Below are 57,671 nucleotides of genomic sequence, written 5' to 3'. Positions count from 1 at the left end.
TGCTGCTGCTGTTCCTGCGCCAGCGCCTGGCCGAGGCCGACACCCGCGGCGAGCGCGCGGTGGTGGACGAGGCGCAACTGCTCGAAGCGCTGTCGGTGTACGAGAAGAACGTGTCCACCGACCGCGCCGGGTTCGCGCGGCGGGTGATGACCGCGATCGGCAAGATGCGCGAGAACCAGCTGTTGTCGCGCCTGCGCGGCAGCGAGGACCGCTACGAGGTGTCGCCGGTGCTGAAGCTGCTGTTCTCGGCCGAGGACGTGCAGGCACTGGCGCAGGCGTATCGCGAGCTGCGCGTGGGGGAGGCAGCAGCGGAATGATCCTTCTCCCCCGGCGCCATGCCACCTTTCGGGGAAACGTCGCCCGCGCAAGAAGGAGAGGCCGCCAGCCGTTCCCTTCTCCCCCCGGGAGAAGGTGCCCGGAGGGCGGATGAGGGTACGGTGTGTGGTGGTGTTTGAAGAGTGCAGTGGAGCACGGGCTTTTACCCCCGCCGTCGCGAGCACAAGTCATCTTGTTCTTGCGTGTGCGAGAAAGAAGGCGACTGTCCTCGCGCCTTCCGAGCGCGGCAGGTCCACAGCCCGCGTGACAGTCCACCCCATCGCGCCACAACGCCCCCGCGCCCCCTGCAACACCTGGAAAACCCGCTTCAAACGTTGGTGATGACCCGTCTGTGCGTTCCCCGTCGTCCTGTTTTGGTGAGTGAGCCATGAATTCCCAGTCCAACCTCCTGCCGGCGCAGCCGGGCCAATCGCTGTTCGCCGATGCGCTCGCCGAGCAGCGGGCGCAGCAGTTCCGTATGCGCCGCTTGCAGGTGCACAACTGGGGAACGTTCAACGGCCTGACCGAGGTGCCGATCGCGGAGAAGGGCTTCCTGTTCGTCGGCCGCTCCGGCTCGGGCAAGTCGACGCTGCTCGATGCGATGTCGGCGCTGCTGACGCCGCCGAGCATCGTCGACTTCAACGCCGCCGCGCGCGAGGCCGAGCGCAGCGGGCGCGACCGCAGCCTGGTGTCGTACGTGCGCGGCGCGTGGGCCGACCAACAGGACAGCGCATCTGGCGAGATCGCCACGCAATACCTGCGCAAGGGCGCGACCTGGTCGGCGCTGGCGCTGGAATACCGCAACGCGCACGGCGAAGCGGTCAGCCTGGTGCGCCTGTTCTGGATCGCCGGCAGCGGCAACGCCGCCGCCGACGTGCGTCGCCACTACATGGTCGCGCAGCGCCCGTTCGACGTGGCGCGCGAACTCGACGGCTTCGACCTGGACCTGCGCAAGCTCAAGGCGCGGCTGGGCGAGGACGTGGCCCACTTCGACGGCTTCGCCGGCTATGCCGAGCGCTTCCGCCACCTGCTCGGCATCGGCAACGAGATGGCGCTGCGGCTGCTGCACAAGACCCAGTCGGCGAAGAACCTGGGCGACCTCAACGCCTTCCTGCGCGGCTTCATGCTCGACGAGCCGCGCACGTTCGAGGCCGCCGACCGGCTGGTGGAGGACTTCGCCGAACTCGACGGCGCGCACCACGCGGTGGTCACCGCGCGCCGCCAGGTGGAAACGCTGAGTCCGGCGCGCGAACACCACGCGGCGCTGATGGCGCTGCGCCACAGCGTCGGCGAATTGCGCGAACTGCAGCTGGGCGTGGACGGCTATCGCGAGCAGCAGCGCGTGGCGCTGCTCGATGCGCGCCTGCAGGAACTGGACACCCAGGACCGCGGCCTGGCCGGCGAGGAAGGCCAGCGCCGCGAGTCGCTGGACAACCACGAGCAGAAACTGGCCGAACTGGAGCGCGAGCAGCGCGCGGCCGGCGGCGAGCAGGTCGAGGCGCTGGAGCGCGAACGCGCCCGGGTCGAACGCGAGCGCGACGAGCGGCTGCGCCGCCGGACGCAAATCGAACAGGCCTGTCGCCAGCTCGGCACCGCGCTGGCCGCCGGGGCCAGCGGCTTCGCCGAGCAGGTCGCGCATGCGCGCGGGTTGCTGGACGGCAACCGCGAACAGGCCAGTTCGCTGGACGAGGCGATCGCCGAGCGCATGGCCGCGCGCCGCGATGATGAGCGCCGTTTCGCCGAGATCCGCGCCGAGATCGAGGCGCTGAAACGCGCGCCGTCGAGCATCCCGGCGCCGATGCAGGCGCTGCGCGCGCGGCTGTGCGAGGACACCGGCCTGAGCGAAGCGGCGCTGCCGTTCGTCGGCGAGCTGCTGCAGGTGCGCGACGACCAGGCCGCCTGGCGCGGCGCGATCGAACGCGTGCTGCAGGGCTTCGCGCAATCGCTGCTGGTGGACGAGCGCCACTACGCGCAGGTCAGCGACTGGGTCAACCGCACCCACCTGGGCACGCGCCTGGTGTACTACCGGGTGCGCCGCAACGATGCGCTGCATCCGCGCGACCCCGAGCCGCAGTCGCTGCCGGGCAAGCTGCAGCTGCGCGAACACGCCTTCGCCGACTGGCTGCGCAACGAGCTGGCGCGCCGCTTCGACTACGCCTGCGTCGACAGCGCCGCGGCGCTGCGCAACGCCGACCGCGCGATCACCCGCGAAGGCCAGGTCAAGCATCCGGGCGACCGCTACGAGAAGGACGATCGCCACGCCGTCGGCGACCGCAAGCGCTGGCTGCTCGGCTACGACAACCGCGACAAGCTCAAGCTCTACGAGCGCGAGGGCCAGACCCTGGCGCAGCGCATCGCCGACTGCGAGGCCGACGTGGCCGCGTTGCGCAAGCGGCGCGAGCAGGACCAGGAACGGCAGCTCGCCGCGCACACGCTGGTGGAGCGCTCCTGGGACGAGATCGACGTCGGGCCCAAGCTGCAGCGCCTGAGCGACATCGAGGAACAACTCACCCAGCTGCGCGAAGGCGACAGCGGCCTGCGCGCGCTGGGCCAGGCGATCGACACCGCGCGCGCGCGTCGCGACCAGGCCAAGCGCACCTACGAGGACGTGCGCCTGGAACGCGCGCAGCTGGCGCGCGAGCGCAGCCGGCTGGAGACGCAGCGCGAGACCTGCGCCGGACGCGGCGCCGCCGCATCGCTCACGCCCACCCAGCTGCAAGGCCTGCGGCAGCGCCTGGCCGAGCTGGCGCCGTTGTCGCTGGACAATCTGGAAGCGCACTTCCGCGTAGTCGAACGCGGCCTGGCCGAGCAACTGGCCGACAGTCAGGGCCGCGACAGCAGGCTCAGCGCGCAGCTGCTGGAGTGCTTCCGCAGGTACTGCCAGCAATGGCCGGAGGATAGCGGCGACTTCACCGTCAGCCTGGCCAGCGCCGACGATTTCCTCGCGCGCCTGGAGCGGCTGGAGAGCGACGGCCTGCCGCGCCACGAAGGCCGCTTCTTCGAGTTGCTGCAGACCCAGAGCAAGAACAACCTGCTCGCGCTGCAGCGGCATACCGCCGAGGCGCACAAGGGCATCAAGCAACGCATGGACGAGGTCAACGCCAGCCTGGAACAGGTGCCGTTCAACCGCGGCACCATCCTCACCATCGAGGTCGGCGATCGCCGCCTGGCCGAGGTGCACGAATTCCAGCAGCAACTGCGTGCGGTGTTGTCGCACCAGCAGACCGAGGACCGCGCGCTGGCCGAAGCGCAGTTCGCCACGTTGCGCGAACTGGTCGCCCGGCTCGGCGCGCAGGAGCCGGAACTGCGGCGCTGGCGCGAGCAGGTGCTGGACGTGCGCCTGCACGTGGAATTCATCGGCGTGGAGCTGGATGCGCAGACCCGCGCCCAGGTCGAGATCTACCGCAGCGGCGCCGGCAAGTCCGGCGGGCAGCGGCAGAAGCTGGCCACCACCTGCCTGGCCGCGGCGCTGCGCTACCAGCTCGGCGGCGAGGACGGCGAGCTGCCGCGCTACTGCGCGGTGGTGCTGGACGAAGCCTTCGACAAGGCCGACAACGAGTTCACCGCGCTGGCGATGAACATCTTCGAGAATTTCGGTTTCCAGATGGTGGTGGCCACGCCGCTCAAATCGGTGATGACGCTGGAGCCGTTCATCGGCGGCGCCTGCTTCGTCGAGATCAGCGGCCGCCACAATTCCGGCGTGCTGCTGATCGAGTACGACGAACAGGCGCATCGACTCAAGCTGCCGGAGCGCTCGCGCAGCGACGATACGCCGGCGCGTGACGCGGCGATGGTCGCCGCCACCGATGCGCCGGCGGCGGCCATGGCGGGCGGCGAGCCGCTCGCGACCGAGGACGCCACGCCAAGCGCGCCGGCCGCGCCGGCACCGCGCAAGCGTGCATCCGGGCCGGCCAAGCCCGCCACCGCAGCGCCACGCGCGGCAGCGAAGAAGGCATCAGCCAAGGCCAAGCCCACCGCGGCAGCGAAGACCGCCCGCGCGCCGTCTGCAAAGCGGGCCGAGCGACCCGCCGCCGCACGTGCCGCTGCCAAGCCGGCGCCAGGCAAGCCGAACAAGACGGCCGCGGCGGCGACATCGCGCAAGGCGACTAAAGCGACTACCGCGCGCAGCGCCGCCAAGCGCAAGTAGCCCTGTACGCAAGGCGTCTCGCGGCAAGGGGCGCCGCGCTCAGCGCAGCAGGTCCCAGCCCATCTTGCCGATCAGCACCACCACCAGCACCAGGAACAATTGCCGGATCAGCGGCGTGCCGCCGCGCAGCGCCAGCCGCGTGCCGGCCACCGCGCCAACGACGTTGGCCGCGGCCATCGGCACCGCCACCGCCAGCAGCACCTGTCCGCTGGGCACGAAGAAGCACAGCGCGGCCAGGTTGGTGGCCAGGTTGACCACCTTGGAGGCGGCCGAGGCGCGCAGGAAGTCCAGGCCGAAGAAGCGGATGAACAGGAAGATCAGGAAGCTGCCGGTGCCGGGCCCGAAGAAGCCGTCGTAGAAGCCGATCGCCGCGCCCATCGCCAGCGCGATGGCCAGTTCGCGGCGACCGATCTGGCGTGGCCGGTGCAACGCGCCGAAGTCCTTCTTGACCAGCGTATAGGCCAGCATCGCGATCAGCAGGATCAGGATCAGCGGCCGCACCGCCTGTTTCGGCAACAGGCTGACCGCGGTGGCGCCAAGGAAGGAGAACGCGAACGCCGCCGCCGTGGCGTACAGCACCGGCCGCCACGGGAAGCGCACGTTGCGCGCATAGCGCCAGGCCGACGCGCCGGTGCCGGCCATCGCGCTGAACTTGTTGGTGCCCAGCAGCACCGCCGGTGCTTGCTGCGGCAGCGTCGCGAACAGCCCCGGCAACTGGATCAGGCCGCCGCCGCCCACCGCCGCGTCCACCAGCCCGGCGACGAAGGCGATGCACAGCAGCCACGGCAGTTCGGTCGGGATCAGCTCCAGCAAGGCGGCGCTCCGGGCGGGGGGCGCGCAAGCATAGCCGGGGCGGGCGCGCACGGCAGCGTCGGCGTGCGCCGCGCCGCCGCTGCCGGCACAATCGGCGCATGCCTCCGTCCGCCCCCCGCCTCGCCGATCCCTGCCCCTGCGGCCGCCCGCGCGAGTACGCGCAGTGCTGCGGGCCCTACCATACCGGTGCCGCCGCGCCCGATGCCGAATCGCTGATGCGGTCGCGCTACAGCGCCTACGTGCGCCGCGACGCCGACTACCTGCGCGCCAGCTGGCACCCGTCCACGCGCCCGGCCGAGCTGGCGCTGGACACGCAGACCACCTGGCTTGGCCTGACTGTGCAAAGGGTCGCCACTACCGGCACCGACACGGCCGAGGTCGCGTTCCTGGCGCGCTATCGCATCGGCGGCGGCAGCGCGGTGCGCATGACCGAACACAGCCGCTTCGTGCGCGAGGACGGCCGCTGGTATTACCTGGACGCGTTGGACTGACTGCCGGCCAACGCACTGCGGCTTGTCGCGCGGACGACGCGCGTTGCCGGGATCATCGGGCGATGCAGCCGCGTGCGTTCTAGCCCACGCTCGCAGACCCGAGCCAGCCGCTGTGAGCGGCGCGCCCGCCGCGGTTGTTTATGATGCGCAGTCTGCCGTCGGCGAGGAAGTTTCGATGATGCGTTTCGCCTGGGCCTTGCTGCTGGCCGCGCCCTGCGCCGCCGCGCAGACCCTGCCCGCGCCGCCGCTGGCGCCGGACCCCGCCTTCGTCGGCTGCCTGTCCACGCTGCGCGGCGCCGCCGCCAAGACCGGCGTGACCGCCGCCGCGTTCGACCGCTTCACCGCCGGCGTGCAGCCGGACATGAGCGTGCTGCCGCTGCTCGACGCGCAACCCGAATTCACCACGCCGATCTGGGACTATCTGGCCGGGCTGGTGGACACGCAGCGCGTCGCCGACGGCCGCGCGATGCTGGCCACGCACCGCGACCTGATCGCGCGGGTGGCGCAGCAGTACGGCGTGGACGCGGAGACCGTGGTCGCGGTGTGGGGCGTAGAGAGCGACTACGGCCGCGTCTCCGGCAAGCGCCCGCTGCTGGTGTCGCTGCTGACCCTGTCGTGCAACGGCCGCCGCCAGCCGTTCTTCCGCGGCGAACTGTTCGCGCTGCTGAAGCTGCTGCAGGCCGGCGACCTGCAGCCCGACGGCCTGACTGGCTCCTGGGCCGGCGCCTTCGGGCATACCCAGTTCATGCCCAGCACCTATGCCCGCGTCGCCGTCGACGGCGATGGCGATGGCCGCCGCGACTTGGTCGCCAGCATTCCCGATGCCTTGGCCTCCACCGCCAACTACCTGAAGCTGGCCGGCTGGCAGAGCGGACAGCCGTGGGGCGTGGAGGTGAAGCTGCCGGCCGGCTTCGATCCGGGCCTGGCCGGGCGCACCCAGCGCCGTGCGTTGTCCGACTGGCGCGCGCGCGGCCTGACCGCCGTCGACGGCAGCGCGCTTGAGCTGCCCGCGCTGGCGCCGCAGACGCCGGCCGCGGTGCTGATCCCGGCCGGCAGCAAAGGCCCCGCGTTCCTGGTGTTCCGCAACTACGACGCGATCTACGCCTACAACGCCGCCGAAAGCTATGCGCTGGCGATCGCGCTGCTGTCCGATCAGCTGCGCGGCAAGCCCGGCCTGGCCACCGCCTGGCCCACCGACGATCCCGGTCTGGGCCGGCCCGAGCGGCGCGAACTGCAGACCCTGCTGCTGGCGCGCGGCCACGCCATCGGCCAGGCCGACGGCATGATCGGCAGCGTCAGCCGCCGCGCGATCCAGGCCGAGCAGCAACGTCTGGGCCTGCAACCGGCCGACGGCCGCGCCGGGCAGCGCATCCTCGATGCGTTGCGCCGCGAGGCGCCCGGCGCTCCCGCCGCCGCGCCGCCCGTGCCGTCACCCGCGCCCGCACCCTCCACGCCGTTCGGCGGCAAGCCGGCTACCGCCTTCCGCATGCCGGCGCGCTACCCGGCCTTCGTCCAATCCCCCGCGCCACGGAGCATCCATCCCATGTCCGAGATTCCCGGCCTGAGCACAGGCGATTTCCACGGCTATCCCTCGCTGCTGGTGGAAACCCCGCACTCCACCGCCGCGATTAGCCTGTTCGGCGGTCAGCTGCTGTCGTTCGTGCCCAAGGGCGGCACCGAGGTGATGTGGCTGTCGCCGAGCGCGCAGCCCACGCCCACCCCGATCCGCGGCGGCACCCCGGTATGCTGGCCGTACTTCGGCCGCCAGGGACAATCCGACGACGTGCCGGCGCACGGTTTCGTGCGCACCGTGCCGTGGCAGCTGCAGGACGCGCGCCGCGAGGCCGACGGCAGCATCGTGCTGACCCTGGCGCCGCCGGACTTCGACGACCTGCCGCTGCGCCTGCGCATGCAACTGCGCATCGGCACGACCCTGGAGCAGCGCCTGATCACCGACAACGTCGGCCCCGAGCCGGCGCGCTTCACCCAGGCGCTGCACAACTATTTCCATGTCGCCGACGCCACTCAGGTGCGCGTGCAGGGTCTGGACGGACTCGACTACCTGGACAAGTTCGAAGGCTACGCCACGCCGCACCGCCAGCACGGCGACTGGAGCCTGCACGACCCGCGCGATCCCGGTCGCAGCGACCGCATCTACACCGGCGCCGGCGGCCGCTACACGCTGCTCGACCCGGGCCTGCAGCGCCGCATCCAGATCGCCACCGCCGGCAGCCGCACCCTGGTGGCCTGGAACCCGGGCGAAGCCGGCGCGCAGAAGATGGCCGACGTCGGCGCCCACTGGCGCCAGTTCGTCTGCCTGGAAGCGGCCAACGCCGGCCCCGAGGTGATTGACCTGGCCCCGGGCGCGCAGCACGTGCTGCAGCAGACCATCGCGGTGGCGCCGCTCTGACGGCGCGCGCTGCGGCGAGCGTTCGCGCCGGATAGATAGTGGCGGCGGTGGCCCCGGGCCATCAGCCGCAACCGCGTCATCGGTCGGCGCCAGCGGGAATCGACCCGTCCGAAGGCCGACCGGCTTCCCTGTGGGAGGGACTTCAGTCCCGACGCGCTGTACCGGAAATGCTTCGGGACCCACCTTCGCCGCCGCGCTCGCACCCTTCTTAAAAATGCTCTGCGGGCGGCGCCTCTAGGCAGAGGCTTCGGCGGTTTCAGGCCATCGGCCCAACCGCTTTATCGACCAGGCATCTGCAGGTCGCTTCGACCCACCTGTGGGAGGGACTTCAGTCCCGACGCGCGCTACCGCAGGGACCGAATCTCACCGCCGCGCTCGCACCCTTCGCAAAGACGCTCCCGCAGACGGCGCGTCGAGCCATTGCTTCGGCGGTCCTGGCCGTCGACCCCAACGTTTCATCGACCAGGCATTCGGCCGCCTCGACCCATCTGTGGGAGGGACTTCAGTCCCCACGCGGTCTACCGACAAGGTGTCGGGACCGAACTTCCCTCCGCAATCGCATGCTTCGCACGCATGCTCCTGCGGGGCGCGACACCGACGGCGGACGCCGTCCGGGTCACTGTGACCTTTGTCATTAGCGCCGATCCAAGGCCCTGGCGCGGGGGCCGCCGCCCGTATCCCGGTCGCAGCCGCCACCTTTCGCGCAGCCACATGCCCAGCCCCACCTGCAATCGCGCCGGCCGATTACACTGCCGCGTCCGTCGGGAGACCATGCCGTGCATTCCTCGCCCCCTGCCGCGCGCACGCGCCGCGCCGCGCTGGTTTTCATCTTCATCACCCTGCTGATCGACGTGCTGGCCTTCGGCGTCATCATCCCGGTGCTGCCCGGGCTGGTGCGCGGCTTCACCGGCGGCGATTTCGCCGCGGCCGCCAAGTGGGTCGGCTGGTTCGGATTCCTGTTCGCCGCGCTGCAGTTCGTCAGCTCGCCGCTGCAGGGCGCGCTGTCCGACCGCTATGGCCGGCGCCCGGTGATCCTGGCCTCGTGCCTGGGCCTGGGCGTGGACTTCGTGGTGATGGCGCTGGCGCAGAGCCTGCCGCTGTTGCTGCTGGCGCGGGTGGTGTCGGGCGTGTTCTCGGCCAGCTTCACCACCGCCAACGCCTACATCGCCGACATCACCGCGCCGGACAAACGCGCCCAGGCCTACGGCATGATCGGCGCCGCGTTCGGGCTCGGCTTCGTGATCGGGCCGCTGCTCGGAGGCTGGCTCGGCAGCTACCACCTGCGCGCGCCGTTCTGGTTCGCCGCGGCGCTGGCCCTGCTCAACTTCCTCTACGGCCTGTGGGTGCTGCCCGAATCGCTGGCGCCGGAGCGGCGTACGCCGCGCCTGGACTGGAAGCACGCCAATCCGTTCGGCGCGTTGCGGCTGCTGCGCAGCTACCCGCAGGTGTTCGCGCTGGCCGCGGTGATCTTCCTGGCCAACCTGGCGCACTACGTGTATCCGAGCATCTTCGTGCTGTTCGCCGAGTACCAGTACCAGTGGGGGCCGAAGCAGGTCAGCTGGGTGCTGGCACTGGTCGGGGTGTGCAGCATCGTGGTCAATGCGCTGCTGGTCGCGCGCCTGGTGCGCCGGCTCGGCGAACGCGGCGCGCTGCTGTTCGGGCTGGGCTGCGGCGTGGCCGGCTTCGCGATCTACAGCGTCGCCGGCAGCGGCGCGATGTTCCTGCTCGGGGTGCCGGTCAGCGCGCTGTGGGCGGTGGCCGCGCCGTCGGCGCAGGCCATCGTCACCCGCCACGTCGGCGCCGATGCGCAAGGCCGCGTGCAGGGCGCGCTGATGAGCCTGGTCAGCCTGGCCGGCATCGTCGGGCCGCTGCTGTACGCGTGGGTGTTCGCACTGTTCATCGGCAAGCACGCGCCCGCGCATCTGCCCGGTGCGCCGTGGTTGCTGGCCGCGTTGTTGCTGGCGGCCGGCTGGGTGGTGGCCTGGCGCCGGGCGCGCCTGCCCGAACGCGCTGGCGCTGCCGTTTAGTGCCGCCGAAACGCACGACGCCATCGCGCGTCCGCGTCGCCGGCGCATGAATTGCTCAGCTTGCGGCGGCACGGACCTGGGCATCGCCGCCGCATCGCCTGGCACCGCACGGCCCCGGTTGTTACGCTGTGCGGCCTCTTCGCCGTCGCCGCCTGCCCGGCTGCTGTAGACAGCCTGCCTCCATGATGTCGCCTCCCGACGGCACCGCCGCCGCCCTCCCTGCCTCGCGCCTGCTGCGCGAGGCCACCGCAGGCCAGCATGAGGCCGTCGAACAGCTGCCGATGATGCGCACCTTGATGAGCGGCCGCCTGTCCGTGCGCGACTACGTCCAGGTGTTGCGCCGCCATCATGCGGCGCTGGCCGGCTGGGAGCAGCGCGAATCGGCGTGGCTGCACGCCAGCGGCGATGCCCACTGGCGCTACCAGCCGCGCAGTCCGCTGCTGGCGCAGGATCTTGCCGCGCTGCAGGCGCCGCCGCCACCACCGTCGCCCGCGCCGCCGGCGGCCGAGGCCGGCAGCCGCTGGGGCATGCTCTACGTGGTCGAAGGCTCGCGCCTGGGCGGGCGGGTGATCGCCCGGCGGTTGCGGCAGACGCTGGGCGAGGTCGCGCCGGCGCTGGCCTACTTCGAACTCGGCCATGCCGATCCGGCCAGCTGGCGGCGGTTCCAGCAGCGTCTGGAGCAGGCCTTGCCGACAACGGCCCTGCAGCAGGCCGCGGTCGACGGCGCACGCGCGATGTTCGCGCACTTCCACACCCACTTCGCCCTGGAGACCGCTGCATGAGCGACACCGTCGCGCCCCTGGACATGGAAGCCTGCGCCCGCGAGCCGATCCACATTCCCGGATCGATCCAGCCGCACGGCGTGCTGCTGGTGATCGAGCCGAGCGACGGCCGCATCGTGCAGGCCAGCAGCACCGCCGCCGACCTGCTCGGCATGCCGCTGGCGGACCTGCTCGGGCAGCCCTACGACGCGTTGCTGGCGCTGCAGGACCCGCCGCTGTCGACGGACGCCGCCGAGCGCACCCAGCTCGCCTACGTCGACGTCGGCTTCCCGTGCCGCGCCACACCACCACGGCAGCGCTGGGTCGGCGCCTGGCACCTGTACCCGGAGCAATGGCTGCTGGAGCTGGAGCCGCGCGATGCGCCGCTGGCCGACGCCAGCCTGCGCGACGCGTTGCCGTTGCTGCGCCGGCTGGAGACCGACAACAGCATCGACGACGCCTGCCAGCGCGCGGCCAAGAGCCTGCGCACGCTGATCGGCTACGACCGGGTGATGATCTACCGCTTCGACGACGAGTGGAACGGCGACATCGTGGCCGAGGCGCGCGCGCCGGAACTGGAGTCCTTTCTCGGCCTGCACTACCCGGCCAGCGACATTCCCACGCAGGCGCGCACGCTGTACCTGCGCAACCGCGTGCGCCAGATCGCCGACGTCGGCTACGTGCCCGCGCCGATCCAGCCGACCCTGCACCCGCGCCTGCACGCGCCGGTGGACCTGAGCGACGTCAGCCTGCGCAGCGTCTCCCCGGTGCACCTGGAATATCTGGCGAACATGGGCGTCACCGCCACGCTGGTGGCCTCGATCGTGGTCAACGACGCGCTGTGGGGGCTGATCGCCTGTCATCACTACCGCCCGTACTTCTGCAACCACGAGATGCGCGACGTCACCGACGCGGTCAGCCGCGCCCTGGCCGGACGCATCGGCGCGCTGACCGCGGTGGCGCGCGCGCGCGTGGAGTCGGTGCTGCTGACCGTGCGCGAGAAGCTGATCACCGACTTCAACGAGGCCGACACGCTGACCGCGGGCATGCTCGACGAGATGGCCTCGGACCTGCTCGACGTGGTCGATGCCGACGGCGTGGCGATCTTCCATGGCGAGCACGTCAGCCGCCACGGCACCGTGCCGCCGGCCGCCGACCTGGCCCGCATCCGCCAACAGATCGAGGCCAGCCACCACGAAGCGCTGCGCCACGACGCGGTCGGCGCGCTGCATACCGAGCAGATCGGCGAGACCTTCCCGGACCTGGCCGACCTGGCGCCGCTGGCGGCCGGTTTCATTTTCGTGCCGCTGATGCCGCAGGCGCGCAGCGCGCTGCTGTGGACCCGCCGCGAACAGGTGCGCACGGTCAACTGGGCCGGCAATCCGCAGCTGTCCAAGCTGCAGGACATCCCCAACTCGCGCCTGTCGCCGCGCAAGAGCTTCGACCTGTGGCAGGAAACCGTGCGCGGCCGCGCGCGGCCGTGGTCGCCGCTGAGCCTGGAGTCGGCGCGCAGCCTGCGGGTGCTGATCGAGCTGATGGAGCGCAAGCGCTTCCAGCAGGATTTCGCCTTGCTGGAGGCCTCGTTGTCGCGGCTGCGCGAACCTGTGGCGATCATCGAACGCGGCAGCGAGGGCCGGCCCAACCGGTTGGCGTTCGTCAACGAGGCCTTCGCGCTGCTGTACCAGCGCGAGATCGCCGAACTGATCGGCTGCGAACTGGACCAGCTCTACGCCGGCAACGCCGCGCCCGCCGAAATCCAGCGCATCGCCACCTTGCTGCGGCAGGGGCGCGCCGCCTACGTGACCTTGCCGCTGCGCGTGGAAGCCGCCGCCCCGGTCCATCGCCAGTTCGATTTCGAACCGCTGCCCAGCCCGTCCGGCGTCTCCACGCATTGGCTGCTGCAGCTGCGCGACCCGCGCTGAGGAACGCGGCGGCGCGCGCTCAGCGCGTGCGCCGCCACAGCAGCGATGTCGCCGCGCCGGCCAGCAGGCCCCAGAACGCGGCGCCGATGCCGAACAGCGACAGCCCCGAGGCGGTGACCAGGAAGGTGATCAACGCCGGCTCGCGCTCGCCCTCGTCCTTCAGTGCCGTCGCCAGGCTGTTGCCGATGGTGCCGAACAGTGCGATGCCGGCGATCGCCATCACCAGCTCCTTCGGGAAGGCGGCGAACACCGCTGCCACGGTCGCGCCGAACAAACCGATCAGCAGATAGAACACGCCGGCGAACACCGCGGCCATGTAGCGCCGCTGCGGATCCTCCTGCGCCTCGCGGCCCATGCAGATCGCCGCGGTGATCGCCGCCATGTTCAATCCATAGGCCCCGAACGGCGCCAGCAGCACATTGACCACGCCGATCCAGCCGAGCGTCGGCGAGATCGGCACCGCGTAGCCGGACGCGCGGATCACCGCGACGCCGGGCAGGTTCTGCGAGGCCATCGTCACCACGAACAGCGGCAAGGCGATGCCGAACAGCGCTTGCCACGACAGCGTCGGCCACACGAACACCGGTCGCGCCAGGCTCAACTGCGCGGTCTCCAGGTGCAGCGTGCCGCTGCCGGCGGCGATCGCGATGCCCACCGCCAGCGTCGCGATCACCGCATAGCGCGGAAACGCGTGGCGCCCCAGCAGATAGACCGCGAACATCGCCAGCGCCATGCCCAGCCGGCTCTGCATCGCCACGAACACGTCCAGGCCGAAACGCAGCAGCACCCCGGCCAGCATCGCCGCGGCCAGCGATATCGGGATGCGCCGGATCATCCGCTCGAAGATGCCGGAGAATCCCGCGACGGTGCCGAGCAACGCCGCCAGCACGAACGCGCCGATCGCATCGGACAGCGGCAGGCCGCCGCCACTGCTGATCAGCATCGCCGCGCCCGGCGTGGACCAAGCCGTCACCACCGGCATCCGGTAGCGCAGCGACAGGCCGATGCAGGTGATGCCCATGCCCAGCCCCAACGCCCACATCCACGAGGCGATCTCCGCCTGCGAGGCGCCCAGCGTGCGCGCGGCCTGGAACACGATCACCGCCGAGCTGGCGAAGCCGACCAGCACGGTGACGAAACCGGCGACCAGCGCCGGCAGCGAGGCGTCGCGCCATAGGGAGCGTCCAGCAGTGGAGGGCATTGCGTGGTCCTGCAGGGGAGAACCCGCATTCTCGGCGAAGCGGCCGCCAACGGCAGCAATGGCGTGAGAGGCCGTCGCCGCATGCGAGTGCGCGCGCACGATCTATTGGTAAGGATGCGGCAGTGCCTCCGCCTGCAAGGGCGCGCTGGCCGCCAGCAAAAAAAGCGGTTGACGTTTTTTCCTGGCCCGGTAGACTGCGCGGCCCGCTACGCAGCTGCCGATCTTCGGCTCGGCAGAGGCAGAAAGGGGCCGGAAACACCTAGCGAACATCGGGTGTTGACGGCGTGAAAAAAACGGCTAATATGGCCGGCTCGCTTCGGCGAAAGACCTCAGGGTCCTTCACAAGAAGCGGCGTCAACCTCCTGATAAATCAGGGTATTGACGGCAACAAAAAAGCCGCTATGATGGGCGGCTCGGTTCAGCGGAAAGCCTTCGGGTTTGGGTTGAACCGGCGGCAAGATCTCGGAAACGAGGTGTTGACGGAAAGAAAAAGTCCGCTATAATGGGCGGCTCGCTACGACGGAAACGTCGCAGTGACAAGGGAAAGGCGCTGAGGCCGGCCCCAAAGTTCTTTGACAGTGTGCGCAGGTAACTTGTGAGGGCGCCTGCAGGTGGAAGTATGTCCATCTTGCAGACGTTCGAATCAAGAGCAACAAATCAATTGCTAAGCAAGCGATACGTAAGCTTGGTTTGAACTCTGCATATCAAAGTATTGGCCTTCGGGCCTGTAATTTTAAGTGAAGAGTTTGATCCTGGCTCAGAGTGAACGCTGGCGGCAGGCCTAACACATGCAAGTCGAACGGCAGCACAGTGGTAGCAATACCATGGGTGGCGAGTGGCGGACGGGTGAGGAATACATCGGAATCTACCTTTTCGTGGGGGATAACGTAGGGAAACTTACGCTAATACCGCATACGACCTTAGGGTGAAAGCGGAGGACCTTCGGGCTTCGCGCGGATAGATGAGCCGATGTCGGATTAGCTAGTTGGCGGGGTAAAGGCCCACCAAGGCGACGATCCGTAGCTGGTCTGAGAGGATGATCAGCCACACTGGAACTGAGACACGGTCCAGACTCCTACGGGAGGCAGCAGTGGGGAATATTGGACAATGGGCGCAAGCCTGATCCAGCCATGCCGCGTGGGTGAAGAAGGCCTTCGGGTTGTAAAGCCCTTTTGTTGGGAAAGAAAAGCAGTCGGTTAATACCCGATTGTTCTGACGGTACCCAAAGAATAAGCACCGGCTAACTTCGTGCCAGCAGCCGCGGTAATACGAAGGGTGCAAGCGTTACTCGGAATTACTGGGCGTAAAGCGTGCGTAGGTGGTTGTTTAAGTCCGTTGTGAAAGCCCTGGGCTCAACCTGGGAATTGCAGTGGATACTGGGCAACTAGAGTGTGGTAGAGGATGGCGGAATTCCCGGTGTAGCAGTGAAATGCGTAGAGATCGGGAGGAACATCTGTGGCGAAGGCGGCCATCTGGACCAACACTGACACTGAGGCACGAAAGCGTGGGGAGCAAACAGGATTAGATACCCTGGTAGTCCACGCCCTAAACGATGCGAACTGGATGTTGGGTGCAACTTGGCACGCAGTATCGAAGCTAACGCGTTAAGTTCGCCGCCTGGGGAGTACGGTCGCAAGACTGAAACTCAAAGGAATTGACGGGGGCCCGCACAAGCGGTGGAGTATGTGGTTTAATTCGATGCAACGCGAAGAACCTTACCTGGTCTTGACATCCACGGAACTTTCCAGAGATGGATTGGTGCCTTCGGGAACCGTGAGACAGGTGCTGCATGGCTGTCGTCAGCTCGTGTCGTGAGATGTTGGGTTAAGTCCCGCAACGAGCGCAACCCTTGTCCTTAGTTGCCAGCACGTAATGGTGGGAACTCTAAGGAGACCGCCGGTGACAAACCGGAGGAAGGTGGGGATGACGTCAAGTCATCATGGCCCTTACGACCAGGGCTACACACGTACTACAATGGTGAGGACAGAGGGCTGCAAGCTCGCGAGAGTAAGCCAATCCCAGAAACCTCATCTCAGTCCGGATTGGAGTCTGCAACTCGACTCCATGAAGTCGGAATCGCTAGTAATCGCAGATCAGCATTGCTGCGGTGAATACGTTCCCGGGCCTTGTACACACCGCCCGTCACACCATGGGAGTTTGTTGCACCAGAAGCAGGTAGCTTAACCTTCGGGAGGGCGCTTGCCACGGTGTGGCCGATGACTGGGGTGAAGTCGTAACAAGGTAGCCGTATCGGAAGGTGCGGCTGGATCACCTCCTTTTGAGCAAGACAACTACGCCTACAGGCGTCCTCACAAGTAACCTGCATTCAGAGAGTTCCGCCACAGGGCGGGGCACCCCGATTTCGGGGCCATAGCTCAGCTGGGAGAGCACCTGCTTTGCAAGCAGGGGGTCGTCGGTTCGATCCCGACTGGCTCCACCAGATTTGCAGATCCCTCTGCAAGAGCCCGCGCATCCATGTGCGGACTGTCTAGGGGAACTGCAGGAGCAAAGACTTTGGGTCTGTAGCTCAGGTGGTTAGAGCGCACCCCTGATAAGGGTGAGGTCGGTGGTTCGAGTCCTCCCAGACCCACCACTCTGAATGTAATAAGCACACTAAGAATTTAAGATGCGCCAGCACTGAGGCTGGGGTATGTTCTTTTAAAATTTGTGACGTAGCGAGCGTTTGAGATCAAACTATCTTGACGTGTCGTTGTGGCTAAGGCGGGGACCTCGAGTCCCTAGAAATTGAGTCGTTATAGTTCGCGTCCGGGCTTTGTACCCCCGGACTCAGCATGACCTTGAGGCAACTTGAGGTTATATGGTCAAGCGAATAAGCGCACACGGTGGATGCCTTGGCGGTCAGAGGCGATGAAGGACGTGGCAGCCTGCGAAAAGTGTCGGGGAGCTGGCAACAAGCTTTGATCCGGCAATGTCCGAATGGGGAAACCCACTGCTTCGGCAGTATCCTGCAGTGAATACATAGCTGCTGGAAGCGAACCCGGTGAACTGAAATATCTAAGTAACCGGAGGAAAAGAAATCAACCGAGATTCCCTAAGTAGTGACGAGCGAACGGGGACTAGCCCTTAAGCTGGTATGGTTCTAGAAAAACAACCTGGAAAGGTTGGCCATAGAAGGTGATAGCCCTGTATTTAAAAGGGCCATTCCAGTGAAGACGAGTAGGGCGGGGCACGTGAAACCCTGTCTGAATATGGGGGGACCATCCTCCAAGGCTAAATACTCCTGACCGACCGATAGTGAACCAGTACCGTGAGGGAAAGGCGAAAAGAACCCCGGAGAGGGGAGTGAAATAGATCCTGAAACCGTGTGCGTACAAGCAGTAGGAGCTCGCAAGAGTGACTGCGTACCTTTTGTATAATGGGTCAGCGACTTACTGTTCGTGGCAAGCTTAACCGTATAGGGGAGGCGAAGGGAAACCGAGTCTGATAAGGGCGCATAGTCGCGGGCAGTAGACCCGAAACCGGGTGATCTAGTCATGCCCAGGGTGAAGGTCAGGTAACACTGACTGGAGGCCCGAACCCACTCCCGTTGCAAAGGTAGGGGATGAGGTGTGATTAGGAGTGAAAAGCTAATCGAACCCGGAGATAGCTGGTTCTCCTCGAAAGCTATTTAGGTAGCGCCTCGGACGAATACTGCTGGGGGTAGAGCACTGTTATGGCTAGGGGGTCATCGCGACTTACCAAACCATTGCAAACTCCGAATACCAGTACGTACTATCCGGGAGACACACGGCGGGTGCTAACGTCCGTCGTGAAAAGGGAAACAACCCAGACCCACAGCTAAGGTCCCAAATTCACTGCTAAGTGGAAAACGATGTGGAAAGGCACAGACAGCCAGGAGGTTGGCTTAGAAGCAGCCACCCTTTAAAGAAAGCGTAATAGCTCACTGGTCGAGTCGGTCTGCGCGGAAGATTTAACGGGGCTAAGCAGTGAACCGAAGCTTGGGGTGCATCGCGATAAGCGATGCGCGGTAGAGGAGCGTTCCGTAAGCCGTTGAAGGTGGATTGAGAAGTCCGCTGGAGGTATCGGAAGTGCGAATGCTGACATGAGTAACGATAATGCGGGTGAAAAACCCGCACGCCGAAAGCCCAAGGTTTCCTTGCGCAACGTTAATCGGCGCAGGGTGAGTCGGCCCCTAAGGCGAGGGCGAAAGCCGTAGTCGATGGGAAGCAGGTTAATATTCCTGCACCTCGCGTAAGTGCGATGGAGGGACGGAGAAGGTTAGGTGTACCGGGCGTTGGTTGTCCCGGGGAAAGGCGGTAGGTTTGGATCTTTGGCAAATCCGGGATCCTTTAAGACCGAGCACCGAGACGAGTCTTTTAGACGAAGTCACTGATACCACGCTTCCAGGAAAAGCTCCTAAGCTTCAGCTTACGCAGACCGTACCGTAAACCGACACAGGTGGGTAGGATGAGAATTCTCAGGCGCTTGAGAGAACTCGGGTGAAGGAACTAGGCAACATGGCACCGTAACTTCGGGAGAAGGTGCACCCTTTTTGGTGGCTCATGCGAGCTATAGCTGAAGAGGGTCGCAGAAACCAGGCCGCTGCGACTGTTTATCAAAAACACAGCACTCTGCAAACACGAAAGTGGACGTATAGGGTGTGACGCCTGCCCGGTGCTGGAAGGTTAATTGATGGGGTCAGCCGCAAGGCGAAGCTCTTGATCGAAGCCCCAGTAAACGGCGGCCGTAACTATAACGGTCCTAAGGTAGCGAAATTCCTTGTCGGGTAAGTTCCGACCTGCACGAATGGCGTAACGACAGCGGCGCTGTCTCCACCCGAGACTCAGTGAAATTGAAATCGCTGTGAAGATGCAGCGTTCCCGTGGCAAGACGGAAAGACCCCGTGAACCTTTACTATAGCTTTACACTGAACGTTGAGTTCGTCTGTGTAGGATAGGTGGGAGGCTATGAAACTGTGGCGCTAGCTGCAGTGGAGCCAACCTTGAAATACCACCCTGTCGTGCTTGACGTTCTAACCTAGGTCCGTAATCCGGATCGGGGACCGTGTATGGTGGGTAGTTTGACTGGGGCGGTCTCCTCCTAAAGAGTAACGGAGGAGCACGAAGGTACGCTCAGCGCGGTCGGACATCGCGCACTGTGTGCAAAGGCATAAGCGTGCTTGACTGCAAGATCGACGGATCAAGCAGGTACGAAAGTAGGTCTTAGTGATCCGGTGGTTCTGTATGGAAGGGCCATCGCTCAACGGATAAAAGGTACTCCGGGGATAACAGGCTGATACCGCCCAAGAGTTCATATCGACGGCGGTGTTTGGCACCTCGATGTCGGCTCATCACATCCTGGGGCTGTAGTCGGTCCCAAGGGTATGGCTGTTCGCCATTTAAAGTGGTACGCGAGCTGGGTTCAGAACGTCGTGAGACAGTTCGGTCCCTATCTGCCATGGGCGTTGGAAGTTTGAGAGGGGCTGCTCCTAGTACGAGAGGACCGGAGTGGACGAACCTCTGGTGTTCCGGTTGTCACGCCAGTGGCATTGCCGGGTAGCTATGTTCGGAAGCGATAACCGCTGAAAGCATCTAAGCGGGAAGCGCGCCTCAAGATGAGACTTCCCGGGGCACAAGCCCCCTTAAGGAACCATGTAGACTACGTGGTTGATAGGTCAGGTGTGTAAGTGCAGCAATGCATTGAGCTAACTGATACTAATGATCCGTGCGGCTTGACCATATAACCTCAAGGTGCTTCCAAGCATCCCTTAGCACGACACACGTCGATAGCTATCCAATCGCTCGCTACGTCACACCCTATGAGAGGCTGGCGCCAGTTGCCGTCTTCGACACCGCACATCCGTGCCACGTCCGAAGCTAGCAACCCGGCGACACTCCAACCGTCTCCCTGGTGAAATTAGCGCTGTGGAACCACCCGATCCCATCCCGAACTCGGAAGTGAAACGCAGCTGCGCCGATGGTAGTGTGGCTCAAGCCATGCGAGAGTAGGTCATCGCCAGGGGCTTTACCCCAAATCCCCGTCCGCAAGGACGGGGATTTTTTATTGCCTGCGAGAAAGCAGCAACACCTCAGTCGTTCTGCGCGCTCACCACGCTGCCGTCCGTCGGGTCCGCGTACACCTCCACCCGCTGACCCGTCGACGTCTGCGCCTGCGCTTCCCACAACCCGTCGTCGTACTTGAGGTCGTGTACCTGCGAGTACCCCGACGCCGTCAGCGCCGCGCGCACCTCCGCCTCGCTCAGCTTCGACGGCACCCCTTCCGCATACACCCGGCCGCCGCGCGGGCCCACCCGCACGTCGCCGTGCTTGCCGTCACCGCTCGTGGCCTCCGTCTTCCACAGCCCGTCTTCGAACTTGAGCCGGTCCAGCTTGGTGTAACCCTGCTCGCTCAGGAGCGCGCGGACCTGCGCCTGCGTCAGCGGGGCGCTGCCCTGCGTCGCCGGCGCTTGCGCGGAAGCGCTGCCGGCTGCGAGCGACAACGAAAGGGACATGGCCAGCAGCGGCCGAGACAGCATCTTGTGGGGGGCGTTCATGGCGTTCTCCGGTTGACCAGAGTCGCCATGCTCACAATCCAGGGTTCTGCAACAGGTGAACGTACCGGCGTTGGATTCAGCTTTGTGCGGTCGCCGTCAGCGTCCGGGATCCAGTAGCCAGATCTCCACCCGCTCGTTGCGCGCCTTGGCCGCCGCGTCTTCGCCGCCGACCAGGGGGCGCGCCGCGCCCAGCCCCCGCGCGCGTTTGACCACGATGCCGCGCTGGGACAGATAGGCGGCGACCACGTCGGCGCGGTCGTTGCTGGCGATGGTCGGGTACAGGCGGTTGGCCGAGTCCGGTGTGGCGAAGCCGATCACGCCCAAGGCGCGGCCGCGCATCGCCGGCTGCTGCATGAAGGCGATCAGCCGATCCAGGTCCTGGGCGCTGCGCGCTTCGAACATCGAATTCAGCGACTGCAGGCTGAAACGCAGGGTGGTGGTCAGGCGTTGCGCGCCGGCACCGGCCTGCAGGTAGGCATCGGTCTGGCGCGGGTCGGAGGTCGCCTGGGGCGGCTGCATCGGATCGGGCGCGATGCTCATCGGGATCGGCCCGATCCGGCGCACCACCTGCTGCGCTTGTGCGCCGACCGAATACAGCGCCAGGCTGCGGCCGAGCGCCGACATCATCTGCCCGCCGTACAAGCTGTAGCGCTGCACCAGCGGATAGTCCTCGCCGCGAATGCTGGCCGGCGTGGGCGCGACGGCGATGCCGCCGTCGGCGATGGCGAGCGCGCGGGTGCCGGCCGGCAGCGGCGTGGTCAGCCCGACGACCGCCAGTGCGGCGGGGCGTCCGGCCACGGCCTGCGCCGCTTCGACCTGGCTCGGGTGGATGTGCTGCACGGCGGCCTGTGCGGTCGCCGGCAGCGGCAGGCGCTCGCGCAGGAAGTCGCCCAATCCGCTGCTCGCCGCGTTGCGCTGCACTTCGATCGGCAGATCGGCACCGCCGAGTTGCGACCAGCGCATCAGCCGGCCGCTGAGGATGTCGCGCAACTGCGCGATGCTGAGCGAGGTCAGCGGATTGTCAGCGGCGACCAGCACGCGCGCGCCGTCCAAGGCCAGGACGAAGTTCTGGTCCGGGGAAGACAGATCGCCCAGTTGCCAGGCGGCATCGCGCTCGCGCGCATCGGGCGTGCGCGCCAGCATCGCCAGCTCGGCATCGCCGCGGATCAGATCGGCGAAGCCGGCGGCCGAACCGGTGCCGTCGATCTCGACCACCAGTGGCGCGTCGTCGCGCAGCGCGGAGATCTCCAGCGTCGCCGCATCGACGCGGCGGCGCTGGATCTGCCGGTAGCCGATGCTGTGCAGCCAGGATTCGACCAGCGCCGGCATCAGCCGCGCGCCAACGCTGTTGGAGCCATGCACGCGCAGGCGCTCGGCCTGCTGCGCGGTGGCGGACGGTATGGCGCACAGCGCTGCGGCACCCACCAACAGCAGGCGCAAAATGGAACGCGACATCGGATCCCCCTGGATCTGGACAAGCGCGGCAGTGTTGGCGATCGGCGTGACATGGCGGTGACTGTGAGCGCGGTCACGCGCGGCCGGGACGGTGCGTCGCGGCTGCTCGGGTCCACGGCACGCAGCCGCCAGCGCGCCAGCAGCTGGCACTGCACCAGCTTGTTGGATTCGATCTGCATGCCGAAGAAGCGCGCCGCATCGCCGCCCGCGGTCGGACAACATCCAGGGAATGCAGGCTGGGCCGATGTCACGTGTAGCAGCAGCTTCAGCCGCGACGGGCTCTACCGATAGCGCTCATCGCGACCGATGGCACGAAGCCATCGCAGGTAGCACGTATGGAGTGGCAACGGCCAAGAGCAGGCCGTGCCAATCTCAAGTCCATCACCACCACGACCGCGATCAGCAGCGAGCCAGCCGCGGTCGACTGGGTCACGCCGTCGACGTAGCCCCGCAGCCCGCATCGCTCAGGCCGGCGCCGCCGCCCGCGTCGTCGCGGCCTGGGCCCAGCGCGCGGCGACCAGCGGCGAGGTGATGCAGACCGCGCTGTCGGTCACCGTGGTCACTGCGCGCTCCAGCAGCTGGATGTCCGCTTCGTGCTGGCGCGCCACGTGCGGGTCCTCGAAGAAGATCGCGCGTTGGCAGCGTCGCTCCAGCACGCGGTCGGCGATCTGCGCGTCGCCGCCCATCGGGCCGCTCTGATAGCGATGCACCCAGTCCTGGCCCTGCGGCCAGCCGCGGCTCCAGGCCAGTTCGTTGAGGCGCTGGCCGGTGGTACCGGTGGCCACGCGCTCGGCGAAGCGCGACAGCAGGTCGAAATGTTCGCTGGCGAAGGCCAGCATCTGCGGTTTCATCGCGTCGTGCGCGATCAACGCCAGGGTCTGGCGCTCCAGCGCGTGCAGGTCGTCGGCGCCGGCGTCGGCCGCCAGCCCGGCGTGCACGCGCTCCACCTCGATCCAGTCGCGGGCGCTGGCCACGGTGGAAATGAAGGGCTTGCCGTGGATCACGCACTGGCGTTTGAGCGCGATCGCCTCGGGAAAGATCGAGGAGGGGTCGACCGGGTCGATGAAGTAGATCGCGCCATCGAGCGTGCGCTCGGCGCCTTCCAGGCCCACCACTTCGGCGACCAGCTTCATCAGTCCGCCTTCGCGGCCGAACGGATAGCGCTTGAGCCCGGCGTAGCCGGGCAACCAGCCGGCGCGCGCGATCGCCTCGTGGGTGCGGCCGACCGCGTGCAGGCCGAGCTGCAGTTCGCGAATGCCGGCCTCGCAAGCGCGCAGCCAGCGGAACAGGGCGGCGTCTTTGCCCTGGTGGTGCAGTCGGTTGGCGGCCAGGCCCAGGCGCATGTGTCGATCCGTGCGGGAACAGGAGCGACAGTCTGCGCCGGATCGCGGTGCGGACTCAATCGCTTGGCGGTTGCGGCGCCGGGGCCAGCGTGGGGTGGCACGGTACGTGGCCGCCATGGCGGTCGACGTACTGGCCGTGCCGTTGGCGAGAATGCGGTAGACGGCGATGACGCGGGGCCTCCGCGGCCCCCCAGTGCCTCTCCCGGAGGGGGCCGGCCGCTCGCTCGTTCTTGCTTGCATCTTTCGACGCCTGCATGCGTTCGCGCCACGCTGTGTCGATTGCGGTGCCGCCTGAGGCAGCACCGCTCCGCGGCGTCGGGACGTCGCCGCGCGTCGACGGCGTGACGCGACGGGCTGCCGTCGCGCGCTACTGCGCCGCTACTGCGTGATCTGCGCCGCGCGCGCCGCCAGCACGGCCATCTGCGGCTTGCTGGTGCCATCCTTGGCCGGTTGCAGGTTGAACGGATAGTCGGTCCGCCACCATGCGCCGGCCGCCCACGCGGTCCAGCCCATCCAGACGTCGGCGTTGTCGTGCACGTAGCCGAGCATGTCGTCGAGCGCGGCCATGCAGGTGGCGTTGCTGCTGGCGCCGAACTCGCCCAGGAAGCCGCGGTAGCCGTTGGCGCGCAGCCACTGGGTGAAGCCCTGCAGCTTCTCCGCGCCGATCGTGGCGCTGACGCATTCGGCGCTGGTGCCGGAGTAGTCCTTGTCCAGGTACTGGTGCACTTCGAACACCAGGTTGTTGACCGGGTCCTCGATCGTCACCAGCGACTGCGCGTTGGGCACGCCGTACCAGGTGCTGTTCCAACTGTGCGCGCCGGTGTACGCGGTGCCCGGCACCATGATCAGGTTGTAGGCGCCGGCCTCGCGGATCGCGTCGATCGAGACTTGCGCGGCGGCGGCCCAATCGCCGGAGGAAATGCCATTGGGCTCGTTCATCAGGCCGAAGATCACCGCGTCGTCGTTGCCGAACGCGATGGCCAGGCGCCGCCACAGGTCGCCCAGCACCGCCGGCGGCACGCCGTCGCTGCCGATCCGCACGCCGTAGTACTTGGCGTAGTTGTGCACGTCCAGGATCACGTGCAGGCCATGGTTCCTGGCGCGGCCCACCGCGGTGCGCAGGTAGCCCAGCTGCGCCGCATCCAGTTCGCCGTTGGCGGCCGGTTGCAGGCGTTCCCACAGGAACGGCAGGCGCACGATGTTCATGCCCTGCGCGGCCATGTAGGCGAAGTCGCCGTCGGCGGGATACACGTAGTCCTTGAACGGCACGCCGGGCTTCTTCGCCGAGTTGAATTCGGCGCCGGCCAGGTTGACCCCGGCATAGCGCAGTTCCTGGGCGGCGGCGCCCGGGATCGCGCTGGCCAGCGCGATCCCTAACGATGCGCGCAGCAGCCAGCGCGATGAGACGAGGGGGAGGGAGATGCGTTGCATGGGAGTGCCTCTTTCGTGGGGAAAGCGAACGGGTGCCGCCGCGGCGACGCGTGGCGACGGGGGTACCCGAGAGGTGCAATCGGCATGCCAGAGTGGCGGCGATGTGCGGCTGGCGCATGGCGTGCGCGCAGGCATGCGCCAGCGCAACGTTGTCGCTGTGGGGGTCAGTGCCGGCGCCGGCTGCGCCGCATCAGCGCCGCGCAGGCGTCACGCAGGCGGGGTCAGCGGGTGACGCGCTTCGCCCTGCTCGACAGGATCGGCATCTGCGGCTTGTCGCGGCCGTCCGCGCCGGGCTGCACGTTGAAGGGATAGTCCTGGCGCCACCATGCGCCGCCGGCCCAGTAGCTCCAGCCCAGCCACACGGCGCGGTTCTGCTCGATGTAGCCGAGCATGTCGTCCAACGCCTTCCTGCAGGTGGGGTTGTCGGCGGCGCCGAATTCGCCGAGGAAGCCGAGCTTGCCGGTCTCGCGCAACCAGCCGGTGAAGCGGCGCAGCCGCTCGGCACCGATGCTGCCGCTGACGCAGGTGGCGCTGGTGCCGCTGGAATCGCCGTCCAAGTACTGGTGCACCTCGATGGCCACGCGCTTGAGCGGGTCGTACAGCGAGGCCAGCGCCACCGCGTTGGACTCGCCGGCCACCGTCGAGTACCAGCTGTGCGCACCGCTCCACAATGCGCCCGGCACCAGGATCAGATTGCGCGCGCCGGTGGCGCGGATCGCGTCGACCGCGGCCTGCGCGGCGGCGGCCCACAGGCCGGGCGAGATGTTGTTCGGCTCGTTCATCAGGCCGAACACGACCGCGTTGTCGTTGCCGAACTCGCGCGCCAGGCGCTGCCAAAGGTCGCTGAAGGTCTTGATCGGCACCGCCGGGCTGCCGATCTTCTGGCCGTAGTAGCTGGCGTAGTTGTGGATGTCCAGGATCAGGTACATCCGCTGCATCTTGGCCTGCTTTACCGCGGCCCGGATCATTGCCAGCTGCGCCGCATCGAGCTGCCCTTGCGGCGTGGGCTGCAGGCGCTCCCACAACACCGGCAGACGGATGATGTTCATGCCCTTGCCGGCGAAGTAGGCGTAGTCGGGCGTGCGCGGATAGAAGTAATCCACGTTGGGCACGCCCGGCTTCTTCGCCGAGCTGATCTCCGCGCCGGACAGGTTGACGCCGGCGAACTTCAACGCGCCTTGCGCGTGCAGCTGCGGCAGCACCGCGAGCAGGCACGCCAGCAACGCCATCCGCACCGCGCGCAGACGCAGTGAGCCACGGACCATGGTGAGCCTCCTTCGGCATCAGCGGGGGACGACCCGGCCAGGCGCCATGCGGCTGGCCGAGCTGATGACAACGGTGTGCTTGGCTGCACCGTACTGCATTGACGCTGCCGTCACCACGCATGGCGCATGCGCATGCACGGATCTGTGCGGCGCGTGGCATGGCGAACGCGGACTGGTTCTCGCGGGGTGGAGCCGGATAGCGCGCGGCGCGCCAGGCGCTACTGCCTACAAGGCGCGTGCGCAGCATTGCAGGTGCCGGCGGCGCGCCGGCACCGCGGTCAGCTCACTTGCCGGTGATCTTGCGCGCGTGGCTGGACAGGATCGACATTTGCGGCTTGTCGCTGCCGTCCTTGCCGGGCTGCACGTTGAACGGATAATCCTTGTTCCACCACGCGCCGGCCGCCCACCAGGTCCAGCCGAGGATCACGTCGTTGTTCTTCTCCATGTAGCTGAGCATGCCTTCCAGCGCCTGGTTGCAGACCGGGTTGTCGCCGGTGGCGAACTCGCCGATGAAACCGACCTTCTTGTTCTCGCGCAGCCAGCTGACGAAGCCGGTCAGCCGCTCGACGCCGGCGGTAGCGCTGACGCACTCGCCCTTGCTGCCGCTGCTGTCGCTGTCCAGGTACTGGTGCGCCTCGAACGCCATACGGTTGCCCGGATCCTTCAGCGGCTGCAGCGCCACCGCATTGGAGGTGCCGTAGGATCGGCTGCGCCAGCTGTGCGCGCCGCTGTAGGCGGTCCCGGGCACCAGCACCAGGTTGTTGGCGCCGGCCTTGCGGATGGCATCGATCGCCGCCTGCGCCGCCTGCGCCCAGTCGGTGGCGGAAATGGCGTTGGGCTCGTTCATCAGCCCGAAGATGACCGTGTCGTCGTTCTTGAATTCGGTCGCCAGCCGCCGCCACAGGTCGGCGAACACTTCGGGCGTGGCACCGCCGGTGCCGATCCGCTCGCCGTTGAACTTGGCGTAGTTGTGCGGGTCCAGGATCAGGTGCATGCGGTTGGCCTTGGCCTGCGTCACCGACTTCTTGAGCAGCGCCAGCTGCGCGGGGTCGAACTCGCCCTTGGCGGTGGGTTGCAGGCGTTCCCACAAGAACGGCAGGCGCACGATGTTCATGCCCTTGCCGGCGAAGTAGCGGTAGTCGGCGTCGGCCGGATAGGTGTAGTCCTTGAACAGCGTGCCGGGCTTCTTGCTGGAGTTGAATTCGGCACCGGAGAGGTTGACGCCGGCGTACTTGAGCACGCCTTTGCCGTCCTGGGCGGACGCGCCGAAGGCCGCGGCGAGCAGGAGTACGGTGGGAGCGAGGGGACGCAGCCGTGACGAGCAGAGAGAGGAAAGCGACATGGGGAGCTTCCTGGGAGAGGGGAGGATGCCGTTTTGCCATCGGGGGAGGACCGGCAGTTACAAGGGTGCGCGGAGCGCACGCCAGTGGCCAGCCTAGGCGTTGGGGTGTTAGCGTCTCATTCACTCGGGCGAAAGACGGCGTTGTGCTGGGGTGGCAGCGGTGAGTGAGGTTGTGGCGGCTGCGCGGCTCGGGATAGTTGGCGCTGCAGTGTAGGAGGGGCTTCAGCTCGGCAGACAACCGATCCCGTGCGGTGCTGCTGGGTCCGTGTCGCGGCTGAAGCCGCTCCTACAGGAAGCGCGGTGCCTGATGGTGCACTTGTAAGGAGGGGCCTCAGCCCTGACAGCTGAAACCGTATTGTTCCGACGCTGCTCGTCGCGACTGAAGTCGCTCCCACAGGGGGAGGCTTCCGCGCCCGGTGAATGCATTTGTGGGAAGGATTTCAGTCCTGACAGATGGCTGAGCCGCATGGTGTCCGGCTCCGCTCGTCGCGGCTGAAGCCGCTCCTACAGGGACTGCGGTGCCTGATGGTGCACCTGTGGGAGGGGCTTCAGCCCCGACGCGACGATGCTGGCGGTGCAGGGTGCCGCGGGTGCAGTGGCCAGAGGACCATCGCCGCGGCATTGCCGGCGACGAGTGCACACCCTCTGCCCGGCCGCTCGCCGCCGGGCATGCAACGCAACGACTTGCTTGGACGCGGTCGACGTCGCTCAGGCGGCGGCCTGGGTGGTCACCGGCAGGCGGTTGCCGATCCATTCGGCGATGCTCGCGGCCGCATCGCGGCCTTCGGCCACGGCGGTCACCACCAGGTCGGCGCCGCGCACCGCGTCGCCGCCGGCGAACAGCTTGGGATTGGTGGTCTGGTAGGGCAGGCGGCCGCTGCCATCGGGATCGCTGCCGCCGGCCAGGATACGGCCGTTGGCGGTGCCTTCCACGCCCTGCGCGGCCAGCCATTCCGGCACGCTGGGAGAGAAGCCGAAGGCGATGATGACCACGTCCGCGTCCAGCAGCGATTCGCTGCCTTCGACCGGCACCGCGGCCTGGCGGCCCTGCGCATCGGGTTCGCCCAGGCGGGTCTGCACCACGCGCACGCCGGCCAGCTTGCCGGCCGCATCGGCTTCCACCGCCAGCGGCTGGCGGTTGAACAGGAAGCGCACGCCTTCCTCGCGGGCGTTGGCCACTTCGCGCGCCGAGCCGGGCATGTTGGCCTCGTCGCGGCGGTAGGCGCAGGTGACCTTGGCCGCGCCCAGGCGGATCGCGCTGCGCACGCAGTCCATGCCGGTGTCGCCGCCGCCGAGCACGACCACACGCTTGCCGCTCAAGTCCGGCAGCGCGATGGTGTCTTCCCAGCCGGCGATCGGCCGGCCCCACGGGTCGTTGCCGCCGACGATGCGGCTGTTCTGCACCAGGAACGGCAGCGCCGGCAGCACCCCGGGCAGGTCCTGGCCGGCCAGGCCGCCGTCGGTGTAGCGGTAGGCGCCGGTGCCGAGGAACACCGCATCGTATTCGCCGAGCAACTGCTCCAGGCTCACGTCGCGGCCGATCTCCACGCCCAGGCGGAACTCCACGCCCATGCCTTCGAGCACCTCGCGGCGCTTGCCGATCACGCTCTTGTCGAGCTTGAAGCTGGGGATGCCGAACTGCAGCAGGCCGCCGATCTGCTCGTAGCGGTCGTACACCACCGCATGGATGCCGGCGCGGACCAGGCGGTCTGCGCAGCTGAGCCCGGCCGGGCCGGCGCCGATCACCGCCACGCGCTTGCCGGTGGCCTGGACCTGGCTCAGGTCGGGACGCCAGCCGTTGTTGAGCGCGGTGTCGACGATGTACTTCTCCACCGCGCCGATGGTGACCGCGCCGAATTCCTCCAGCGTGCAGCTGCCTTCGCACAGGCGGTCCTGCGGGCACACCCGGCCGCACACTTCCGGCAGCGGGTTGGTGCTGTGGCACAGCGCCGCGGCTTCCTCGATGCGGTTCTCCTGCACCAGCTGCAGCCACTGCGGGATCGCGTTGTGCACCGGGCATTTCCAGCTGCAATACGGATTGCCGCAATCCAGGCAGCGCCCGGCCTGGTACTGCGCGTCGGCCTTGTCGAACTTGCCGTACAGCTCGTTCCAGTCGCCGGACGTACGCAGTTCCACCGGGATGCGCTGCGGCATCTGCCGGGGCAGGTCGAGGAACTGGAAGGCTTGTTTGCGGCTCATAAAAATTTCCGTGACATATTCCCTTCTCCCCCCGGGAGAAGGTGCCCCGAAGGGGCGGATGAGGGTACGGGGCGCGCAGCGCCTTCGCGATCCCCCCTTCCCAAAAGCAGGAGAGGGGGTACATCCATCAGGCAGCGCGCCGCAGCGACTCGGTCAGCGACTCGATGCTCGCCGCCTTCGGTTTGACCAGCCAGAACTTGCCGACGTAGTCGCGGAATTCGTCGAGGATCTGCTGCGCCCAGATGCTGCCGGTCAGTTCACGGTGGCGGCTGATCAGCTTGTGCAGGTGCTGGCGGTGGCTCTCGAAGCCTTCGGCGGAGATGCGATGGATGTCGATCAGCTCGTGGTTGTAGCGGTCGACGAAATCGCGGTCCACGTCGAGCACGTAGGCCAGCCCGCCGGTGAAGCCGGCGCCGAAGTTCAGTCCGACCTTGCCCAGCACCAGCACGATGCCGTCGGTCATGTATTCGCAGCAGTGGTCGCCGGCGCCTTCGATCACCGCCAGCGCGCCGGAGTTGCGCACGCCGAAGCGCTCGCCGGCGCGGCCGGCGGCGTACAGCTCGCCGCCGGTGGCGCCGTACAGGCAGGTGTTGCCGATGATCGCGGTGTTGCGCGCCTCGAAGCGCGCGCCGCGCGGCGGACGCACCACCAAGCGGCCGCCGGCCATGCCCTTGCCGACGTAGTCGTTGGCCTCGCCTTCCAGCTCCAGCTGCAGGCCGCCGGCGTTGAACGCGCCGAAGCTCTGCCCGGCCGAACCGCGGAAGCGCAGGGTCAGCGGCGCATCGTCCATGCCGTGGTTGCCGTGCACGCGGGCGATGGCGCCGGACAGGCGCGCGCCGATCGAGCGGTCGGTGTTGTGGATCAGGAAACGGTGGTCGCCGCCGGTCTTATTGGCGATCGCGTCGGCGAGCAGGCCGTCCATCTGCGTGGCCAGGCTGTCCGGCGATTCGTACAGGCGCTGCGCCGCGCAGTGGCTGCCGTCGTAGCGCACGTCCTTGAGCAACCGCGACAGGTCCACGCGCACGCCTTTACGCGGCGACACGTCCAACTGCTCGAGCAGTTCGGTACGGCCGATGATCTCGTCCAGCGAGCGCGCGCCCAGGTACGACAGCCACTGCCGCACTTCCTCGGACAGCAGTTTGAAGAAGTTCTCCACCCGCTCGGGCAGGCCGACGAAGTGGTTGGCGCGCAGCCGCTCGTCCTGGGTGGCCACGCCGGTGGCGCAGTTGTTGAGGTGGCAGATGCGCAGGTACTTGCAGCCCAGCACGATCATCGGGCCGGTGCCGAAGCCGAAGCTGTCCGCGCCCAGGATCGCGGCTTTGACCACGTCCAGGCCGGTCTTCAGGCCGCCGTCGGTCTGCAGAATGGTGCGGTCGCGCAGGTTGTTGGCGACCAGCGCCTGGTGCGACTCGGCCACGCCCAGTTCCCACGGCACGCCCGCATAGCGGATCGAGCTGACCGGGCTGGCGCCGGTGCCGCCATCGTGGCCGGACACGGTGATCAGGTCGGCGCCGGCCTTGACCACGCCGGCGGCGATGGTGCCCACGCCGGCATGGCTGACCAGCTTCACCGACACCAGCGCGGTCGGGTTGACCTGCTTGAGGTCGTAGATCAGCTGCGCCAGGTCCTCGATCGAATAGATGTCGTGGTGCGGCGGCGGCGAGATCAGGCCGATGCCCGGCTTGGCGTAGCGCAGCCGCGCGATCAGTTCGTTGACCTTGTGCCCGGGCAACTGGCCGCCTTCGCCGGGCTTGGCACCCTGCGCGACCTTGATCTGCAGCACTTCGGCGTTGACCAGGTATTCGGGGGTGACGCCGAAGCGGCCGGAGGCCACCTGTTTGATCTTGGAACGCTTCTCGGTGCCGTAGCGCGCCGGGTCTTCGCCGCCTTCGCCGGAATTGCTGCGCCCGCCGAGGCGGTTCATCGCGATCGCCAGCGCCTCGTGCGCCTCCGGCGACAGCGCGCCCAGGCTGATCGCGGCGGTGTCGAAGCGGCGCAGCAGGTCCGCGGCCGGGGCGACCTCGTCCAGCGGGGTCGGCACCTCGGCGCGCTTGAGCTGCAGCAGGTCGCGCAGCGCCGACGGCGGGCGCGAATGCACCGCCTCGGCGTAGGCGGCCCAATCGGCCTGCTCGCCGCTGCGCGTGGCGCGCTGCAGGGTCATGACCACGTCCGGGTTGTACATGTGGTACTCGCCGCCGTGCACGTACTTCAGCAGCCCGCCCACTTCCGGCTTGAGCAGGTCGTTCCAGGCGCGCGCGTTGAGCTGCCGCGCCTCGGTGTCCAGCCGCGCCAGGTTCACCCCGCCGATGCGCGAGGCGGTGTCCGGGAAGCACAGCCGGACCACGTCCGGGTCCAGCCCGACGATCTCGAACAACTGCGCGCCGCGGTAGCTGGCGATGGTGCAGATGCCCATCTTGGAGATGATCTTGGACAGGCCCTTGTAGATGCCCTTGCGGTACTTGCGGCCGATCTGCGCCTGTTCGCCGCCCTTCTTCAGCAGCAGGATGCCGCGCCGGCCCAGGTCGAACAGGGTCTGGTAGGCCAGGTACGGATACACCGCGGTGGCGCCGAAGCCGAGCAGGCAGGCCATGTGGTGCGGATCGCGCGCGGTGCCGGTCTCGATGATCAGGTTGACGTCGCAGCGCAGGCCCACCCGCGAGAGGTGATGGTGCACCGCGCCGGTGGCCAGCAGTGCATGCGCCATCGGCCGTTCCGGCACCGGGTAGCGGTCGGTCAGCAGCAGCATGACCTTGCCGTCGCGCGCGGCCTGTTCGGCCTCGGCGCAGATGCGGCGCAGGCCGGCTTCGAGGCCTTCCTCGACGCTGTAGGACAGGTCGATCTGCGCGTTGCGGCTCTGGTACTGCTCCATCTTCAGCAGCTGGCGCAGCTTGCGCTGGCTGAGCACCGGCGAATTGAGGATGACGTGGTTCACCGTCTCCGGGCCGGCATGGAAGATGTTGGTCTCCTTGCCGAGCTGGGTGGTCAGCGACATCACGCAGTCTTCGCGCAACGGATCGATCGGCGGGTTGGTGACCTGCGCGAACGCCTGGCGGAAGTAGTCGTACAGCGGCCGGGTGTGGCGGCTGAGCACCGCCATCGGGGTGTCGTCGCCCATCGAGCCGGTGGCTTCCTGCTCGGTCTCGGCCAGCGGCCGCAGCACCTGCTCCACTTCCTCGGTGCTGAGCTGGAACAGCTTGTGGTAGCTGCGCAGGGTGCGCTCGTCGAACGGCTCCTCGACCAGCGACGGGTCGATCAGTTCGGTCTGCAGGTAGGTCACGCCCTGCTGCAGCCACTGTTTGTACGGGGCGCGGCCGCGGTTGATGCGGTCGATCGCGTCCGAGTCGAGCAGGTCGCCGCGCTTGAGGTCGATGGCCATCATTTCGCCCGGGCCGAGCTTGCCCTTGCGGGTCACGCGCTCGGCCGGCAGTTCCCACACGCCGGCCTCGGAGGCGACCAGGAAATGGCGGTCGGAGGTCAGCATCCAGCGTGCCGGGCGCAGCCCGTTGCGGTCGAGCATGCACGCGGCGTAGCGGCCGTCGCAGGCGACGATGCCGGCCGGGCCGTCCCACGGCTCGGTGTTGAGCCCGTAGAACTCGTAGAACGCGGCCAGGTCGGCGTCCTTGAACTCCAGCGACTGGGTCGCCGGCGGCACCAGGATGCGCAGCGCCTGCAGCAGGTCCATGCCGCCGGCGACCAGCAGCTCGAGCATGTTGTCCAGGCTCTGCGAATCGGAGCCGTGCATCGAGATCACCGGGTCGAATTCGGCGATGTCGAAGCGCGGGGTCTTCCACACCTTGCTGCGCGCCTGCGCCCAGTGCCGGTTGCCCTCGATGGTGTTGATCTCGCCGTTGTGCGCGAGCAGCCGGAACGGGTGCGCCAGCGGCCAGCGCGGCAGCGTGTTGGTCGAGAAGCGCTGGTGGAAGACGATGGCGCTGGACGCCAGGTCGCTGCGCTGCAGGTCCGGGTAGAAGGTGCTGAGCTTGTCCGGCAGCACCATGCCCTTGTAGCTGATGCCGTTGGGCGAGAGCGTGGTGACGTAGAAGTCGGCGACATCGCGCAGGCGCTGCTCGGCGCGGCGGCGCGCCAGGAACAGGGCCAGGGCGAAGGCGTCTTCGCTGTGCTCGGCGCCGGCATCGACGAACACCTGCTCGATGTGCGGCAAGGTGTCCTTGGCCAGCTGCCCGCACACCGAATCGTCGGTGGGGGTGACGCGCCAGCCGCGCGGCTGCGCGCCGGCGCGGACCAGTTCCTCTTCCAGCACCTGGCGGCAGCGCGCGGCGGCATCCGCGTCGTCGCGCGGCATGAACACCTGGCCGGCGGCGAAGCGCGCGCCCACCGCGATGCCGGCGTCGCGCGCCAGCGCGCGCAGGAACGCATCGGGTTTGCGGATCAGCAGGCCGCAGCCGTCGCCGGTCAGGCCGTCGGCGGCGACGCCGCCACGGTGGGTCATCCGCGACAGCGCGGCGATGGCGGTGTCGACCAGTGCCCGCGAAGGTTGGTCGTCGAGCTGGGCGACCATGCCGAAACCACAGGCATCGCGCTCGTCTTGGGGGTCGTAGAGCCCGTGGCGGTTGCGGGGGGCCATGTCTGCCTCTAAAAGCGATCCGAAGGAACGCGGCGACACTCGCCCCCGCTCTATCCTGGAGCGCATCTTGAGGTCACCGGAACATCGACTAAAGCACAGTTGGTGCGGTGCCGCAATACACGGTTGCAGCTGCAACCGTAGCCGCGGCCGGCGCGGGCGACGAACCCGCTGCACCGGCCGCGTGGCGCTTGGCGGTGACGCCCTGTAGGCGCGGCTTCAGCCGCGACCGGAGGGTGACCGATACGCCCGGTCGCGGCTGAAGCCGCTCCTACAGAGAGCAGCATCCGGATCGAGCCGCTGCGGCAAGCGGCAGCAGCCCGCCCTCAGCGCCGAGCACGCGCGAGGTCAGCCGCAGCGCACGCCGGTGACCACGTTCTTGGCGTCGACCTCGATGTTCAGGCGCTCGCCATTGAATTCCATCGTCACCATCTGGTTCGGGGTCAGCACCCGCACGCTCTTGGAACCGGTGTCGATCCGTGCCTGGTCCACCAGCGCCTGTTCCGCCGCCTGCCCGACCAGGCCCTGCGCCTGCGACGCGTCGCAGGTGCCGACCGGCGGGGCCTCCGGCGCGCTGGCCGGATTGGGCTTGGCGGCCTGTTCGGCGGCCTGTTGCGCCTTGGCGGCGACCTGTTCCTGCTCGTCCGGCGGCGGCGCGGTACACGCGGCCAATGCCAGCGCCAGGCACGCCGCGCCGAGCAGGCCGACACGCGCGGACGGACGAGAAGAAAGGAAATTGCTCATCGGGGCTCCAGGAGTCGAGGGGAGAAGACATCCAGCATAAGCCGACAGCATCGGCGAATAGGCGTTCGCGGTTCGTTAACCGGCGCGGCATTGACGCGGCCTAGCCGCGACGCTGCCGACAATCCCCGCTCCCATCGCCGCCGGCGGTTTTTCGATGAGCAAGGCTTCCCGCTCCACCCCCGCCGTCGAGGCGGCCCGCGAGTTGCAGTCCAAGCAGGCCGCCAGCAGCGCCGGCCTGGTCTACGTCAGCGACACCGAGCCGGGCATCGTCCGCCGCCGCGTCGGCAAGGGATTCAGCTACCGGATGCCCGACGGCAGCCCGGTGCGCGATGCGCAGACCCTGCAGCGCATCCGCCAGCTGGCGATCCCGCCGGCCTATACCGAGGTGTGGATCTGCGCCAAGGCCAACGGCCACATCCAGGCCACCGGCCGCGACGCCCGGCGGCGCAAGCAGTACCGCTACCACGCCGACTGGGCGCAGGTGCGCGGCGACGGCAAGTTCGAACGGATCATGGCCTTCGGCCAGGCGCTGCCGCGGCTGCGCCGGCGCCTGCGCCGCGACCTGGCGCTGCCGGGCTACCCGCGCGACAAGGTGCTGGCGATGGTGGTGGCGCTGATGGCCGAGACCCTGGTGCGCGTCGGCAATGCCGAGTACGCGCGCAGCAACCGCTCCTACGGCCTGACCACGCTGCGCAACCGCCACCTGGAGTTCGTCAAGGGCGGCCGCGCGCGGCTGAAGTTCCGCGGCAAGGGCGGCCAGGAGCACGACATCGAGGTCGACGACGCGCACCTGGTCAAGCTGATCCGCGGCTGCCAGCAATTGCCGGGGCAGGCGCTGTTCCAGTACCGCGACGACGATGGGACCTTGCAGCCGGTGGATTCGGGCGAGGTCAACGACTACCTGCGCGAGGCGATGGGCGAGAGCTTCACCGCCAAGGACTTCCGCACCTGGGGCGGTACCCGCGCCGCGCTGCAGCGCCTGGCGCAGCTGCCGTTGCCCGAGCCCAGCAGCGAGCGCGCGCTGAAGCAGGCTCAGAATGCGGTGATCCGCGAGGTCGCCGACGCGCTGGGCAATACCCCGGCGGTGTGCCGCAAGGCCTACATCGATCCGTGCGTGTTCGACGGCTGGCGCTGCGGCGAGCTGCACGGGCTGTGCGAGCGTGTGCGCGGCGAGCGGCAGTGGGACCTGGCGACGCTGAAATACCTGGCGCAGGCGCGCACGGTCAGCCGCAAGGCGGCCAAGGCCGCCGGCAAGAAGGTGGTGGGTGCCAAGGCGGCGGCGCGGGCGGCCGGTGTAACGGCGGCGAGGGCAACGGCGGCCGGCGCCAAGACAGCGCGGCCGGCGCGCCCGCGCCGCACGGGCGGCACGGCGGCGAAAAAAGCCGCTGCCCCGCGCAAGCGGGCCTGACCCGGCGCGTCGGCGGCGCGTGGCGGCGGTCCCGCCGCGTGCGCCGCCCATCGCCATCGCGGCGTCTTGTGGGAGCGACTTCAGTCGCGACGGGCTTTCCGGTAATGCAGGTCGCGACTGAAGTCGCTCCCACAACAGCTTGCCAGCTGCGATACGCACGCCAAGACCCACGCTGGGAGCTGGGTCGGTAACCGGCGCGCCGCTGCGCGCGCCGCCGCCGCGCATCTTGTACAGCGCGACGCGGTTGCCGCCGGCTTCGGTCAGGCGCGGGCGATCAGGTCCTGCTGCGCCGCAGACAGCGAACGCTGTCCGTCCACCGCCGTCACCCGGCGGCCGTCCGCATCAACCGCAATACAGCGTGGTGATGTTGTTGGTCGGACCGACCTCGATGGTCAGGCGTTCACCGCCGCTCTCGCCGGCGCCGCGGGTCGCACTGTCCACGCCGCTGGCGGTCGCGCCGCTGCGATCGACGCTGCTGTTCACCACCTGCACCTGCAGGCTGTCGCTGTCGACGCGGGCGCGTTCGACGGTGGTCTGCGCGGCGGCCAGGCCGACCGCGCCGCGCACCTTGTCGACGTGGCACTGGCCGGAGATGACGCCGTCGATCGGCTGCACCTGGGCGATCTGGGTGGTGCTGCAGGCACCGAGCAGCAGGCAGGCGAACGGAACGGCGAGCGCGAACGGGTGGCGGATCATGGGGCATCTCCTTCGATGAATAGCGCGAGCCTGTCGCGGTCGATGTTTGCGTGGCATGAAGAGCGCAGCGCCAGGCTTCACCTGGCGTGGCCGCCGGCCTGGCCACACTGTCGCCTCCCAGCCAACCGGAGCCGAACCATGGCCACCTGCGATGTCTGCGGCAACGACTACGACAAAGCCTTCACCCTGACCCAGGGCGCGCGCAGCGGCACCTTCGATTCGTTCGAGTGCGCGATCCACGCCTTCGCCCCGCACTGCAGCCACTGCGACTGCCGCATCGTCGGCCACGGCGTGGAAGCCGGCGGACGCATGTTCTGCTGCGCGCATTGCGCCCAGCACGCCGGCGTCGAAGGCGTCGCCGACCGCGCCTAGCGTTTCGCCCTGTCCGCGGTCGCAACGGCGATCGTCCACATCAGCGGCGCCCCGCGCCGCGCCCACTTCCGGAGCACTGCCGATGGCCTCCCGCCGCAAACCACCCGCCGCCTCCAAGTCCGCCTCGTCCAAGCCGGCCAGCTCCGCTGCCGCCGGCGCCGCCGGCAAGACCGCGCAGAAGCAGCGCGCGCTGCAACGCGAGGTCGACGCGGGCGAGAAACAAGCCAAGGCCAAGACCAAGAAATCCGCGCCGACCCAGGCAGGCACGCGCAAGCAGCCGGAGACGATGCCCGGCCAGCACCTGCGCAAGCCCGGCAAGGAACAGGACCTGGCGCTGCAACCGCGCTTCGAGGCGCCGGACTACGTGGGCAGCGGCAAGCTGCGCGGCATGAGCGCGATCGTCACCGGCGCCGACTCGGGCATCGGCCGCGCGGTGGCGGTGCTGTTCGCACGCGAAGGTGCCGACGTGGCGGTGCTGTACCTGGACGAGCACGAGGACGCGCAGGTGACCCGCGCGCACGTGGAGAAGGAAGGCCGCCGTTGCCTGACCATCGCCGGCGACGTGAAGGATCCGGCGTTCTGCCAGGACGCGGTGGCGCAGACCGTGCGCGCCTTCGGCGGGCTCGACGTGCTGGTCAACAACGCCGCCTTCCAGTTGCATTGCCACGCGCTGGAGGACCTCAGCGACGAGCACTTGCAGGAAACCCTGCAGACCAACATCGCCGGCTACTTCCACATGGCGCGCGCGGCCTTGCCGCACCTCAAGCGTGGTGCGGCGATCATCAACAGCGGTTCGGAGACCGGCCTGTTCGGCAGCAAGTCGCTGCTCGACTACTCGGCGACCAAGGGCGCGATCCATGCCTTCACCATGGCCCTGGCCAGCCAACTGCAGCCGCGCGGAATCCGCGTCAACGCGGTCGCGCCGGGGCCGGTGTGGACGCCGCTGAACCCGGCCGACAAGTCCGCCGAGGACGTGGCCGAATTCGGCAAGAGCAGCGCGATGGGCCGCGCGGCGCAGCCGGAGGAGCTGTCGCCGGCCTACGTGTTCCTGGCCTCGCCGATCACCGCCAGCTACATCAGCGGCGCGATCCTGCCGGTGATGGGCGGGCCGCAGGGCTAACGTGCGCAGCCGCCGGGCCGACAGCGTTCGGCCCTGCCGTCGTGCCGCGGCGATGCGCCCGGCCGCTATTCCTCCGACGCAGCCCAGCGCGCGAGGTTCTGCTGCACGTCGGCGATGCCTTCCCAGGGATCCTTGCGGCGCCGCTTCAGCTTCGCCGGCACATCGCGCATCTTGAATGCATCGGCGCGGTGCAGCTTGGGCAATTCGCTCCAGGCCAGCGGCATCGCGACCGGCGCGCCGGGGCGTCCGCGCAGCGAATACGAGGCCACCGCGGTGGCGCCGCGGCCGTTGCGCAGGTAGTCGACGAAGATCCGCTTGTTGCGCAGGCGCTTGGTCGCGGTGGCCAGGAAACGTTCTGGTTCGGACTGCGCCAGCGCGTCGGCGAAGCCGTGCGCGAAGCGCTTGGTCAGGTCCCAGTCGCAGCCAGGAGCGAGCGGCACCACCACGTGCAGGCCCTTGCCGCCGGAGACGCGGAGGAAGGAGTCCAGTTCCAGCTGCGCCAGCAGCTTGCGGATGTCGGTGGCGGCCTTCTTGACCTCGGCGAACGGCACGTCCGGGCCGGGATCCAGGTCGAACACCACCCGGTTGGCCGAGTCGGGATGGTCGGCATACGAACCCCACGGATGGAATTCCAGCGCATTGAACTGCACCAGTTCCAGCAGGCCGGCGGCATCGTTGACCACCAGGTAGTACGCGTTGTTGCCGGCTTCCTCCTTCAGGCGCACCGAGGACACCAGTTCCAGCCCGGCGGTATGGTGCTTCTGGAAGAAACACGGCCGTTCCGCGCCGCTGGGACAGCGGATGATCGACAGCGGCCGCCCGGCGATCTCCGGCAGCAGGTGATCCATGACCGCGCTGTAGTAGTCCCATACCTCCTGCTTGGTGGCGCCGATGTCCGGGAAAATGATCTTGCCGGGGCTGGACAGCGCCGGCGGCACGCGACCGCCGGCATCGTCGCCGTCGGATGTGCGGCGGCGTTTCGTCGCCGGTGTCGTCTGCGGCGCCGGTGCGCCCGGCGCCGCGCGATACGAATCGCGCAGGTCGGCGACGTCCTTGTCCGGCCGCACCGCCTTCAGCGAGGCCTGCCGCAGCAACTGCTGGCCGCCGATGCCGCGGTAGAACACTTCCACCACGAAGCGCGGCGCGAACCAGGTGGCCGCGCGCAGATCGGTTTCGGTGGTGGGGACGTGGGCGGTCGGCGTCTTGCCGCCGGCCTTGCCGATCCGTTTGGTCACCTCGCGCAACAACGCGTCCGAAAAGCCCGAGCCTACACGGCCGGCGTACAGCCATCCGTGCTGCGGGTCGGGCCGGGCCAGCAGCAGCGAGCCGAAGCCGGAACGGCTGCCCTTGGGCGCGGTGTAGCCGACCACGGCGAACTCGTCGGAGATCAGCTGCTTGGTCTTGCGCCAGTCCTCGCTGCGGCCGCCGTGATAGCCGCGGTCGGCGCGCTTGGAGATGATGCCCTCGAAGTGCTGCTCTCCCGCCATCTGGAATGCGGCCTCGCCATCGCCTTCGATGTGCGAACTGAAGGCCAGGTGCGCATCGGCGCCGTGCAGCAGCTCCTGCAGCAAGGCCTTGCGCGCGGTCAGCGGCGCATCGGCGATGTCGACGCCGTCGATGTGCAGCAGATCGAACAGCGCCAGCGCCAGCGCCGCCTGGCGTTCGCCGGACAGCACCGCCTGCAGCAGGTTGAAGTCTTCCTTGGTGCCTTTGCCCGCGATCAGCTCGCCGTCCAGCGCCGCCGATTTCAGGCCCAGCGCGGCGATGGCATCGCGGACCTCGGGAATCTTGTCGGTCCATTCGATCGCGTTGCGCGACCACAGGCGCACTGCGCCATCGGCGATGGTGGCGAGGATCCGGTAGCCGTCCCACTTGATCTCGTGGATCCAGTGCTCGCCCTTGGGCGGGGCGTCGCCGAGCTTGGCCAGCTGCCCCTGGAACGGCCCGGTCGGCGCCGCAGCGCGCTTGGCCTTGGGCAGGGCCAGCGCCCGCTTCGCCCAGTCGGTCTTTTTCGCCTTGCGCGGCAGCGCGACGGCGGTTAGCGCCTTGCGCTTGTTCGGCTTGCCCGCGCCGGCGCGCTTGAGATCCTCCGGCGGCGGCGCGGTCACGTCGGCGAGCAGGTCGTCCGCCTCCACGTCGCTGGCGAACGCATCGTCTTCCTTGAACAGCAACCACTGCGGCTGGCGCGCCGGCTTGCCGGAACGCACCAGGTGCCAGCCGCCCTTGAGCTTGGTCCCGAACAGTTCGAAGCGCAGGTGGCCCTTGGCCAGTTGCGCTTCGGGATCGCCGGCGGTGCTCCACACGCCATGGTCGAACTGCGCGACATGGCCCCCGCCGTATTCGCCCTTGGGAATCTCGCCTTCGAAGCCGGCGTAGTCGACGGGGTGATCCTCGACCTCCACCGCCATGCGCTTGACCTTGGGATCGTAGCTCGGGCCCTTCGGTACCGCCCAGCTCTTCAGGGCGTCACCCACCTGCAGCCGGAAATCGTAGTGGCGGCGACTGGCGTGGTGCAGCTGCACCACGAAGATCGGGCGCTGTCCTTGCGGCAGCGCCTTGCCCGGCTCCGGCTCCCTGGTCTTGTCGAAGCTGCGTTTGCGGCGGTATTCGGCAAGGCTCATCGCGTGGGCCTGGCCAGGCTACTTGCCCAGGTGTGCGCGCACGGCTTCGGCCGTGGGACCGGCGACCTCGACGGCCGCACGCAGTTCGTCGGCGGAGACGCCGAACGTGCTGGTCCAGTACTGCAATTCGTAGTCCTCGTTGACGTTGATGCGGTCGCGGTCCGGGGAACCTGCATTGTTCTTGTCGTCGCTCATGCGGATGCTCCTGCTCACGGTGGGAAGCGCCGCGGCGTCGGGACGCCGGCGGCTGTCGATGGCCGATACGCGTGCCGGTCGCTGTGCGGCGGCGGCGCGCGTTGTCTACGAACTTCTAATCGCGCGGGCGTCGGCTCGACGTGAACGGTGGAAACATTGGATGCGCGAGCGGACGCCGCCCGCGCTGCGCTCGGTTCGCGCCGTCGCCTCGCCCCTGCCGCATGACGCCGGCTATTTCTCGCGATGGAACACCATCCCGCCGTGGTGCAGTTCGTCCTGGCCGACGAACGTGCCGTCCGCGGTGAAGCCGGTATCGTCCCAGTAGTCGATATGGTTGCCGTCGATCGCGTAGCGGCCCTGGTAGGCGCTCCGGCGCGATCCGCGCGCTTCGTCGTAGCGGCCGTTGGGCAGCAGTTCCTGGCGGATCCGGCCATCGGCCGTGACCCACATGCCCAGATAGGGATACTGTTGCATGGTGTCGCCTCGTGTCGGTACAGCGGGTGGGGAAGCGCCGGGTGTGTTCGTCTGTGCGCTTGCGGCGGCAATCGCGGCGGCGGCGAACGCTGCCGCCAGACCGCAACGCCGTGCGTTCGCGCGCGTCACTGCGCACCTTCGCGCGCGGGAATGCGGCGCAGTACGTCGTCGTAGGCGGCGAGGTCGAGGAAGGCATGCGCCTCGACTGCCTTTCCGCCATCCATGCGGAAGATCCACACATAGCGATTGCGGTAGGGGCGGCCATCGCGCGCGACGGCTCGGCCCTCCCACTGCGCGATGACGTGGTCGCCGTCGGCCCAGATCCGTCTGGAAACCGGCCGCACCGGCTCGCGCAGGCGGATGACGAAGGGGCGCACGGCATGCGCCATGAACGCATCGCGGCCGCGATAGGTGCCCGCGCTCGGGCCGGAGCCTTCGATCGTCCAGACGATGTCGCGGGCGAGCATCTCGTCGAAGAAGCCCGAACCGCCGTCGGCCCAGCGATCGAATGCGGCGGTGACGGCCTGCCGGTTGCGTTCGCTCTGCACGGCCGCTGGCGCTGCCACTGGCGTGGCGCTCACCGGCACCGTCCCGCATGCCGACGCCGACAGCGCGATTGCGAAGAGGATGGCCGTGGCTGTCCTGGCACCGATGCACGCCATGGCCTCACCTCCGTCCCTGCACGGTGGAGGTACCGAAGATCAATTGCTGGCCCATCGGCCGGCCGATGAAGTTCTGCGGGAAGATCGGCGCGACCGCGCTGGCCTGGTCGAGGCGGACGCGCTGGTCGTCGTCGAACACCACGTCCAGCGCGCCGAAGTTGTCCTGCGCCTGCTGCAGCGTGCGTGCGCCCATCACCGGCGCGACCACGGCCGGGTGCTGCAGCGTCCACGCCAGCGCGACCTGCGCGCGAGACACGCCGAGTTCCCCGGCGATGTCGCCGACCACGTCCGCGATCGCCAGCGCGCGCTCGTTGAGATGGCCCGAGGAGGCGATGACGCCCTTGCGGGTCGCGGACACGCCGGCCTCGTTGGCGTCGGTCAGATCCGCGCGGCCGTACTTGCCGGTCAGGATGCCGCCGCCCAGCGGCGACCACGGCAGCACGCCCAATCCCATGGCCTCGGCCATCGGCAGCAGTTCGTGTTCGACCGTGCGCTCGACCAGGCTGTAGCCGATCTGCAATGCAACGAAGGGCGACCAGCCGCGCAGCTCGGCCAGCGTCTGCAACTGCGCCACCCGCCATGCCGGTGTGTTGCAGATGCCGGCGTAGAGGATCTTGCCCATGCGCACCAGATCGTCCAGCGCGCGCATCACTTCTTCCGGCGTGGTGGTGAAGTCCCACGCGTGCAGGTAGAGCAGGTCGATGCGGTCGGTGTCGAGCTGGCGCAGGCTGGTCTCGACCGAGCGCACCAGGTTGAGGCGGTGATTGCCGCCGGAATTGATGTTGGCCGCGTCGCGCGCCATGGTGAACTTGGTCGCCAGCACGATGCGCTCGCGCTTGTCCTTCACCAATTCGCCGAGGATGCGCTCGGACGCGCCGTTGGTGTAGTTGACGGCGGTGTCGACGAAGTTGCCGCCGCGCTCGGTGTAGGCATCGAAGATGCGCTTGGCTTCGGCGCGGTCGGCGCCCCAGCCCCAGTCCTCGCCGAAGGTCATGGTGCCCAGCGCGAGCGGCGAGACGCGCAGGCCCGAGCGGCCGAGCAGGCGGTAGTGGGAGAGGGAAGAGGGTGCGTTCATGAGGCTGGCGCTCCTGGAAAGTGCGTGGCGCCATGGTTGCGTCGCGGCCGCCTGGAGCGATAGCCGGCTTGTCCGGAATGCTTGCACGATCGTCCGGCGCTGGCCGCATCGCTCTTCCAGCGCGGCGGCGGATGTGGAATAAGACGCAGATGACCCTGCAGACGCTGACCGACCTCATCGCCCGCCACGCACCGCACGACGGCACGTTCGACGGCCGGCTGCCGGGCGTGAAGCTCATCCGCGCGTCGATGCCGACCCTGCCCATGCCGGTGATCTACGAGCCGACCGTGTGTTTCGTCGCGCAAGGGCGCAAGCGCGCGATGCTGGGGACCACCACCTACATCTACGATCCGGCGCGCTACCTGGTCGCCTCTGTCGGCTTGCCGGTCATGGGGTCGGTGATCGAGGCCAGCGCAGCGGCGCCGTATCTCAGCCTGCAACTGGATCTGGACCTGGCCGAACTCGGCGAGCTCGCCATCCGCCACCCGCCCACGGCCGCCGAAGCGGCCGCCGCGCCGATGGGGTTGACCCTTAACCAGACCACGCCGGCGCTGCTGGACGCGGTCGTGCGCCTGACCAGCCTGCTGGACACGCCGCGCGACATCGACGCGCTCGCGCCGCTGACCATCCGCGAGATCCTGTATCGCCTGCTCACCGGGCCCGAAGGCGGCGTCATCCGGCACATGGCGCAGGCCGACAGCCGGCTCAACCATGTCGCACGCGCCATCGTCTGGATCCGCACCCACTTCCGCGAAGCTTGCCGCATCGAGGATGCCGCGCAGATCGCCGGCATGAGCCGCTCCACCTTCCACCAGCACTTCCGGGCGATCACCTCACTGAGCCCGCTCGAGTTCCGCACCCAGCTGCGCATGCAGGAGGCACGCCGCCTGATGGTCAGCGGCGCGCTGGACGCGGCCAGCGCGGGATTCCAGGTCGGCTACGACAGCCCGTCGCAGTTCAGCCGCGACTACGCGCGCCTGTTCGGCATCCCGCCGGCGAAACACGCCAAGCTGTTGCGCGCTTCGTGATGGCCGGCGGCAGGTGGCACGCGGCTGGCTGCCGCGGGTGATGGCGGCGCCGTAGCGGGAGTTGGGCGGCGCTGCCGAGCGCGATGCCAGGGGCGGACTTGGCGTGGCCGCCAATGAGCCACCAATGACCAGTAGCCTATTGACGACAGCTGTCGCCAAAGGTAGGTTGGCGACAGATGTAGTCACCAGGAGCGGACGGATGCGGCGCAAATCGATCGGGGACCAGGAACTGGCCCTGCTGCAGTACATCGCCGAGCAGGGCGAGGCCAGCGTCGGCGAAGTCGCCGCCGCCTTCGGCGAGGCGCGCGGGCTGGCCCGCTCCACCGTGCTGACGATGATGGAGCGGCTGCGCGCCAAGGCCTATCTGCGCCGGCGCCAGGTGCAGGGCGTATACCGCTATGCCGCCACCGCCGGCCAGGACGACGTGGTGCGCAGCGCGGTTGGCAGCTTCGTCGAGAAGACCCTGCAGGGCTCGGTGTCGCCGTTCGTGGCGTGGATGTCGCAGCGCGCCGAGGTCAGCGACGACGAACTGGCCGAACTCGAGGCATTGGTGGCCAAACTGCAATCGCAGCGGCGGGAGGACTGAGGCATGCACACGATCTTCGGCACGACGTTGTTCGAGACCCTGCTGTCGCGGCTGTTGGCGACCAGCGTGCAGGCGGTGGTGCTGGTCGCGGCGATCTGGGCGCTGTGCCGCTGGCTGCCGGCGCTGCCGGCGGCCACCCGCTGCCGCCTGTGGTGGCTGGTCGGCGCGCAGACCGTGCTCGGCCTGCTGTGGGCCGGCGCGCTGAGCCTGCCGGTGCTGCCGGCCGCGCCGGCGCCGGTCGCGGTTGCCGCGACCGCATTGCCGGCCGCTTCGCTGCAGGACGCGGACGCTGCGCCTGCAACGACTGCAGCATCGCCGCCTCCGGCGACACAGAAGGCCGTGTCTGCCGCCGCGCCGCTGCCCTGGGCGCAGGCGCTGGTCGCGCTGTGGCTGGCTGGCGTGCTGCTCGGCGCGCTGCGCAGTGGCCATGCCTACCGTGCCAGCCGGCGCCTGGTGCGCGCCAGCACGCCGTGCACCGACGCCGCATTGCTGGGCGCCTTGCGCCTGGCCGCCGAGGCGCATGGCCTGCGCCGGCCGCCGCAGCTGCGGCTGTCGGCGCAGATCGATTCGCCGCAGCTGATCGGGCCGTGGCGGCCGGTGCTGCTGTTGCCGGCGCGGCGCCTGGCGGCGATGCACGCCGACGACCTGGACATGGCGCTGACCCACGAGCTGGTGCACCTGCAGCGCCGCGACCTGTGGTGGGGCCTGCTGCCGGCGCTGGCGCAGCACCTGTTCTTCTTCCACCCGCTGGTGCACCTGGCGGTGCGCGAATACGCGCTGGCCCGCGAGGCCGCCTGCGATGCGGCGGTGGTCGCCGGGCACCGGCACTGCCGGCACAACTATGCGCGCCTGCTGGTGCAGCTGGGCGTGGCGCCGCGACCGGCGGCCGGCGTCGCCAGCGCGTCGCCGAGCTTCGTCAGCCTGAAGCGGCGCTTGCTGATGCTGCAGAGCACGGCTTCGTTCCCGCGTCTCGGCGCCGGGTTGATCACCGCCGCGATCGCGCTGGCCGGGGTCATGCCGCTGCGCTTGGTTGCCAAGCCGGTGCCGGCGACCGCGGCGTCGGTTCCTGCGCCAGTCGCCGTGCATGCGGCCCCCGCGAGCGCGTCGGCCCCGGCTGCTCCCGCGGCGACGTCGATCATCGCCAGCGTGCTGGCGCGGCCCGCCCCGGCCGCTCCGGCGACGGTCCCGGAGCCGCCTGCCGCGCCATCGCCGCCGGCGGCCCCCGCGCCACCCGCCGCGCCGCCGGCGGCCGATCCGCTGCTGACCCAGGGCCGCATCACGCTCTCGCGGCACGACGGCGAGGACGCCTACGTGCTGGTGCAGGACGGACACAACCTGATGGATGCGTCGCTGGACGACCTGCGCGAAGCGCGCCGCCTGGCCGGCAGCGGTGGAGAATTGCTGTGGTTCCGCCACGACGGCCGCCGCTACGTGGTCCGCGACCCGGCCGCGCTGGCGCGCTTCGAGGCCTTGCACGAACAGAGCCTGCAGCTGGCCGAGGCGCAGGCCGAGTTGGGCGACCGCCAAGGCGATCTCGGCGACCGGCAGGCCGACTTCGGCGAGCGCATGGCGGAACTGAGCGCGCAGATGGCAGAGAGCGCTGCGCGTCATGCCGAGGCGGCGCTCGCCGCCAGCCGCGATGCGAGCACCCAGGCGCAACGCGATCGCGCCGCGGCGCAGCAGGCGACCGAGCGGATGCGCCGGCAGGACATCGGCAAGAAGATCCAGGAACTGGCCAGCCAGCAGGCGCAACTGGGCCTGCGCCAGGCCGAACTGGGCAAGATGCAGGCCGACGCCAGCGTGCGTGCGCGGGAGCAGGCCGACGCGCTGATCCGTCAGGCCATCGCGCAAGGGCTGGCCACGCCGGTCGATGGTTGATTCCCCCCTGACGCGGCGGTCGCGCGGATAATCGCCGCGGACGCCGACAGGATGGGGCAGGGCACGATGGCAGTTTGCAAAGTGGTGGTGCTGGGAGGCTACGGCCATTTCGGCGCGCGCATCGTGCGTGCGCTGGCGGCGACGCCGGCGCTGCAGGTGGTCGCGGCCGGCCGCCATCCTGGCGCTGCCACCGCCAATGTGGCCGGCGCGGACATGCGCGGCGTCGCGGTGTGCCGGTTGGATACGGCGGCCGCAGACTTCCCCGCGCAGCTGGCCGCCACCGGCGCGGACACCGTCGTGCACACCGCCGGGCCGTTCCAGGGCCAGGACTACGCGGTCGCCCGCGCCTGCCTGCAGGCCGGCATGCACTACATCGATCTGGCCGACGGCCGCGCGTTCGTGCGCGATTTTCCCGCCGCGCTCGACGCGCTGGCGCGGCAGGCCGGGCGCACCGCGATCAGCGGCGCCAGCACCCTGCCGGGGCTGTCCAGCGCGGTGGTCGATGCGTTGCGCCCGCGTTTTTCGCAGCTGCACGACATCGACCTGGTGATCGCACCGGCGCAGGCCACGCCGTTGGGCATGGCCACGGTGCGCGCGGTGCTGTCGTACTGCGGCCTGCCGTTCGACTGGTGGTGCGATGGGCGCTGGCAGCGGACGCGCGGGTGGGCCGCGCCGCAGCCGGTTTCATTCGCGCGGCTCGCCCCGCGCCTGGCCGCGCCGTGCGACGTGCCCGATCACGACCTGCTGGTGGCGCGCTATCCCGGCGTGCGCAGCGTGCGCTTCCGCGCGGCGCTGGAACTGCCGTTCCTGCAGCGCTGCCTGGCCGCGCTCGCGCGCCTGCGAGGACTCGGCGTGCCGTTGCCGATGCGGGCGCTGGCGGCGACGTTCGCGCGCGCCGGGCGCTGGTTCGACCGCTTCGGCAGCGATCTCGGCGGCATGTCGGTGCAGATGCGTGGGCTCAAGGACGGCCGCCCGCACGCCCTGTGCTGGGAGCTGACCGCGCCGACGCTGCACGGCCCGGAGATTCCGTGCCTGGCCGCGATCCTGCTGGTACGCAAGCTGGCCAGCGGCGCGGCGTTGCCGGTGGGTGCGCATGCATGCATGGGGCTGCTGAGCTTGGCCGAGTTCGAAGGCGAGTTCGCGGCGTGGCGGATCGAGACGGCGGTGCGGGAGCTCTAGCGGTTGCCGCAGGGCAGCCGTTCCTTCTCTCATCGGGACCATGGCCCCTTTTCGGGGGAAGGTGCCCCGCGGGTGCGATGAGGGTGCGGGCGCAGCCTCGTGCTCCTAACTCCGCGAGACGCTTTCGCGCCGGACCCTCACCCCAACCCCTCTCCCGAGGGGAGAGGGGCTAAGGCTGCTCCCTTCTCCCGTTGGGAGAAGGTGCCCCGTAAGGGGCGGATGAGGGTGCGGGCGAAGCCTCGTGCTCCTAATTCCGCGAGACGCTTTCGCGCCGGACCCTCACCCCAACCCCTCTCCCGAGGGGAGAGGGGCTAAGGCTGCTCCCTTCTCCCGTTGGGAGAAGGTGCCCCGTAAGGGGCAGATGAGGGTGCGGGCGAAGCCTCGTACACCTTGATCCGCGAGACGCTTTCGCGCCGTACCCTCACCCCAACCCCTCTCCCGAGGGGAGAGGGGCTCGACGCGCCACGGCTGTTTCCTTCTCCCATCGGGAGAAGGTGCCCCGCAGGGGCGGATGAGGGTACGGGCGCAGCCTCGTGCTCCTAACTCAGCGGGACGCTTTCGCGCCGGACCTTCACCCCAACCCCTCTCCCGGAGGGAGAGGGGCTAATGCGCGGCGCTACGGCGCCTCCACGAACGGCACCACCTCGCGGTCCTCGGCTTCGGCGTCGACCAGGCGCTGCAGCAGCAGCGCCAGGGTCACCACGTCCTGGTGGTTGTGCGCGGCGACGCGGCGCAGGTTGCGCGCGCTGCCGCCGCGCAGGTAGCCCAGCCAGGCCGCCGGCGCTTCGGAGCCGGGCAGGTCGTCCTCGCGCACGATGCGCAGCAGCTGGCGCTCGATCGTGGCCAGCTTGCAGTTCTCCCAGGTGCCGCGGTAGCGGCGGCGGGTCGGATGCAGCAGGTCCACGTGGTCCAGTGCCGACAGCGGGTCGGCGCAGCGCGCCAGCCGGTAGCGGGTCTTCAACAGCGGCGCGTCGTAGCAGCGGCCGTTGTAGCTGGACAGCACCGTGGTCGGCGCCAGCCATTCGCGGAACGCTTCGAGCATGGCCTTCTCCGCCCCCATCGTCGCCATCATCAGCTGGCGGATGCGCAGGCCCGGGCCGTCGACGGGGTGCAGGGACCAGTCGGCCGCGCCGATCATGAACGCGCGGGTGCCGGTGCCGCCGGCCAGGCCGGTGGTCTCGGTGTCGAAGAACAGCAGGTCCGACGGCTGCACCGCGTCCTCGCGCCGGGCGAACGCCAGCGACAGCGCGGCGGCGGGGATCGGCTGCGGCAGGAACGCTTCGATCAGGTGCAGGCCGGGCGCGATCTCCACCCCCGGCAGATGACGGTCGGCGGCCTGCGGCCGGCGCGGCGCCGCGGCCGGCGCCACCGCGCGTTCGCGCATGCCGAGCAGGCGCCGCAGCGAGGCGACATCGGCGCCGCGCTGGTCGAACGGTTCGATCGCGATCGGCGGCGCCACCGTGGTTGCGGCGGCGCCGGTGTGCGCGACTGCCGGCACGCGCGGCGCCGGCGGCACGGGCGCGCCGTCGGCATCGCGCGGAGGCCTGCGCAGCGACGCGGCTCCGCCTGCGGGCGCAGCCACCCGTGCAGGGGTGGTCGCCGCAGCGGCGGTGCCCGCAGCGACCGCGACGCCTGCCGGCCGCGCACCCGACGCCGGCGCGCGCGGCCGATCCGCGCTTGGGTCGCCGGCCTGCTTGCGCAACGCGCGCAGGCGTTCGAGGCTGATGCTCATGCGCTACGCCCCGGTAGCGCGTCGGGATCGGTGTGGACTGCATTGCCTTGCATCGCGTCTTTCAGCAGCAGGCGCAAACCACGCAAGCACTTGCAGTCGGCGTTCATGCGTGCCGCTCCAGCAATGCATCGGAATCCGTGTCGAGCGCGGTCGATGCGTCGTTCACCGTCACGCGCTCCAGAAGCGTGCACGGCTCGCGCGAGCACTCGCGGTCGCGCCTCATGCGCTCCACTCCGGCAGTGCATCCAGTTCGTTGTCGATGGTGGTTGATTCGTCATCCAGCGCCGTGCCGTCCAGCAACAGGCGCAGCACGTGCAGCGCCAGCGCCTTCGGCGTGGTTGCGCTTTCCTCCTGCGCGGCCAGCACCGGGCCGACGCAGGCCGGGCAGCCGGCCACGCAGTCGCAGCGCTGCACCAGTTCGCGCGCGCGCTGCACCAGTTCGCCCTGGCGCTGCCACAACGGTTCGCTCAGGCCCACGCCGCCGGGGAAGTTGTCGTACAGGTACACGGTCGGCACGAACTGCTGCAGTTCCACGCCGACCGGCTCGCCGTTGTCGCCGCCGCGCAGCTGGCCGCGGCCCTTGGCGTCGGCCATCGCGAACCAGGCGCCATCGCCGTCGCCCACCGCCTTCTGCAGGTCGCGCGCGTCGGCCATCACCGCCACCGTCGCCACCACGTGCAGCGCGTAGGCCGCGCCGAGGAAGCCGTCCAGCGCGTCCTGCTTGGAGGCGAAGGCCTTCAGTAGCGTGGCCTGCGGCAGTTGCCACCACACCGCGGTGGTGTGCAGCTCCTGGTCGGGCAGGGTGACCGGGCCGTAGCCGATGTTCTCGTGGGTGTAGTAGCGGATCTTCTTGTAGCCGGCTACGCGCCGCACCACGTGCACCTCGCCGTGGTGGCTGTCGCCGCGCCCGGCCGTGCCGCCGTCGAAGCGGTCCAGCACCTTGAGCTTGGTGAAGTCGATGCTGTCGGTGTAGTAGTCCACGTGGGTGCGGGTCACGTAGGCCTTGCGCCCTTCCCAGTCCAGTTTCTCCACCTGGTACGGGGTGCTCTGCACCATGTGGATCGCGCCTTCGTACAGCGTGAGCGCGGCGGCGGAATAGTCCACCTCGGCGATGATCTGCTGCTTGCCGTCGGTCTTGTCCACCACCACGAAATTGCCGTCGGCCACCGAACGCAGGCTCACCGCGTTGGCCGGGTAGCTGTCGGCGATCCATTCCCAGCGGTCGCCTTCCTGATGCACGACCTCGCTTTCGGCCAACGCTTCCAGGAACACCGCCGGATCCACCGGGCCGAACGGCTCGCCGGCGACGAAGGTCAGCTCGAACGCGGCGCAGCGGATGTGGTCGAACAGGATCAGCGGCTGGTCCGGGGCGATGCGCGCGTGTTCGGGCGAGGCGTCGGCGAAGAAGTCCGGATGCCGCACCACGTACTGGTCCAGGGGCTGCGAGCTGGCCACCAGTACCCCGAGCGAGGGCTGCTGGCGGCGCCCGGCACGACCGAAGCGCTGCCAGGTCGCGGCCACGCTGCCGGGGTAGCCGTTGAGCACCACCACGTCCAGCGAGCCGATGTCCACGCCCAGTTCCAGCGCCGAGGTGGAGACGATGCCGTCGATGCTGCCGGCGCGCATCGCGCGTTCGGCCTCGCGGCGCTCGGTCGGCAGGTAGCCGCCGCGGTAGGCGCGGATGCGCGGCGGCTTGCGCGGGTCGTGGTCGAAGATGTCCTTCAGGTACTTGGTCAGCACCTCCACCATCAGCCGGGTCTGCGCGAACACCAGGGTCTTCAGCCCGCTCTTGATCGCGATGCGCGCGATGCGGTTGCTCTGCGAGCGTGCCGAGGCGCGCAGGCCCAGGTCGGCGTTGACCACCGGCGGGTTCCACAGCAGCACGTGCTTGTCGCCGGACGGCGCGCCGGACTCGGTGATCGCATGCACGCGCTGCTCGATCAGCGCCTCGGCATGCGCGCGCGGATTGCCGATCGTCGCCGAGCACAGGATGAACTGCGGGTTCACCCCGTAGAACGCGCAGATGCGCTTGAGCCGGCGCAGCACGTTGGTGACGTGGCTGCCGAACACGCCGCGGTAGGTGTGGATCTCGTCGATCACCACGTAGCGCAGGTTCTCGAAGAACTGCGCCCACTTGGTGTGGTGCGGCAGGATCGCCTGGTGCAGCATGTCCGGGTTGCTGACCACGATGTCGCCGTGCAGGCGGATCGCCTGGCGCGCATCGCCGGGGGTGTCGCCGTCGAAGGTGAAGGCCTTCACCCCCAGCTCGCCGGCGCGGTTGAGCTCCAGCAGCTCGGCCACCTGGTCCTGTGCCAGCGCCTTGGTCGGGAACAGGTACAGCGCCTTGGCCTGCGCGGTCATCGCCGCGGCCACTACCGGCAGCGTGTAGCACAGCGATTTGCCCGACGCGGTGGGGGTGACGATGGCCACGTGCTCGCCGCGCTGCGCCGCGTCCCAGGCCTCGGCTTGGTGGCTGTAGAGCTGCTCGATGCCGCGCGCCTTCAGCGCCGCGACCAGCGCCGCCGGTACGTCCTCCGGGATCGGCGCATAGCGGCCCGCGCGGCCGGGGATCATGAAGCTGCCGGTGATGCGGTCGTGGTAGCGCCGCTCCAGCCGCTCGGTCAGCAGCGCGCCGTCGCGCGAGGGCTCGCCGCCGGTGGTGGACAGGGCGCGCTCGGCGTCCTCGGTGCGGCGGGCTAGGGCGTGGGCAGGCATCGGCACGGCTCTCAAAGCAGGACAGGGAAGCGGAAAGGCGTCTCAGGGTATGAGACAGCAGCCGAACCGGCGAGGGCAGCTGGCTGAGCGGATTCAGCCAGAGCAGCGCGGCAGGTGCAGGATATGCATGACGTATTGCGTCATATGACGAGTTGCGTTATGGTTGCTGCGTGATTCGGAACTTCGTCGACAAGGAAGCCGAAAAGATCTGGCAGGGCACGCCTTCCCGGCGATTGCCGGCCGACATCCAGGTCGTGGCTCGGCGCAAGCTGCGCATGCTCAACAGCGCGGCCACGCTGGACGATCTGCGGGTTCCGCCGGCCAACCGTCTGGAGGCCTTAAAGGGAGACCGCAAGGGCCAGCACAGCACCCGGATCAACGATCCATGGCGCGTGTGCTTCCAATGGAAGGACGGCGATGCGCTGGACGTGGAAATCGTCGACTACCACTGACCCATCGAGCCGCCATGAAGACCCTGCCCAACATCCATCCCGGCGAAGTCCTGCTGGAGGAATTCCTGACCCCGCTTGGCATCAGCCAGAACGCACTGGCGCGCGCCGCCGGCGTGCCGCCGCGGCGCATCAACGAAATCGTGCTCGGCAAGCGCAGCATCACTGCCGACAGCGCGATCCGGCTCGCCGCCGCGCTCGGAACCAGCGAGCGTTTCTGGCTCGGCCTGCAGGCGGACTACGACCTGGAACAGGCGCGGCGCGCATTGGGCGCGCAGGCGCGCAAGATCGAGCGCATCGCGGCGTAGGCGCGGGCAAGCACCTGGGCCGTTGCCGCAGTGCCGGGCGGCGGCGGTCGCCGCTCGAGAAAGCTGACCTGATCGGCACAGCCAGCGCGTATCCTGTGCTCCCCCCTCGCGCAGCGGCGCCGTCCCCCGACGTGCCGAAGACTCGCCTTGTCCGTGCCTGCCCCCGCTATCACCGCACACTACAAAACCATCGGCGCCCGCCGCGCCGACCTGATCGTGCATGCCGCCGGCCTGCTGCTGTCCATCGTCGGCGGCGTCATGCTGATCTGGCGCCCCCACGCCAACCAGGCGCTGCTGCTGGCCACCTGCGTCTACGCGCTGGGGATGCTGGTGATGTTCGCCTGCTCGGCGGCCTACAACTTCGCCCCGCCGCAGCGCCAGCCGATCCTGCGCAAGCTCGACCACGCCGGCATCTTCGTGATGATTGCCGGCTCCTACACGCCGCTGTTCGTGCTGGCGCTGTCCGGCGCCTGGGTCTGGTCGATGACCCTGGCGGTGTGGGGCGTGGCGCTGTTCGGCGTGTTCGCCAAGCTGTTCCTGCCCGGCATCAGCAAAGGCTTCTGGGTGGCGATCTACCTGCTGCTGGGCTGGGCCGGCATCGTCGCGATCAAGCCGCTGATGGCCAGCCTGGACAGCGCCGTGCTGTGGTTTATCGCCGCCGGCGGCATGTTCTACACGGTGGGCGTGGGCTTCTACGTGCGCAAGTCGATGATCTATAACCGCGCCATCTGGCACGCCCACGTGGTGGGCGGCGCGCTGTCGCACTGGTGCGCCATCTGGCTGTGCCTGCAGCCATCGCAGGCGGTATGAGCATCTGTAGGCGCACTGCCGCCGCGATGGCGACGTTCAGCGGCCGACCGTAAGCTCGGCACCTGTCATCGCCGTCTGGCGTGGGAAAAGGACCGATCTGGATGTGCAATGCCGTGCGTTCCGTCGTTGCCGCAGCGCTGCTCGGCGTGGCCGCGCAGGCGCATGCCCAGCAGGTCGAGCCCGCGCCCGCAGCGAGCGGCCCGCCGCAGCAGGACATCCAGACCCTCGACGAAGTACGCGCGCTGCCGCCGGACGAGGAACAGCCGCTGGACCTGTACCGCTTCAAGAATCCGGTCAGGGCCCAGCCCAACCGTTTCGACAAGGACTGGCGGCCACCGCCCTCGGTGGAGCAGGTCAGCCAGGGCGGCGGCTACCTCGCGCTCGGCATCTACTACGTGGCAGGCAAGGCGGCCAAGGGCCTGCACACCCTCACCGGCGCCCCGGACCAGGTGCAGCCGGCGATCGCCCGCCCGCCGCCGTTGAGCGAGGCGCAACTGCGCCGCGCGGCGGAGCTTTGCGACGCGCAGAACCCGGAGTGTGCCGGGCCGCGGTGAGTCGGCCGTGGCGGGCGGGGACGCGGGTGCGACGTTGCAGCATCAGCCACAAGTTCCAAGTTGCCCTTGCGAGGGATCGACGTCGCGACAACGCGGCGTACGCGTGCTGACTCAGCGGGCCGCGCCGAGATACTTCTCGAGTTCGTCGGCGCGCGCGCAGATCCGCCACAGCGCCGCTTCGGCGCGCTGCAAACTCTCGGCCTGGGACCCCCCATAGAGCGAATTGTCCAGATCGCCGGCCTGGGCATTGGATTGCTCCCAGGCGTACTGCGCGTCCAGCAGCCTCGCTCGCGCACTGCCGTCCAGTTCGTAGCGCAACCGATCGTAGATCCGGGCCAGGCGATCATCCTGCAAGGTCTGCTCGCGTTCGATGCAGCGCTCCTGATCGACCCCGCCACGTGCCTGCCTGCGGCAGTTCAGGTAGGTGGCCGACAAGCCCCTGGGAGCGCCCGAGTTTTCCGGCGCCGGTTGCTGCTGCTGCATCTGCTGAACTTGTTGGAGTTGCTGTTGCATCAGCTGCTGCTGTTGCATTTGCTGTTGCTGCATTTGCAACTGCTCCTGCTCCTGTTCCTGCGCGCCGGCCGCGGCGCTGGCGGCCGCAGCGGTCAGCAATATCACCCACAACAGCCAGCGGCGCTTGTTCGCCTTGGTTTCCATGCGTCCTTCCCCTTGTCGCGTTCCCATGTACAGGCGCAGCTTTACAAGCATGCGGTTAATGTTTCGCTAAGGATACGGGTGCGGGGTGGTCTCGGCGATGCCGACCGCGTCAGACGTGGAGAGCGTTCGAGTTTGTCGATGCGCCCACGTAGCCGGAACAGCGCCGCTTCGGCGCTACCGAGGTTTCCCCGACAGACGATGCCCGATTCCAGTGCGTGCCACGATCGGCGCCTGTCGGTCGGGTTTGGCGCGGTCCCCTGCGTAAGATAGTGCGCGCTCGACCGCGATCCGGCGCTGCGTTCCCTCCCTTTCCAACTTGCCTCGCTCATGACTCCCAGACGTCTGCTGGTCCGCATCCTGTTCGCCCTCGCGCCGCTGTGCGCGGCCACCGCCCATGCCAACGACAGCAGCTTCGGCGATGCCAACGGCACCATCCAGCTGCTGCAGCAGCCGGATATCCGCATGAGCAAGGAGGCGCTGTTCATCAGCGAGGAGCTGGTACGGGTGGACTACGTGTTCACCAACACCAGCACGCGCGACCTGCTGGTGCCGATCGCGTTCCCGATGCCGCCGATGTACTTCGGGCAGGCCGACCACAGCGAGCTGACCGAGTTCAAGCTGTGGGTGGACGGCAAGCCGGTCCATACCGAACGCAAGTTGGTGGCGTCGCTGGACGGCGCCGACGTGTCGCGCGCATGGGCGGCCAGCGGCTGGAGCAGCGACGATCTGGCCGCCTACATCGACTCCGGCGAGATGCCCAAGGGCCGCAAGGCGTTGCCCAAGAACTGGTTCGATGCGGACGGACAGCCGCGTTTCACGCTGAGCGAGTATTTCACCTGGCAGCAGCGCTTCGCTGCGGGCAAGTCGGTGTCGATCCGCCACAGTTATGCGCCGAGCCTGGCGAGCGGCGTGCCGATGCCGGCTGCCGACCTGATCCGCGACTTCGCCAAGGACACCTGCCTGGATGCCGGCGCGCAGCAGAGCGCGCGCCGCCGCCAGCACGAGTACGGCCTGGAATGGAGCAACCTGCGCTACATCCTGCTGACCGGCAACAACTGGAAGGGGCCGATCCAGGACTTCCACCTGACCCTGAAGAAGCGCGCGCCGACCGACATCGTCAGCCTGTGCTTCGACGGCGAGCTGAAGCGCACCGATCCGCTGACCTTCGAATTCCAGCAGAAGGACTTCGTGCCCAAGCAGGATCTGGACGTGCTGTTCCTGCGCTAGCGCAGCGCGAAACGAGGGGCTGGGCCGCGGCAGCGCCAGGCGCTGACGCGGCGCATCCTCCGCCTTGGCGCGGCGCTTACATCGCGTGTCCTACGGTGACCGGCATGCTGCGTCCGCAGCGGCTTTGGAGGAGTGGGCGATGTCACTGCAGATTCCCGAGAATGCGCTGGTGGTGGTGGTCGACGGCGCCGAGGCGCGATGGTTCACCAATGACGGCGGCCGCGACGGCGTGACGCTGCGCCAGCACGCGCGCACCGAAGTACAGAACGTGGACGACGAAGGCCCGGCTGGCAAGGTGCCGCCGCGCACCGCCGAATCGGAACTGGACGAGTTCACCTTCGCCAAGCAGGTGGCGCAGGCGCTCAACGAAGGTGCGCTGAAACACCGCTACGACCATCTGGTGCTAGTGGCGGACCCGACCACGCTGGGCCGCATCCGTCCGTTGCTGCACAAGGAAACGCAGCAGCGCCTGGTCGGCGATGTGGCCAAGGACCTGACCAACCTGCCGCTGGAAGACATCCAGCGCGCGCTGTCCTGAGCGCTACGATGGCCTTCCCGCGCGACTACCGTACCGACGCCCCGCAGGCCGCGCAGGTGCGCGCGCAACCGGGGCTGCAACTGCTGGAGTTCGGCACCGGCTGGTGCGGGCACTGCCAGGCCGCGCAGCCGTTGCTGCAGAAGGTGCTGGGGCCGTTCGAACAGGTGCCCTACCACAAGGTCGAGGACGGCAAGGGCCGCCCGCTCGGCCGTGCCTTCGCGGTCAAGCTGTGGCCCACCGTGCTGGTGCTGCGCGATGGCCAGGAGGTCGCGCGTGCAGTGCGGCCGCACGAGCGCGAGGATCTGCTGCCGTTGCTCGAGGCGCTGGCGCGACCCGAGGCGTGATCCGGCTGCCATCGGCGCCAGGTAGGCTAGTGTTCCCGTTCCACCGTTTCGGCACGGCCGGCCGCCCTCGGCGCCGGCGGC

General features: G+C 68.7%; 40 protein-coding genes, 2 tRNA genes, 3 rRNA genes and 2 pseudogenes (1 of these 47 only partly in view). 26 read left to right on the top strand and 21 right to left on the bottom strand.

Annotated elements, in window-relative coordinates:
• Both NUG20_RS21225 and NUG20_RS21220 read left to right on the top strand, forming a co-directional pair.
• A protein-coding gene (locus tag NUG20_RS21225; RefSeq protein ID WP_263396334.1) for a DUF4194 domain-containing protein crosses the window boundary here: on the top strand, positions 1–317 show its final stretch. It extends 373 nt beyond the left edge of the window; the window shows 317 of its 690 coding nt (coding positions 374–690); the start codon falls outside the window, past its left edge; its stop codon occupies positions 315–317.
• Between the two features lie 386 nt (positions 318–703).
• A pseudogene (locus NUG20_RS21220) lies at positions 704–4,372 on the top strand (SbcC/MukB-like Walker B domain-containing protein); the annotation flags it as partial.
• Between the two features lie 129 nt (positions 4,373–4,501).
• Here NUG20_RS21220 and NUG20_RS21215 read toward each other — a convergent pair.
• The gene (locus NUG20_RS21215; protein WP_263396333.1) at positions 4,502–5,275 is read right to left on the bottom strand and encodes a sulfite exporter TauE/SafE family protein; all 774 of its coding nucleotides are present in this window, start codon (positions 5,273–5,275) and stop codon (positions 4,502–4,504) included.
• Positions 5,276–5,373: 98 nt separating this feature from the next.
• Between NUG20_RS21215 and NUG20_RS21210 the strand changes: the two genes are divergently transcribed.
• From NUG20_RS21210 to bphP, 5 genes are all read left to right on the top strand, one after another.
• Positions 5,374–5,766 (top strand): YchJ family metal-binding protein, encoded by a 393-nt coding sequence (locus NUG20_RS21210; RefSeq protein ID WP_263396332.1) that lies wholly within the window; start codon positions 5,374–5,376, stop codon positions 5,764–5,766.
• A 178-nt stretch (positions 5,767–5,944) separates the two neighbouring features.
• The gene (locus tag NUG20_RS21205; protein WP_263398570.1) at positions 5,945–8,176 is read left to right on the top strand and encodes a lytic murein transglycosylase; all 2,232 of its coding nucleotides are present in this window, start codon (positions 5,945–5,947) and stop codon (positions 8,174–8,176) included.
• 776 nt (positions 8,177–8,952) lie between these two features.
• On the top strand, positions 8,953–10,203 hold the full coding sequence (locus tag NUG20_RS21200; RefSeq protein WP_263396331.1) for a TCR/Tet family MFS transporter: 1,251 nt from the start codon (positions 8,953–8,955) through the stop codon (positions 10,201–10,203).
• 182 nt (positions 10,204–10,385) lie between these two features.
• Positions 10,386–10,985, top strand: a complete 600-nt coding sequence (locus NUG20_RS21195) for a biliverdin-producing heme oxygenase (protein WP_263396330.1) — start codon at positions 10,386–10,388, stop codon at positions 10,983–10,985.
• Entirely contained in the window at positions 10,982–12,886 is a 1,905-nt protein-coding gene (bphP, locus tag NUG20_RS21190; protein WP_263396329.1) for a bacteriophytochrome BphP, read from the top strand. The genes NUG20_RS21195 and bphP overlap by 4 nt, the downstream gene beginning before the upstream one ends.
• Positions 12,887–12,905: 19 nt before the next feature.
• Here the strand turns inward: bphP and NUG20_RS21185 are convergent, their stop codons facing one another.
• Positions 12,906–14,087: a benzoate/H(+) symporter BenE family transporter gene (locus NUG20_RS21185; RefSeq protein WP_263396328.1), complete on the bottom strand. Its 1,182-nt coding sequence runs from the start codon at positions 14,085–14,087 to the stop codon at positions 12,906–12,908.
• A 734-nt stretch (positions 14,088–14,821) separates the two neighbouring features.
• On the opposite strand from NUG20_RS21185, the gene NUG20_RS21180 reads away from it, so the two are divergent.
• From NUG20_RS21180 to rrf, 5 genes are all read left to right on the top strand, one after another.
• Positions 14,822–16,366, top strand: a 16S ribosomal RNA gene (locus NUG20_RS21180).
• A gap of 85 nt (positions 16,367–16,451) precedes the next feature.
• A tRNA-Ala gene (locus NUG20_RS21175) sits at positions 16,452–16,527 on the top strand.
• Between the two features lie 76 nt (positions 16,528–16,603).
• A tRNA-Ile gene (locus tag NUG20_RS21170) sits at positions 16,604–16,680 on the top strand.
• 227 nt (positions 16,681–16,907) lie between these two features.
• Positions 16,908–19,787 (top strand): 23S ribosomal RNA (locus tag NUG20_RS21165).
• Positions 19,788–19,954: 167 nt separating this feature from the next.
• A 5S ribosomal RNA gene (rrf, locus tag NUG20_RS21160) occupies positions 19,955–20,069 on the top strand.
• Together the 16S, 23S and 5S rRNA genes with 2 tRNA genes alongside form the textbook arrangement of a ribosomal RNA operon.
• 67 nt (positions 20,070–20,136) lie before the next feature.
• Here rrf and NUG20_RS21155 read toward each other — a convergent pair.
• The 10 genes and pseudogenes from NUG20_RS21155 to NUG20_RS21110 all read right to left on the bottom strand — a co-directional run bounded on the left by NUG20_RS21155 (position 20,137) and on the right by NUG20_RS21110 (position 34,962).
• Entirely contained in the window at positions 20,137–20,601 is a 465-nt protein-coding gene (locus NUG20_RS21155) for a PepSY domain-containing protein (RefSeq protein ID WP_263396327.1), read from the bottom strand.
• A 96-nt stretch (positions 20,602–20,697) separates the two neighbouring features.
• Entirely contained in the window at positions 20,698–22,056 is a 1,359-nt protein-coding gene (locus tag NUG20_RS21150; RefSeq protein WP_263396326.1) for a substrate-binding domain-containing protein, read from the bottom strand.
• 65 nt (positions 22,057–22,121) lie between these two features.
• A pseudogene (locus NUG20_RS21145) lies at positions 22,122–22,256 on the bottom strand (chorismate mutase); the annotation flags it as partial.
• Positions 22,257–22,520: 264 nt separating this feature from the next.
• Positions 22,521–23,399 (bottom strand): methylglyoxal synthase, encoded by an 879-nt coding sequence (locus NUG20_RS21140; protein ID WP_263396325.1) that lies wholly within the window; start codon positions 23,397–23,399, stop codon positions 22,521–22,523.
• A 378-nt stretch (positions 23,400–23,777) separates the two neighbouring features.
• Complete coding sequence (locus NUG20_RS21135) at positions 23,778–24,830, bottom strand: glycoside hydrolase family 5 protein (RefSeq protein ID WP_263396324.1); 1,053 nt, start codon at positions 24,828–24,830, stop codon at positions 23,778–23,780.
• A 221-nt stretch (positions 24,831–25,051) separates the two neighbouring features.
• A complete protein-coding gene (locus NUG20_RS21130; protein ID WP_263398569.1) occupies positions 25,052–26,059 on the bottom strand; it encodes a glycoside hydrolase family 5 protein in 1,008 nt (335 codons plus the stop codon).
• Between the two features lie 319 nt (positions 26,060–26,378).
• Positions 26,379–27,437, bottom strand: coding sequence for a glycoside hydrolase family 5 protein (locus tag NUG20_RS21125; protein WP_263396323.1), 1,059 nt, complete (start codon positions 27,435–27,437; stop codon positions 26,379–26,381).
• Positions 27,438–28,145: 708 nt separating this feature from the next.
• A complete protein-coding gene (locus tag NUG20_RS21120; protein WP_263396322.1) occupies positions 28,146–29,636 on the bottom strand; it encodes a glutamate synthase small subunit GltD family protein in 1,491 nt (496 codons plus the stop codon).
• Positions 29,637–29,763: 127 nt separating this feature from the next.
• On the bottom strand, positions 29,764–34,221 hold the full coding sequence (gene gltB / locus NUG20_RS21115) for a glutamate synthase large subunit (protein WP_263396321.1): 4,458 nt from the start codon (positions 34,219–34,221) through the stop codon (positions 29,764–29,766).
• Between the two features lie 345 nt (positions 34,222–34,566).
• Positions 34,567–34,962 (bottom strand): I78 family peptidase inhibitor, encoded by a 396-nt coding sequence (locus NUG20_RS21110; RefSeq protein WP_263396320.1) that lies wholly within the window; start codon positions 34,960–34,962, stop codon positions 34,567–34,569.
• A 154-nt stretch (positions 34,963–35,116) separates the two neighbouring features.
• On the opposite strand from NUG20_RS21110, the gene NUG20_RS21105 reads away from it, so the two are divergent.
• Positions 35,117–36,370, top strand: coding sequence for a DNA topoisomerase IB (locus tag NUG20_RS21105; RefSeq protein WP_263396319.1), 1,254 nt, complete (start codon positions 35,117–35,119; stop codon positions 36,368–36,370).
• Positions 36,371–36,712: 342 nt separating this feature from the next.
• Here NUG20_RS21105 and NUG20_RS21100 read toward each other — a convergent pair whose 3' ends face one another.
• Positions 36,713–37,066: a hypothetical protein gene (locus NUG20_RS21100; RefSeq protein ID WP_263396318.1), complete on the bottom strand. Its 354-nt coding sequence runs from the start codon at positions 37,064–37,066 to the stop codon at positions 36,713–36,715.
• Between the two features lie 138 nt (positions 37,067–37,204).
• On the opposite strand from NUG20_RS21100, the gene NUG20_RS21095 reads away from it, so the two are divergent.
• Together NUG20_RS21095 and NUG20_RS21090 are read left to right on the top strand one after the other, a co-directional pair.
• On the top strand, positions 37,205–37,438 hold the full coding sequence (locus tag NUG20_RS21095; RefSeq protein WP_185814797.1) for a metallothionein: 234 nt from the start codon (positions 37,205–37,207) through the stop codon (positions 37,436–37,438).
• Positions 37,439–37,520: 82 nt separating this feature from the next.
• On the top strand, positions 37,521–38,558 hold the full coding sequence (locus tag NUG20_RS21090; protein ID WP_263396317.1) for an SDR family oxidoreductase: 1,038 nt from the start codon (positions 37,521–37,523) through the stop codon (positions 38,556–38,558).
• A 65-nt stretch (positions 38,559–38,623) separates the two neighbouring features.
• Here NUG20_RS21090 and ligD read toward each other — a convergent pair whose 3' ends face one another.
• The 5 genes from ligD to NUG20_RS21065 all read right to left on the bottom strand — a co-directional run bounded on the left by ligD (position 38,624) and on the right by NUG20_RS21065 (position 43,585).
• Positions 38,624–41,179 (bottom strand): DNA ligase D, encoded by a 2,556-nt coding sequence (gene ligD, locus NUG20_RS21085; RefSeq protein ID WP_263396316.1) that lies wholly within the window; start codon positions 41,177–41,179, stop codon positions 38,624–38,626.
• Between the two features lie 18 nt (positions 41,180–41,197).
• Positions 41,198–41,374 (bottom strand): DUF3606 domain-containing protein, encoded by a 177-nt coding sequence (locus NUG20_RS21080; protein WP_263396315.1) that lies wholly within the window; start codon positions 41,372–41,374, stop codon positions 41,198–41,200.
• Positions 41,375–41,605: 231 nt separating this feature from the next.
• Positions 41,606–41,920, bottom strand: a complete 315-nt coding sequence (locus NUG20_RS21075) for an Atu4866 domain-containing protein (protein ID WP_263398568.1) — start codon at positions 41,918–41,920, stop codon at positions 41,606–41,608.
• 53 nt (positions 41,921–41,973) lie between these two features.
• A complete protein-coding gene (locus NUG20_RS21070) occupies positions 41,974–42,510 on the bottom strand; it encodes a nuclear transport factor 2 family protein (protein ID WP_263396314.1) in 537 nt (178 codons plus the stop codon).
• 4 nt (positions 42,511–42,514) lie between these two features.
• Positions 42,515–43,585, bottom strand: coding sequence for an aldo/keto reductase (locus NUG20_RS21065; RefSeq protein ID WP_263396313.1), 1,071 nt, complete (start codon positions 43,583–43,585; stop codon positions 42,515–42,517).
• A 149-nt stretch (positions 43,586–43,734) separates the two neighbouring features.
• Between NUG20_RS21065 and NUG20_RS21060 the strand changes: the two genes are divergently transcribed.
• The 4 genes from NUG20_RS21060 to NUG20_RS21045 all read left to right on the top strand — a co-directional run bounded on the left by NUG20_RS21060 (position 43,735) and on the right by NUG20_RS21045 (position 48,256).
• Positions 43,735–44,613 carry an AraC family transcriptional regulator gene (locus NUG20_RS21060; RefSeq protein ID WP_263396312.1) on the top strand — a complete coding sequence of 293 codons (879 nt, stop codon included), beginning with the start codon at positions 43,735–43,737 and terminating at the stop codon, positions 44,611–44,613.
• Between the two features lie 199 nt (positions 44,614–44,812).
• Positions 44,813–45,199: a BlaI/MecI/CopY family transcriptional regulator gene (locus NUG20_RS21055; RefSeq protein WP_263111790.1), complete on the top strand. Its 387-nt coding sequence runs from the start codon at positions 44,813–44,815 to the stop codon at positions 45,197–45,199.
• 3 nt (positions 45,200–45,202) lie between these two features.
• Positions 45,203–47,077, top strand: coding sequence for a M56 family metallopeptidase (locus tag NUG20_RS21050; RefSeq protein WP_263396311.1), 1,875 nt, complete (start codon positions 45,203–45,205; stop codon positions 47,075–47,077).
• Between the two features lie 66 nt (positions 47,078–47,143).
• Positions 47,144–48,256 carry a saccharopine dehydrogenase family protein gene (locus NUG20_RS21045; RefSeq protein ID WP_263396310.1) on the top strand — a complete coding sequence of 371 codons (1,113 nt, stop codon included), beginning with the start codon at positions 47,144–47,146 and terminating at the stop codon, positions 48,254–48,256.
• Positions 48,257–48,872: 616 nt separating this feature from the next.
• Here NUG20_RS21045 and NUG20_RS21040 read toward each other — a convergent pair.
• Complete coding sequence (locus NUG20_RS21040) at positions 48,873–49,988, bottom strand: ribonuclease H-like domain-containing protein (RefSeq protein WP_263396309.1); 1,116 nt, start codon at positions 49,986–49,988, stop codon at positions 48,873–48,875.
• Positions 49,989–50,207: 219 nt separating this feature from the next.
• The gene (locus NUG20_RS21035; RefSeq protein ID WP_263396308.1) at positions 50,208–52,703 is read right to left on the bottom strand and encodes a DEAD/DEAH box helicase; all 2,496 of its coding nucleotides are present in this window, start codon (positions 52,701–52,703) and stop codon (positions 50,208–50,210) included.
• A gap of 170 nt (positions 52,704–52,873) precedes the next feature.
• On the opposite strand from NUG20_RS21035, the gene NUG20_RS21030 reads away from it, so the two are divergent.
• The 4 genes from NUG20_RS21030 to NUG20_RS21015 all read left to right on the top strand — a co-directional run bounded on the left by NUG20_RS21030 (position 52,874) and on the right by NUG20_RS21015 (position 54,824).
• Positions 52,874–53,155: a type II toxin-antitoxin system RelE/ParE family toxin gene (locus NUG20_RS21030; protein WP_263396307.1), complete on the top strand. Its 282-nt coding sequence runs from the start codon at positions 52,874–52,876 to the stop codon at positions 53,153–53,155.
• A 14-nt stretch (positions 53,156–53,169) separates the two neighbouring features.
• Positions 53,170–53,460 (top strand): HigA family addiction module antitoxin, encoded by a 291-nt coding sequence (locus tag NUG20_RS21025; protein WP_263396306.1) that lies wholly within the window; start codon positions 53,170–53,172, stop codon positions 53,458–53,460.
• A gap of 153 nt (positions 53,461–53,613) precedes the next feature.
• Positions 53,614–54,270, top strand: a complete 657-nt coding sequence (locus tag NUG20_RS21020; protein WP_263396305.1) for a PAQR family membrane homeostasis protein TrhA — start codon at positions 53,614–53,616, stop codon at positions 54,268–54,270.
• 101 nt (positions 54,271–54,371) lie between these two features.
• Positions 54,372–54,824, top strand: a complete 453-nt coding sequence (locus tag NUG20_RS21015; protein ID WP_263396304.1) for a hypothetical protein — start codon at positions 54,372–54,374, stop codon at positions 54,822–54,824.
• A gap of 111 nt (positions 54,825–54,935) precedes the next feature.
• Here the strand turns inward: NUG20_RS21015 and NUG20_RS21010 are convergent, their stop codons facing one another.
• Complete coding sequence (locus NUG20_RS21010) at positions 54,936–55,481, bottom strand: lysozyme inhibitor LprI family protein (RefSeq protein WP_263396303.1); 546 nt, start codon at positions 55,479–55,481, stop codon at positions 54,936–54,938.
• A gap of 327 nt (positions 55,482–55,808) precedes the next feature.
• Here NUG20_RS21010 and NUG20_RS21005 point away from each other — a divergent pair, with 327 nt between their 5' ends.
• The 3 genes from NUG20_RS21005 to NUG20_RS20995 all read left to right on the top strand — a co-directional run bounded on the left by NUG20_RS21005 (position 55,809) and on the right by NUG20_RS20995 (position 57,590).
• Positions 55,809–56,708 carry a DUF4424 family protein gene (locus tag NUG20_RS21005; RefSeq protein ID WP_263396302.1) on the top strand — a complete coding sequence of 300 codons (900 nt, stop codon included), beginning with the start codon at positions 55,809–55,811 and terminating at the stop codon, positions 56,706–56,708.
• Between the two features lie 139 nt (positions 56,709–56,847).
• Positions 56,848–57,246 (top strand): host attachment family protein, encoded by a 399-nt coding sequence (locus NUG20_RS21000; protein ID WP_263396301.1) that lies wholly within the window; start codon positions 56,848–56,850, stop codon positions 57,244–57,246.
• Between the two features lie 8 nt (positions 57,247–57,254).
• On the top strand, positions 57,255–57,590 hold the full coding sequence (locus NUG20_RS20995) for a thioredoxin family protein (RefSeq protein WP_263396300.1): 336 nt from the start codon (positions 57,255–57,257) through the stop codon (positions 57,588–57,590).
• The last annotated feature ends 81 nt before the right edge of the window (positions 57,591–57,671 follow it).

It is taken from the genome of Xanthomonas sp. CFBP 8443 (assembly GCF_025666195.1).
Lineage (GTDB): Bacteria > Pseudomonadota > Gammaproteobacteria > Xanthomonadales > Xanthomonadaceae > Xanthomonas_A.
Note: the sequence above shows the minus strand (reverse complement) of the source record. Positions and strands in the feature narration are given on the sequence as shown.

Bases quoted from the DNA above. Each gene is read 5' to 3' on its own strand.
- NUG20_RS21090 (WP_263396317.1), top strand. From the start codon at position 37,521: ATGGCCTCCCGCCGCAAACCACCCGCCGCCTCCAAGTCCGCCTCGTCC.
- NUG20_RS21045 (WP_263396310.1), top strand. From the start codon at position 47,144: ATGGCAGTTTGCAAAGTGGTGGTGCTGGGAGGCTACGGCCATTTCGGC.
- NUG20_RS21110 (WP_263396320.1), bottom strand. From the start codon at position 34,962: ATGAGCAATTTCCTTTCTTCTCGTCCGTCCGCGCGTGTCGGCCTGCTC.
- NUG20_RS21100 (WP_263396318.1), bottom strand. From the start codon at position 37,066: ATGATCCGCCACCCGTTCGCGCTCGCCGTTCCGTTCGCCTGCCTGCTG.
- NUG20_RS21195 (WP_263396330.1), top strand. From the start codon at position 10,386: ATGATGTCGCCTCCCGACGGCACCGCCGCCGCCCTCCCTGCCTCGCGC.
- NUG20_RS21080 (WP_263396315.1), bottom strand. From the start codon at position 41,374: ATGAGCGACGACAAGAACAATGCAGGTTCCCCGGACCGCGACCGCATC.
- NUG20_RS21040 (WP_263396309.1), bottom strand. From the start codon at position 49,988: ATGAGCATCAGCCTCGAACGCCTGCGCGCGTTGCGCAAGCAGGCCGGC.
- NUG20_RS21005 (WP_263396302.1), top strand. From the start codon at position 55,809: ATGACTCCCAGACGTCTGCTGGTCCGCATCCTGTTCGCCCTCGCGCCG.
- NUG20_RS21140 (WP_263396325.1), bottom strand. From the start codon at position 23,399: ATGCGCCTGGGCCTGGCCGCCAACCGACTGCACCACCAGGGCAAAGAC.
- NUG20_RS21025 (WP_263396306.1), top strand. From the start codon at position 53,170: ATGAAGACCCTGCCCAACATCCATCCCGGCGAAGTCCTGCTGGAGGAA.
- NUG20_RS21070 (WP_263396314.1), bottom strand. From the start codon at position 42,510: ATGGCGTGCATCGGTGCCAGGACAGCCACGGCCATCCTCTTCGCAATC.
- NUG20_RS21120 (WP_263396322.1), bottom strand. From the start codon at position 29,636: ATGAGCCGCAAACAAGCCTTCCAGTTCCTCGACCTGCCCCGGCAGATG.
- NUG20_RS21060 (WP_263396312.1), top strand. From the start codon at position 43,735: ATGACCCTGCAGACGCTGACCGACCTCATCGCCCGCCACGCACCGCAC.
- NUG20_RS20995 (WP_263396300.1), top strand. From the start codon at position 57,255: ATGGCCTTCCCGCGCGACTACCGTACCGACGCCCCGCAGGCCGCGCAG.
- NUG20_RS21125 (WP_263396323.1), bottom strand. From the start codon at position 27,437: ATGTCGCTTTCCTCTCTCTGCTCGTCACGGCTGCGTCCCCTCGCTCCC.
- NUG20_RS21035 (WP_263396308.1), bottom strand. From the start codon at position 52,703: ATGCCTGCCCACGCCCTAGCCCGCCGCACCGAGGACGCCGAGCGCGCC.
- NUG20_RS21185 (WP_263396328.1), bottom strand. From the start codon at position 14,087: ATGCCCTCCACTGCTGGACGCTCCCTATGGCGCGACGCCTCGCTGCCG.
- NUG20_RS21055 (WP_263111790.1), top strand. From the start codon at position 44,813: ATGCGGCGCAAATCGATCGGGGACCAGGAACTGGCCCTGCTGCAGTAC.
- NUG20_RS21155 (WP_263396327.1), bottom strand. From the start codon at position 20,601: ATGAACGCCCCCCACAAGATGCTGTCTCGGCCGCTGCTGGCCATGTCC.
- NUG20_RS21150 (WP_263396326.1), bottom strand. From the start codon at position 22,056: ATGTCGCGTTCCATTTTGCGCCTGCTGTTGGTGGGTGCCGCAGCGCTG.
- NUG20_RS21135 (WP_263396324.1), bottom strand. From the start codon at position 24,830: ATGCAACGCATCTCCCTCCCCCTCGTCTCATCGCGCTGGCTGCTGCGC.
- NUG20_RS21105 (WP_263396319.1), top strand. From the start codon at position 35,117: ATGAGCAAGGCTTCCCGCTCCACCCCCGCCGTCGAGGCGGCCCGCGAG.
- NUG20_RS21000 (WP_263396301.1), top strand. From the start codon at position 56,848: ATGTCACTGCAGATTCCCGAGAATGCGCTGGTGGTGGTGGTCGACGGC.
- gltB (WP_263396321.1), bottom strand. From the start codon at position 34,221: ATGGCCCCCCGCAACCGCCACGGGCTCTACGACCCCCAAGACGAGCGC.
- NUG20_RS21205 (WP_263398570.1), top strand. From the start codon at position 5,945: ATGCGTTTCGCCTGGGCCTTGCTGCTGGCCGCGCCCTGCGCCGCCGCG.
- NUG20_RS21065 (WP_263396313.1), bottom strand. From the start codon at position 43,585: ATGAACGCACCCTCTTCCCTCTCCCACTACCGCCTGCTCGGCCGCTCG.
- NUG20_RS21010 (WP_263396303.1), bottom strand. From the start codon at position 55,481: ATGGAAACCAAGGCGAACAAGCGCCGCTGGCTGTTGTGGGTGATATTG.
- NUG20_RS21130 (WP_263398569.1), bottom strand. From the start codon at position 26,059: ATGGCGTTGCTGGCGTGCCTGCTCGCGGTGCTGCCGCAGCTGCACGCG.
- NUG20_RS21095 (WP_185814797.1), top strand. From the start codon at position 37,205: ATGGCCACCTGCGATGTCTGCGGCAACGACTACGACAAAGCCTTCACC.
- NUG20_RS21015 (WP_263396304.1), top strand. From the start codon at position 54,372: ATGTGCAATGCCGTGCGTTCCGTCGTTGCCGCAGCGCTGCTCGGCGTG.
- NUG20_RS21210 (WP_263396332.1), top strand. From the start codon at position 5,374: ATGCCTCCGTCCGCCCCCCGCCTCGCCGATCCCTGCCCCTGCGGCCGC.
- bphP (WP_263396329.1), top strand. From the start codon at position 10,982: ATGAGCGACACCGTCGCGCCCCTGGACATGGAAGCCTGCGCCCGCGAG.
- NUG20_RS21050 (WP_263396311.1), top strand. From the start codon at position 45,203: ATGCACACGATCTTCGGCACGACGTTGTTCGAGACCCTGCTGTCGCGG.
- ligD (WP_263396316.1), bottom strand. From the start codon at position 41,179: ATGAGCCTTGCCGAATACCGCCGCAAACGCAGCTTCGACAAGACCAGG.